This is a genomic window from Sphingomonas sp. ABOLE, from assembly GCF_003950455.1.
Taxonomy (GTDB): Bacteria; Pseudomonadota; Alphaproteobacteria; order Sphingomonadales; family Sphingomonadaceae; genus Sphingomonas; species Sphingomonas trueperi.
Genome location: NZ_QQWY01000038.1, coordinates 1 through 44,578 on the forward strand (window position 1 = coordinate 1; position 44,578 = coordinate 44,578).

At 65.3% G+C, this 44,578-nt stretch carries 54 protein-coding genes and 2 pseudogenes; 48 read left to right on the forward strand and 8 right to left on the reverse strand.

The window, feature by feature from the left end:
* Window positions 1–124: 124 nt before the first annotated feature.
* Window positions 125–466, forward strand: a pseudogene (locus CA234_RS18895) (hypothetical protein); the annotation flags it as partial.
* A 37-nt stretch (window positions 467–503) separates the two neighbouring features.
* A complete protein-coding gene (locus CA234_RS18900) occupies window positions 504–704 on the forward strand; it encodes a hypothetical protein (RefSeq protein ID WP_126002484.1) in 201 nt (66 codons plus the stop codon).
* 101 nt (window positions 705–805) lie between these two features.
* Here the strand turns inward: CA234_RS18900 and CA234_RS18905 are convergent, their stop codons facing one another.
* Window positions 806–1,294, reverse strand: coding sequence for a hypothetical protein (locus CA234_RS18905; RefSeq protein WP_126002485.1), 489 nt, complete (start codon window positions 1,292–1,294; stop codon window positions 806–808).
* A 75-nt stretch (window positions 1,295–1,369) separates the two neighbouring features.
* Between CA234_RS18905 and CA234_RS18910 the strand changes: the two genes are divergently transcribed.
* From CA234_RS18910 to CA234_RS19025, 25 genes are all read left to right on the forward strand, one after another.
* Window positions 1,370–2,380: a hypothetical protein gene (locus CA234_RS18910; RefSeq protein ID WP_126002486.1), complete on the forward strand. Its 1,011-nt coding sequence runs from the start codon at window positions 1,370–1,372 to the stop codon at window positions 2,378–2,380.
* 101 nt (window positions 2,381–2,481) lie between these two features.
* Window positions 2,482–4,089: a PRTRC system ParB family protein gene (locus tag CA234_RS18915; protein WP_046407172.1), complete on the forward strand. Its 1,608-nt coding sequence runs from the start codon at window positions 2,482–2,484 to the stop codon at window positions 4,087–4,089.
* A gap of 36 nt (window positions 4,090–4,125) precedes the next feature.
* A complete protein-coding gene (locus CA234_RS18920) occupies window positions 4,126–4,554 on the forward strand; it encodes a PRTRC system protein E (protein WP_126002487.1) in 429 nt (142 codons plus the stop codon).
* A gap of 43 nt (window positions 4,555–4,597) precedes the next feature.
* Window positions 4,598–4,804 carry a PRTRC system protein C gene (locus tag CA234_RS18925; RefSeq protein ID WP_046407168.1) on the forward strand — a complete coding sequence of 69 codons (207 nt, stop codon included), beginning with the start codon at window positions 4,598–4,600 and terminating at the stop codon, window positions 4,802–4,804.
* Between the two features lie 2 nt (window positions 4,805–4,806).
* Window positions 4,807–5,031 carry a hypothetical protein gene (locus CA234_RS25035; RefSeq protein WP_205499365.1) on the forward strand — a complete coding sequence of 75 codons (225 nt, stop codon included), beginning with the start codon at window positions 4,807–4,809 and terminating at the stop codon, window positions 5,029–5,031.
* Between the two features lie 22 nt (window positions 5,032–5,053).
* On the forward strand, window positions 5,054–5,971 hold the full coding sequence (locus CA234_RS18930) for a hypothetical protein (protein ID WP_205499366.1): 918 nt from the start codon (window positions 5,054–5,056) through the stop codon (window positions 5,969–5,971).
* Between the two features lie 7 nt (window positions 5,972–5,978).
* Window positions 5,979–6,806 (forward strand): PRTRC system protein B, encoded by an 828-nt coding sequence (locus tag CA234_RS18935; protein ID WP_126002488.1) that lies wholly within the window; start codon window positions 5,979–5,981, stop codon window positions 6,804–6,806.
* On the forward strand, window positions 6,803–7,462 hold the full coding sequence (locus tag CA234_RS18940) for a PRTRC system protein A (protein WP_046407164.1): 660 nt from the start codon (window positions 6,803–6,805) through the stop codon (window positions 7,460–7,462). Before CA234_RS18935 ends, CA234_RS18940 begins: the two co-directional genes overlap by 4 nt.
* Window positions 7,452–8,210, forward strand: a complete 759-nt coding sequence (locus CA234_RS18945; protein ID WP_037448228.1) for a PRTRC system ThiF family protein — start codon at window positions 7,452–7,454, stop codon at window positions 8,208–8,210. Before CA234_RS18940 ends, CA234_RS18945 begins: the two co-directional genes overlap by 11 nt.
* Before the next feature lie 84 nt (window positions 8,211–8,294).
* On the forward strand, window positions 8,295–8,939 hold the full coding sequence (locus CA234_RS18950) for a hypothetical protein (protein ID WP_037448226.1): 645 nt from the start codon (window positions 8,295–8,297) through the stop codon (window positions 8,937–8,939).
* A gap of 38 nt (window positions 8,940–8,977) precedes the next feature.
* Window positions 8,978–10,129, forward strand: a complete 1,152-nt coding sequence (locus CA234_RS18955; RefSeq protein WP_079247000.1) for a phosphoadenosine phosphosulfate reductase family protein — start codon at window positions 8,978–8,980, stop codon at window positions 10,127–10,129.
* Window positions 10,126–10,449 (forward strand): hypothetical protein, encoded by a 324-nt coding sequence (locus tag CA234_RS18960; protein WP_037448223.1) that lies wholly within the window; start codon window positions 10,126–10,128, stop codon window positions 10,447–10,449. Before CA234_RS18955 ends, CA234_RS18960 begins: the two co-directional genes overlap by 4 nt.
* Before the next feature lie 18 nt (window positions 10,450–10,467).
* Complete coding sequence (locus CA234_RS18965; protein WP_037448220.1) at window positions 10,468–11,292, forward strand: hypothetical protein; 825 nt, start codon at window positions 10,468–10,470, stop codon at window positions 11,290–11,292.
* Window positions 11,285–11,665 carry a hypothetical protein gene (locus CA234_RS18970; protein ID WP_037448218.1) on the forward strand — a complete coding sequence of 127 codons (381 nt, stop codon included), beginning with the start codon at window positions 11,285–11,287 and terminating at the stop codon, window positions 11,663–11,665. The genes CA234_RS18965 and CA234_RS18970 overlap by 8 nt, the downstream gene beginning before the upstream one ends.
* 91 nt (window positions 11,666–11,756) lie before the next feature.
* Window positions 11,757–12,692, forward strand: a complete 936-nt coding sequence (locus CA234_RS18975; protein ID WP_174544458.1) for a hypothetical protein — start codon at window positions 11,757–11,759, stop codon at window positions 12,690–12,692.
* Entirely contained in the window at window positions 12,689–13,039 is a 351-nt protein-coding gene (locus CA234_RS18980) for a DUF3768 domain-containing protein (RefSeq protein WP_037448212.1), read from the forward strand. Before CA234_RS18975 ends, CA234_RS18980 begins: the two co-directional genes overlap by 4 nt.
* A 39-nt stretch (window positions 13,040–13,078) precedes the next feature.
* Window positions 13,079–13,273, forward strand: a complete 195-nt coding sequence (locus CA234_RS18985; protein WP_037448208.1) for a hypothetical protein — start codon at window positions 13,079–13,081, stop codon at window positions 13,271–13,273.
* Window positions 13,274–13,388: 115 nt separating this feature from the next.
* A complete protein-coding gene (locus CA234_RS18990; protein WP_037448206.1) occupies window positions 13,389–13,877 on the forward strand; it encodes a hypothetical protein in 489 nt (162 codons plus the stop codon).
* Window positions 13,867–14,565, forward strand: a complete 699-nt coding sequence (locus CA234_RS18995) for a hypothetical protein (protein ID WP_037448204.1) — start codon at window positions 13,867–13,869, stop codon at window positions 14,563–14,565. The genes CA234_RS18990 and CA234_RS18995 overlap by 11 nt, the downstream gene beginning before the upstream one ends.
* A gap of 65 nt (window positions 14,566–14,630) precedes the next feature.
* Complete coding sequence (locus CA234_RS19000) at window positions 14,631–14,948, forward strand: hypothetical protein (RefSeq protein WP_037448201.1); 318 nt, start codon at window positions 14,631–14,633, stop codon at window positions 14,946–14,948.
* Between the two features lie 162 nt (window positions 14,949–15,110).
* Window positions 15,111–15,629: a DUF736 domain-containing protein gene (locus tag CA234_RS19005; protein ID WP_037448199.1), complete on the forward strand. Its 519-nt coding sequence runs from the start codon at window positions 15,111–15,113 to the stop codon at window positions 15,627–15,629.
* A gap of 157 nt (window positions 15,630–15,786) precedes the next feature.
* On the forward strand, window positions 15,787–16,290 hold the full coding sequence (locus CA234_RS19010) for an N-acetyltransferase (RefSeq protein WP_037448195.1): 504 nt from the start codon (window positions 15,787–15,789) through the stop codon (window positions 16,288–16,290).
* A gap of 59 nt (window positions 16,291–16,349) precedes the next feature.
* Window positions 16,350–16,610 carry a type II toxin-antitoxin system Phd/YefM family antitoxin gene (locus CA234_RS19015; RefSeq protein WP_037448192.1) on the forward strand — a complete coding sequence of 87 codons (261 nt, stop codon included), beginning with the start codon at window positions 16,350–16,352 and terminating at the stop codon, window positions 16,608–16,610.
* A gap of 3 nt (window positions 16,611–16,613) precedes the next feature.
* On the forward strand, window positions 16,614–17,051 hold the full coding sequence (locus CA234_RS19020; protein ID WP_037448189.1) for a hypothetical protein: 438 nt from the start codon (window positions 16,614–16,616) through the stop codon (window positions 17,049–17,051).
* Window positions 17,052–17,371: 320 nt separating this feature from the next.
* Window positions 17,372–17,692 carry a single-stranded DNA-binding protein gene (locus CA234_RS19025; RefSeq protein WP_037448186.1) on the forward strand — a complete coding sequence of 107 codons (321 nt, stop codon included), beginning with the start codon at window positions 17,372–17,374 and terminating at the stop codon, window positions 17,690–17,692.
* Between the two features lie 44 nt (window positions 17,693–17,736).
* Here the strand turns inward: CA234_RS19025 and CA234_RS19030 are convergent, their stop codons facing one another.
* Together CA234_RS19030 and CA234_RS19035 are read right to left on the reverse strand one after the other, a co-directional pair.
* A complete protein-coding gene (locus CA234_RS19030; RefSeq protein ID WP_233447709.1) occupies window positions 17,737–17,940 on the reverse strand; it encodes a hypothetical protein in 204 nt (67 codons plus the stop codon).
* 87 nt (window positions 17,941–18,027) lie between these two features.
* A complete protein-coding gene (locus CA234_RS19035) occupies window positions 18,028–18,675 on the reverse strand; it encodes a hypothetical protein (RefSeq protein WP_234703100.1) in 648 nt (215 codons plus the stop codon).
* A gap of 479 nt (window positions 18,676–19,154) precedes the next feature.
* Here CA234_RS19035 and CA234_RS19040 point away from each other — a divergent pair, with 479 nt between their 5' ends.
* Together CA234_RS19040 and CA234_RS19045 are read left to right on the forward strand one after the other, a co-directional pair.
* A complete protein-coding gene (locus tag CA234_RS19040) occupies window positions 19,155–20,132 on the forward strand; it encodes a DUF2493 domain-containing protein (RefSeq protein ID WP_037448183.1) in 978 nt (325 codons plus the stop codon).
* Between the two features lie 189 nt (window positions 20,133–20,321).
* Window positions 20,322–20,900 carry a hypothetical protein gene (locus tag CA234_RS19045; RefSeq protein ID WP_037448180.1) on the forward strand — a complete coding sequence of 193 codons (579 nt, stop codon included), beginning with the start codon at window positions 20,322–20,324 and terminating at the stop codon, window positions 20,898–20,900.
* A 65-nt stretch (window positions 20,901–20,965) separates the two neighbouring features.
* Here the strand turns inward: CA234_RS19045 and CA234_RS24455 are convergent, their stop codons facing one another.
* On the reverse strand, window positions 20,966–21,136 hold the full coding sequence (locus CA234_RS24455) for a hypothetical protein (protein WP_164521873.1): 171 nt from the start codon (window positions 21,134–21,136) through the stop codon (window positions 20,966–20,968).
* A 421-nt stretch (window positions 21,137–21,557) separates the two neighbouring features.
* On the opposite strand from CA234_RS24455, the gene CA234_RS19050 reads away from it, so the two are divergent.
* Together CA234_RS19050 and CA234_RS19055 are read left to right on the forward strand one after the other, a co-directional pair.
* On the forward strand, window positions 21,558–21,803 hold the full coding sequence (locus tag CA234_RS19050; RefSeq protein ID WP_037448177.1) for a hypothetical protein: 246 nt from the start codon (window positions 21,558–21,560) through the stop codon (window positions 21,801–21,803).
* A 333-nt stretch (window positions 21,804–22,136) separates the two neighbouring features.
* Window positions 22,137–22,361 (forward strand): hypothetical protein, encoded by a 225-nt coding sequence (locus CA234_RS19055; RefSeq protein ID WP_037448174.1) that lies wholly within the window; start codon window positions 22,137–22,139, stop codon window positions 22,359–22,361.
* Between the two features lie 121 nt (window positions 22,362–22,482).
* On the opposite strand, the gene CA234_RS19060 is transcribed toward CA234_RS19055, so the two are convergent.
* Window positions 22,483–22,701 carry a hypothetical protein gene (locus tag CA234_RS19060; RefSeq protein WP_037448170.1) on the reverse strand — a complete coding sequence of 73 codons (219 nt, stop codon included), beginning with the start codon at window positions 22,699–22,701 and terminating at the stop codon, window positions 22,483–22,485.
* Between the two features lie 626 nt (window positions 22,702–23,327).
* On the opposite strand from CA234_RS19060, the gene CA234_RS19065 reads away from it, so the two are divergent.
* The 9 genes from CA234_RS19065 to CA234_RS19105 are packed head-to-tail and all read left to right on the forward strand — an operon-like array spanning window position 23,328 to window position 31,278.
* Complete coding sequence (locus CA234_RS19065; protein ID WP_010339736.1) at window positions 23,328–23,618, forward strand: hypothetical protein; 291 nt, start codon at window positions 23,328–23,330, stop codon at window positions 23,616–23,618.
* Window positions 23,608–25,911, forward strand: coding sequence for a type IV secretion system DNA-binding domain-containing protein (locus tag CA234_RS19070; RefSeq protein WP_046408780.1), 2,304 nt, complete (start codon window positions 23,608–23,610; stop codon window positions 25,909–25,911). The genes CA234_RS19065 and CA234_RS19070 overlap by 11 nt, the downstream gene beginning before the upstream one ends.
* A 3-nt stretch (window positions 25,912–25,914) precedes the next feature.
* Window positions 25,915–28,965 (forward strand): MobF family relaxase, encoded by a 3,051-nt coding sequence (gene mobF / locus CA234_RS19075; protein WP_126002489.1) that lies wholly within the window; start codon window positions 25,915–25,917, stop codon window positions 28,963–28,965.
* 39 nt (window positions 28,966–29,004) lie between these two features.
* Window positions 29,005–29,205, forward strand: a complete 201-nt coding sequence (locus tag CA234_RS19080; RefSeq protein ID WP_046408815.1) for a hypothetical protein — start codon at window positions 29,005–29,007, stop codon at window positions 29,203–29,205.
* A 59-nt stretch (window positions 29,206–29,264) separates the two neighbouring features.
* Window positions 29,265–29,798: a DUF2726 domain-containing protein gene (locus tag CA234_RS19085; RefSeq protein WP_126002490.1), complete on the forward strand. Its 534-nt coding sequence runs from the start codon at window positions 29,265–29,267 to the stop codon at window positions 29,796–29,798.
* On the forward strand, window positions 29,791–30,111 hold the full coding sequence (locus tag CA234_RS19090) for a hypothetical protein (protein WP_126002491.1): 321 nt from the start codon (window positions 29,791–29,793) through the stop codon (window positions 30,109–30,111). Before CA234_RS19085 ends, CA234_RS19090 begins: the two co-directional genes overlap by 8 nt.
* Complete coding sequence (locus CA234_RS19095) at window positions 30,111–30,614, forward strand: hypothetical protein (protein ID WP_046408775.1); 504 nt, start codon at window positions 30,111–30,113, stop codon at window positions 30,612–30,614. Before CA234_RS19090 ends, CA234_RS19095 begins: the two co-directional genes overlap by 1 nt.
* Window positions 30,611–30,826: a DUF5818 domain-containing protein gene (locus tag CA234_RS19100; RefSeq protein ID WP_126002492.1), complete on the forward strand. Its 216-nt coding sequence runs from the start codon at window positions 30,611–30,613 to the stop codon at window positions 30,824–30,826. Before CA234_RS19095 ends, CA234_RS19100 begins: the two co-directional genes overlap by 4 nt.
* Window positions 30,820–31,278 carry a hypothetical protein gene (locus tag CA234_RS19105; RefSeq protein ID WP_126002493.1) on the forward strand — a complete coding sequence of 153 codons (459 nt, stop codon included), beginning with the start codon at window positions 30,820–30,822 and terminating at the stop codon, window positions 31,276–31,278. The genes CA234_RS19100 and CA234_RS19105 overlap by 7 nt, the downstream gene beginning before the upstream one ends.
* A gap of 47 nt (window positions 31,279–31,325) precedes the next feature.
* Here CA234_RS19105 and CA234_RS19110 read toward each other — a convergent pair whose 3' ends face one another.
* The gene (locus tag CA234_RS19110; RefSeq protein ID WP_052742500.1) at window positions 31,326–31,748 is read right to left on the reverse strand and encodes a hypothetical protein; all 423 of its coding nucleotides are present in this window, start codon (window positions 31,746–31,748) and stop codon (window positions 31,326–31,328) included.
* Between the two features lie 168 nt (window positions 31,749–31,916).
* Here CA234_RS19110 and CA234_RS19115 point away from each other — a divergent pair, with 168 nt between their 5' ends.
* The 6 genes from CA234_RS19115 (at window position 31,917) to CA234_RS19140 (ending at window position 40,257) form a co-directional block, all read left to right on the forward strand.
* Window positions 31,917–33,527 (forward strand): hypothetical protein, encoded by a 1,611-nt coding sequence (locus CA234_RS19115; RefSeq protein WP_046408812.1) that lies wholly within the window; start codon window positions 31,917–31,919, stop codon window positions 33,525–33,527.
* Between the two features lie 112 nt (window positions 33,528–33,639).
* The gene (locus CA234_RS19120) at window positions 33,640–34,122 is read left to right on the forward strand and encodes a hypothetical protein (protein ID WP_206431245.1); all 483 of its coding nucleotides are present in this window, start codon (window positions 33,640–33,642) and stop codon (window positions 34,120–34,122) included.
* Window positions 34,123–34,248: 126 nt separating this feature from the next.
* Window positions 34,249–35,007 (forward strand): protein ImuA, encoded by a 759-nt coding sequence (locus tag CA234_RS25040; RefSeq protein WP_241213583.1) that lies wholly within the window; start codon window positions 34,249–34,251, stop codon window positions 35,005–35,007.
* Between the two features lie 100 nt (window positions 35,008–35,107).
* Window positions 35,108–36,706: a DNA polymerase Y family protein gene (locus CA234_RS19130; protein WP_205499277.1), complete on the forward strand. Its 1,599-nt coding sequence runs from the start codon at window positions 35,108–35,110 to the stop codon at window positions 36,704–36,706.
* Window positions 36,703–39,966 carry an error-prone DNA polymerase gene (locus CA234_RS19135; RefSeq protein WP_126002495.1) on the forward strand — a complete coding sequence of 1,088 codons (3,264 nt, stop codon included), beginning with the start codon at window positions 36,703–36,705 and terminating at the stop codon, window positions 39,964–39,966. The genes CA234_RS19130 and CA234_RS19135 overlap by 4 nt, the downstream gene beginning before the upstream one ends.
* Before the next feature lie 3 nt (window positions 39,967–39,969).
* A complete protein-coding gene (locus CA234_RS19140) occupies window positions 39,970–40,257 on the forward strand; it encodes a hypothetical protein (RefSeq protein WP_046408766.1) in 288 nt (95 codons plus the stop codon).
* Window positions 40,258–40,388: 131 nt separating this feature from the next.
* Here the strand turns inward: CA234_RS19140 and CA234_RS19145 are convergent, their stop codons facing one another.
* The gene (locus CA234_RS19145) at window positions 40,389–41,795 is read right to left on the reverse strand and encodes a hypothetical protein (RefSeq protein ID WP_205499285.1); all 1,407 of its coding nucleotides are present in this window, start codon (window positions 41,793–41,795) and stop codon (window positions 40,389–40,391) included.
* A gap of 151 nt (window positions 41,796–41,946) precedes the next feature.
* Between CA234_RS19145 and CA234_RS19150 the strand changes: the two genes are divergently transcribed.
* Window positions 41,947–42,504 carry a hypothetical protein gene (locus tag CA234_RS19150; protein WP_046408764.1) on the forward strand — a complete coding sequence of 186 codons (558 nt, stop codon included), beginning with the start codon at window positions 41,947–41,949 and terminating at the stop codon, window positions 42,502–42,504.
* Between the two features lie 7 nt (window positions 42,505–42,511).
* Here the strand turns inward: CA234_RS19150 and CA234_RS19155 are convergent, their stop codons facing one another.
* The gene (locus CA234_RS19155) at window positions 42,512–43,348 is read right to left on the reverse strand and encodes a GIY-YIG nuclease family protein (RefSeq protein ID WP_046408763.1); all 837 of its coding nucleotides are present in this window, start codon (window positions 43,346–43,348) and stop codon (window positions 42,512–42,514) included.
* Window positions 43,349–43,621: 273 nt separating this feature from the next.
* Between CA234_RS19155 and CA234_RS25045 the strand changes: the two are divergent.
* Window positions 43,622–44,454: pseudogene (locus tag CA234_RS25045) on the forward strand (IS3 family transposase); the annotation flags it as partial.
* Window positions 44,455–44,578 lie beyond the last annotated feature (124 nt).

Sequence of the window (44,578 nt, forward strand, 5' to 3'; positions counted from 1 at the left end):
GCCTGCCCGATCTACGGCAAAGTGATGGTTCGTCACAGTGGAGAGCCGCATGCGGTGAAAGCTGCACGTGCGGTTCGGCGGGGGGATCAGGGCTGACTCCATGAGCAGCACCAATCCTACCCGACTGACGGAGTCGATGGGGCCGTGCGAGGACGGATGCCCCCAGCACATCCTCGACCTGCTGACGCCGACCGACAAGGAGCACGCGCTCGACTGGCGTCGTCGCTGCGCCGAGAACCTGAAACGCCGCTCGCGCAAGGTCGCGGACGGCGATCGGATCCGGCTGGAGCAGCCGGTCACCTTCTCGGACGGCCATGTCGGGCAGGAATTCATTGTCGAGAAGCAGGGGCGCCGAGTGACCCTTCGCGACCCTGAGACCCGCGGCCGCTACCGGATCAGCCGCCTCATGGAGCGGCAATGGCGGATCGTGCCGACGACGAAGATCCACAAGACGATCTTCGCCTGAGTCCTGCCGGTATCATGCTTTCCGAGAAGGATCTGACATGCTTGACCTGAGCACCGGCCTGTCCCCTAAGCGTCTTCTCCTCTGCAGTCGCGAAAACGCGAACCGCGTCGCCTCCCGGCTGTTCGACGAGCGGCCGGGTCGCGTCAGCATCGTGCGCACCACCAATCCGATCCAGCCTTTCCGCGTCTGCACTTGGCCGGCGTTTGGCGAGCGCGTCGAAGTCGAGATGGTGCTTTGAAGCGGTGATCTATCCCTTTGCGCGAGCCGCGAATCATCTCGCCGACGACCCGGCCCGCCCGATGCGAGACGCGAGGCCTGAGTTCGGGCGCCGACTTCCGCTCAGCAGGATAAGGTCGGATCGGCCCACCAAGACGGTCCCTGCTCGAAAGCGGCGTCCAGCTTCACTATCGGACCGTCCGGCGCGTCGGCGACATAGGGGTTGGTGAGCGGCATCCGGGTCGCCTTCAGCCGCCCCTGCTCTCCCGCGACACGGCCGCGGCGTTCGAGCAGATCCTCGAGCCATTCCAGATCGTCGAGCATCGCCACCACGCCGCGCCCGGCCAGGCAGAAATAGATGCAACGCTGGAAGTCGTCGGCGCCATCGTTGGCGAGGATCTCGGACAGCTTTCCCTTGCCGGCGGGGATACCCTCATGAACCCAGCTCACCGCCTCGCGCAGTTCACGAACCGAATAATAGGCGTCCTCGACGTGCATCCCGATCGACGCGTTCGCGATCATCCGGCGCGTCGGCCGGTTCTCGGAATCCAGCGCCGCATCTCGCAGCGTGATGTCGAGGTCGAAGCGCTCGCGGAACGGTGTCGTCGTCATGGCAAATCTCCTGCGCCAAGGAACGTATCGTGAACGCGCCGCGCCGTCAACATCATCACGCCCAGGGAGGCCGCTATGCCGATTGAGATCATGGTGGGGCTGCCGCACCTGAGCGAGGGACCGATCCTCGCCCAAGCTCGCGCATTGCAGCAGCCCACTCTCATTTCCGCGAATGGATTGTCTCGTTGGACCGAACGCCGCGGGTGGCGGGAATGGGACGGGTGGCGGCTTTCCCAGCTGAGAAATGGCAAGGGACTGGCGGCGCTCTGCCTGGACTCGGCCGGATTCGTCGCGGCGGCTCGATACGGCGGCTTCCCTTGGTCGCTCGTCGATTATGTCGCGCTCGCGGCCGCCTTTCCCTTTCGGTGGTGGGCGAGCGCCGATTATTGCGTCGAGGCAGAAATCGCTCGCGACCGCGAAGAGGTCATCGACCGCCTCTCGCGCACGATCCGCGCCAATCTCGACTGTCGCCGTCTCGCCCAGGATCACGGCATCGCCGACACCCTGATGCCGGTCATCCAGGGCCGCCGTCCGGAAGACTATGAGCGCTGCATAGATGCGCTGGGGGGATCGCTGAAGCCCGGGTCGCTGATCGGCGTCGGCAGCATGTGCCGGCGAGACGTCCATGGTCCGGAGGGGGTCATCGCCGTCATCGACCATCTGGATCAGATATTGCCCAAGGGGGTCCGGCTGCACGCATTTGGCGTGAAGGGTTCGGCGCTGCCATACCTGCTTCCGTTCGAGCACCGGGTCGCGTCTATCGACAGCCAGGCATACGGCATCAGCGCCCGCCAGGCCGCCCGCCAGGCCCGTGTATCCAAGAGCGACCGCTTCGTGGCCGACCATATGGCGCGGTGGGTGGCGGCACAGCACGCACGTCTTGCCAGCCACCCTTTGCGCCTGCCGCACCATCGGCCTGCGGAACCCGATCGCGTCCCGACGGACCCTTGGGAAACGGCGATCGCGCAAGCTCGAGCCGAGATCCGCGAGCTCATCGAGAGCGGGGATCTCGATCACGACGAGATGACAGCGCCGTGGATCGAGCAATGGGCGGCCGACATCTACCGCGAGCGGCTCGCCGGCTGATGAGAGGGGAGGGGGGCAGGAATGGGGTGAGCATGAGGCTCGCCAGAGCGAGGCGCCCATCTACGACGGAGGTGGCCCGCTACCCTGCAAGGAGATCGGCCGTGACCGCACCCCAGCCCACCGGAACCACCATGGTCCCACTCGCCCGGATAGCCATCGGCTACAACCCGCGCCGCTATTTCGACAGCAAGAAGCACGACGAACTTGTCGCGTCGCTCCGGCTGCGCGGCATGCTTCAGCCGATTCTGGTGCGCCCGGCGGACGATGGCAAGGATCGCTACATCATCGTCGCCGGCGGGCGGCGGTATCGCGCCGCGCTCGAGGCGTTCGGTGCGGACGGCGAAGCGCCGGTCATCATCCGGGAAATGACCGACCAGGAAGCGCTCGAGGCGGCGATCGACGAAAACGATATCCGGGATGACGCCTCCGAAACCGAGCAGGCCGATGCCGCGGTCCGGGTCCTCGCCGCTTGCCAGAACGACCGCGGCGAGGCCGGTCGACGTCTTGGCTGGTCGCGCGCCAAGCTCGACCGCCGCCTCGCGCTGGCCAACCTTTCGGACGCGGTGAAGCTCGCGCTCGACAAGCGCCGCATCAAGGTCGGCCACGCCGAGCTGCTCGCCGCCGTGCCGGCGGACAAGCAGGACAAGGCGCTCGAGACTATCCTGGGAGCCGGCCTCGACATCGGGAAGACCCGCGACCTCCTCATGCGCGTAACCCAAAACCTTGCCGACGCCTGTTTCGACAAGTCCGAATGCACGACCTGTCCTTTCAACTCCGGGACCCAACGCGCGCTCTTCGAGACCCACGTCGACGATGGCCATTGCACCAACGCGGCATGCTTCCAGCTCAAGACGGACGCGGTCGAGCAGGCCCGTCAGGAAGAGCAGGATCGTTCCGCCGCAGCCGATGACACCCCCGACGAAGGCGACCTCGCCGAAGCTGATGAGGCCGAGGATCAGGAAGATGAGCGCGCGGACGGGGTCGAGGCGACCGCTCGGCGAGCCGCGCTCGCGCCGGGAACTCCGTCAGGTCGGGCGACCGTGCGATCGAACGCGAATGCCAATGGCCCCAGCGTCACCGCGAAGTCGATCGCGGGCCGCACAAGCGATCTGCGGGAGGCAACCTGGCGCACCGCGCTGGCGCGCGGGCTCGCAGACAACGCTTTTGATGCTCGAACCGCCATCCTCGTCGCCGCGCTGACCGGGACGCTCTCCCAGATCAAGTCGGGCACGCTGACGGCGCGAGCCGGCCTTCTCGTCAACCCGTCCTTCCCTGATCTGGACTTCGGGGGCAAAATCAATGAGGTTCGCGAACTTTCCGAGGCCCAGGCGGCAACCGCGCTCTCGGCGATCGGCGCCGCCTACGCCCGCGACGTGCAATCGTTCAGCCATGTCGCCGATCTCGCAAGGGCGTTCGACGTCGACATCCGTCAGGTCTGGCAGGTCGATCGCGGCTTTCTCGAGCGATATACCAAGGACGAGCTGAAGTTCGTCGCCCGGGAGTGCGGGCTGATCTCGCACATGGGCGAGAAGGCCTTCGCCAAGCTTCTCGGCTCCAAGAAGGCCGATCTGGTCACCGGAATGCTGAACGCCGCCGGCTTCGATTGGGCGGGCCGGCTGCCGAGCGCGATGACCCTCGACGGGCAATATGGCGCGGCGCCCGGCGCCGCCCCGATGTCCAGCCGCCGCGTCGATGCGCTCGCCGCCTGATCCACTTTCCTCGCATCCGAACAAGGACGAACGACCATGCTTATCGCAAACCTGCTCCCACTGCTCCACCGCTATTCGCTAGGGTTCGACCTTGTCGCCGGGCCGGACGACACTGTGACCCTGACCGTCATCCCTCGGAAGGTCGAGGGCACGGCGGCCGCCCTCGAGGTCGGCGAGACACGGCCCATCTCGATCACCGCAAGCGCAGCGGAAATCGACGCGGAACTCGCGCGTGGCGCCGACGGCGCACTCGGTCAGCTGATCGCGACGCGCAAGACTCTCGCCGATCAGATCGCCGATCAACGTGAGGCCGCTGAAGCCGCCAAGTTCGCCTCGGCCGAGGCCGCCAAGGCAAGGCCAACACCGGCGCCGGCAAGGACGGCGACCACTTCCGCGTCGCCGGCACCAGCTCCGAGCGCGCTCCCGGCCGAGGCCAAATCGAACGAGCCGGCAAGTCTTTGGTGACGGCCCCGCTTCGGCCCGTGTTCAATCTCTCAGGAGAAGCCCCATGCAGATCAATCACCTTTCGCGCGCTTATCGATATGACGGGATCGACCTTCCGGTTCCGCCCCACCTTGCCGAAGACCCGCAGGGCCTGCGCGCGTATCACGCCACTCTCTATCCCGCGATCCTGAACGCCGAACTGGTCGACGCCGGCGTCACCGCGGGTACCCATGTCACCGAGTACCGCCGCGCGGTCGGCACCAAGGGATAGCCGTGGCGCGCAAGGCCGACGCGGTCCTTCCCGCCGCATCCCGCAAGACACTTCTCGAATGGATCGAGTTCGATGATGGCGACGCTACCCGCTCTCCCGGACCACCCTGCGACCCGCAGGCCCAGGCCCTCCACCTCAAGATCCTCATCGACCCGGCATCGCAACACGGCGAACCGGCCGAGCCCCTCCAGTCTCCCAACGGCTTGCGACTGCCCCCGCTCGGCTGACCTGGCCGGTCGGTCGGTCGTCTTGTCCCGGGAGATCCCGGTCAGTTTCGATCAGCCGCTTGCACGTCATCACAAGCTGATTGGCGGTTGGGTCGCATCGCGCGACCAGACGGCACGGCGTTGCACGCGCGCTGAGGCTCGACGCCGCATCGAGCGCGTTTTCGATAAGGCGGTTCTGGATATTCTCAGGCCGCTCGAACTGGCCGAACTGCGCGTCGCCGTCCTCAACAGCGAGGACATGGACGCGCCGGCCATCGCCATCGTCTGCGACAGTATGGGACAGCTCGACCTCGGCTGGATCGAGACCAGCGACGCCCAGATCGGCTGGCGCGCCGCTGCCTATACCGCGCTCGCCCGGACCATGGGCTCAGCGCTTCCGATCTTCGGCTACGACGATCTCTTCGAAGAAATCTCGATGTACTATTGGGATGGCGAAATCGAGGACAAAGCCGCTCGCGACGCGCTCGTGGCCTATCATGGTGCCGATCCGGAGGATCTTGAAGACACCATCCTTCCCTCTGACATGAATGACAGAAGGCCGGACTGGATGATCGCGGCGAACGCAGCGCCGCTGCGGTCGCTGCCGAACGGCCTGCGCAGCGCGCTTCGCAATCTGCGATGCAGCCACCGGGCGCTTCGGGCCCTGCCGGATGAGAAGAACGCCTGGCATTTCGACGGCGCGACCCTCCACGAATATCTGCCGGACCTGGAGGAGTGCTCGTCATTGCCTCCTCTGACGCTCGTGCCCGTCGAGCAGTTCGCGCGCGAGGTCGACGATGTCGCACGCCACGGCATGGAATACGGTTTCATGGACATCGCCGGCCTCTGCCCGTTGCCGGACGCCGCTCGCGTCACCGATTGGTTCGCATCGCTCGAGGCGGGCGCCCGGCTTCTGCTCGCCGCCCAAGAGCTGATCCAGCTCGATCCCGACACCCTGTGAGGCAGCCATGTCAAAGCATTCGACCCAATTCGAAGCCACCGCCGGCGGGCTGGTGCTGACCAACGCCATCCTGCTTTATCGAACCGAGGCCGCGAGAAGCGGCACGCGCTACGGCGCTCCCGGCCAGGATGGGCGGGCGTTCGCCAGCCTTCATCACATCGAGCATGATGACGACGCCGGGCCGAGGATCGCCGCCGGCACGCCGCTGACACGGGCGCACCTGCGCCAATGGTCCGAGGCCTTGGGTCGCGCCGCCGCGCCCGAGCTCCTCCCGCACAACGTGCTCGTTGCGCACCAGGATCTCCTCGCGTGGTGGATCCCGGCGAAGGTTCGTCCGGCCTACTTCAATCTGAGCACGCCGCTCGCCGGCCTGAAGGCTCTTTCCACCAGAACGGTGGTTTCGGTCCCTTACCCGGCCCACCTGCTCGTTGCCACGAAGCGATCGCTGGGAGTCTACGCGCTTCGAGAGGATGAGCGGCCGACTGCCGACTCTATCGTCTTCCATTCGCCGATCCTCAATGTCTACGCCGACGGCACGCTTTGCTGGGGGAATATCCCGAAGCCCGGAACGCTGTCCGTCTCCGCCATCCCGGACTTCGAGCGGGCATTGTTCGAGTCCTGGTCGACTCATCCCAATCACGGGCAGGACCAGACGGTCTCGGGCAAGGGTGGACTCATCTCCCTCTGGGACGACCTTGCGGCGCGCCGCGCCGCCCGCTTCCCGGTCAGGCGTCTCAAGGCTTTCGCCGTCAAACGTCGGTCGGTTGCGGCATCGTCCCGCAAGGCTATCGAGCCGCTGACGCTTGGCCAACTCATCGAAAGGACGAGACGATGACGGCTCTCGCCGATGACCCCACGGCGGCTGCCTTGCTCGCGGCCGTCCCGTGCTTCCCTGCGCCGCCGAGCGGCAGCTCACCCGGCCTGGACGCGGTACGGGCTTCGCGCGCGGGCCATTGCCTCGCGATCGGCCGAGACGGCGTCTTCCTGATTGTCAGGCGCCCGTGGCTCGAGCTCGATGTGCCTGTCACGCCGCCGATTGCCGCCTACCTTCCCTATGGCAGCGTGGGCGAGCCTCGCGCCAACCTTCGGTGCGGCCTGATACCGCGGGCGTTCTTGGCCCAGATCATCGATCATTTCGGCGCGGCGCTGCCCAATGAGGCGGCCGCCTTCATCGTGTGGGACGAGGACGATCGGCGCTTCCTTCTCGATTTCCCGCAGATCGACCAGGCGACGCCGTCGCGCCTGGTCTATCGGACACCTGTCCTGCCCGGGAACCGCCACATCGTCTGCGATATCCACAGCCACGGCCATGGCCGGGCCTTCTTCAGCGCCACGGACGATGCCGATGACGCTCACGCGACCAAGATTGCGCTCGTCATCGGTCGCCTTGGCGGTCCCGACAGTCCCGAGTTTGCCTCTCGGCTTTGCGCCGGCGGGATGTTTCTTCCGCTCCCGCGCAGCCCCTTCGAAGGATACGGCCATGACGCCTGAAACACGTGATCGCCACTTCCTGCCGGAAGGGCTCCACCACCGCGTAATCAATGTCGTTCTGATCGGGTGCGGGGGAAATGGCGCCCAGATTCTGATGGGCCTCGCCTCGCTCGATACGGCGTTGCGCGCAATTTCGTCGCGATCCCTTCATGTGATCGTGGTCGACGATGACGTCGTAACCGAGGCGAACCTCGGCCGGCAGCCCTTCTACCGCTGCGATCTCGGCAACTCCAAAGCCCATACGCTGACGGAGCGGATCAACCTTGCGCACGGTCTCGCCTGGCGAGCCGTTCACGGCCGAGCGCCCGAGGCGATCGATGTATCGGGGGCGGACATTCTGATCAGCTGCGTCGATACCGCCTCAGCTCGCCGCGCCCTCGGCGCCGCGCTCGGTGGAGGGTCCAAGGCACCCGCCTATTGGCTGGACCTCGGCAACCGCGCCGGCGATGGCCAATACATCATCGGCTGCCCCGCCGCTGCCCATCGCCGGAACGAGCGTCGCCTGCCCACCGTCCTCGAATATTTTCCGGAACTCGCTGACGAGAGCGTGCCGGACGACGACGCGCCATCCTGCTCGGTCGCCGAGGCCCTGGAGCGACAATCCCTCTTCGTGAACCGCATCGTCGCGAGCCACGCGCTCTCACTCCTGTTCGACCTGCTCGGTCGCGGGTCGATCGGTCACGCCGGAGCTTTCATCAATCTCGGCAGCGGACGCTGCGCCCCGATACCCCTGCCGGCGGCTGCTTGATCGTCGACGCCCGCCGGCGTGAAGGAGAAGAGAGGGGAGGGGCTGGTCGAGCGGATTTGCGCTTGAGACCGGAGTACCCCGTCCATGACCTACGATGTCGCGATGCGCCACCAGCAGGCGCTCGACCCCAGCGCCCTGACCACCATCGGCGCAGGATTGCACGCCATTCACGCGGCGATCACCGACTGTCGCAATGCCGGAAAGGACGCTGAGACCGACGCAGCCGTCATCCTGCTCGTGAGGCACCTCGTGTCGGTAGCCGAGCGCCGCCCGGACAGCATGGCCCTGCGCCGCACCTGCATGGACCAGATCGCCGAAATCCGCCGACATCCTGTGCTTCGCACGCTCGCCTATCGCGGCGTCGCCTATGACGAGGCCGCGAAGCGCACCTTCCATGCCGAAGGGCGGACCGCGATGCGCCGGCTCGCCGAGGCCCTGGGCCTCGAGGCCGAGAGCTACTCCGTCCGCTCCAACAAGGGCGGTGCTGCGGTCTCCGGCGAGATCACGCTCCATGGTGACGAGGTTTATGTCCAGCTCTCGCTAGGCGGGCTGGGCCAGGATCGGGAGGTTCTCTACCGCCGCGTCAGCGGCCGAACCGACTATTGCGGCCAGCGCAATCACTTCGCGCCCGTCACTGCACTGCTCGCCCCCGATCGCTTTGCGCAGCAGCTTCGGCGGGACCTGCAGCTCTCGCCGTCCGTCACCCAGGCGGATCGGCTGTTCGCCTGACCGGCCTCGCGTTCGCCCTCTCGCCGCCGGAGCAGACCATGATCCACCACGCTCGCCTCGCCTCGGCGGCTTCATCGCACATGATCAGCCCGGAGCTTCCGGGCATTGCCCTCACGCCCGAAATCATCGGCGCTATCCGGGCCGGCGCCTGGATCGTCTTCAACCTGTCGGGCGGAAAGGATTCGAGCGCCGCGATGGCCGCGGTCAACCTATTCCTCGATCTCGTCGGTCATCCGCGCGAACGGCGGATGGCGATCCATGCCGATCTCGGCCGTGCCGAATGGGCCACGACCCCGGAGACCGTCCAGCGCATCGCCGCCGAGGCGGGCATGCCGCTCACTGTCGTCCGGCGAGCGGCGGGCGACCTGGTCGATCGCTGGATCCAGCGTTTCGAGAGCGGCAAGCGGCGATACGCGGCGCTCGAGACCTATAATCTGATCGGACCGTGGTCGTCGGCATCGCTTCGCTTCTGCCAATCCGAAATGAAGGCGGCGGTGATCGGACCGGCGGTTGCCCGAATGCACCAGGGCGAACAAATCATCTCCGTTCTCGGGCTGCGCCGCGACGAAAGCCACAACCGGGCCTCGATCCCGATCGCCAAGGCCGACGAGCGGTACGCCAAGGCCGGGAACCGGCACGGAACGACGATGATGACGTGGCATCCGATTGCCGACTGGACGAGCAGCGACGTGTTTCACGCCCACCGCATGCTCGGGATCCTGCTGCATGAAGCTTATTCGACGTGGGGCTCGAGCCGGCTGTCCTGTCGCTATTGCATTTTCGCCTCGCTGCAGGACCTCGAGGCGTCGGCAGCGGCGCCGTCGAATGCCGAGGTTTATCGTGAACTGGTCGGCATCGAGGCTCGTTCGACGTTCCCCTTCCAGCCGACGCGGTGGCTCGCCGACGTCGCGCCCCGGCTGCTGAGCGCCGGGCTCAGGTCGGACGTCGCGCGCGCCAAGGCCGACCAGCTCGAGCGCCGCCGTCTAGAAGCGTCGATGCCGCCAGGTCTGCGATACGTCAAAGGTTGGCCGCCCCGGCTGCCCACTCCGGCCGAGGCCGAGGACATTGCCGCGGCCCGGCGCCCGATCCTGGCACGCCATTCCCTGCCAGACCGATTTCCCACCGCGGTTTCGATCATGGAGCGATTTGCCGAGCTTCTCGCGGTCGCGCCACGGAAGGCCGCGCGATGACGGCGATCGATGTCGCCATCGGCCAATGTCGCCTCACCGCCGAGATCGAGGATCAGCCGCCGCTCGGCTGGCGCTTCTGGTCGCTGGCCGGCTTCGCCGGCGATCCGATCGACACCAACCCTTATGCCGGGTCGCGGTGCCTCGCCCTCACGATGGTGGATGTCGAGGGCCGTGATCGATGGCTGTGCGCGATGGAACGCGATCATAGCTTTCGCCTGCTTTGCACACACGACCTGCTCCCATCAACCGACCAGGCGGGCGCCGAGCGCTTCGCACGGCAAATGCTGGACGATCACGCCCGTCAGCCTCGTCTGCTCTGACCTTCGGATCATCACCTCATGCAAACCGACCGCAGCCAGCGATGGCGCGAGCGGCGCGCGCTATGGGCGCGCGACCTCGAGCTCATCGATCCAAGCGCCTATCGGGTCGAGGTCATCGACCATGCCGTGGCGCGCGCGTTCATCGCACGGCACCACTACCTCCCGACCTATCCGGCGGCCCAAGTCGCTGTCGGCCTGTTCGATCGCAGTGGTGCTCTCGAAGGCGTCGCCGTTTTCGCAGTGCCGACCACCGGCGCCGTGATCTCACGCCACACCGGCTTCGACGATCCCGCACGCGGCTGCGTCCTGGCCCGTCTCATCCTGACCGACGCAGTGCCGCAGAACGGCGAGAGCTTCTTCGTGGCGCGCGCCTTCCGGCACCTCCGCCGTGAACGGCCGGGAATCGAGGCCGTGGTCTCGTATAGCGACCCCGGCGCCGGGCATATTGGCCGGGTCTATTGCGCGCTCTCGGCCGCGCACCGGGCGATCACGAGGCCGCGTACCATGCTCCGCGTCGGCGACATCACCATCTCGGGACGGACCCTCTCAAAAATTCGTCTCGGCGAGCAAGGACATGCTGGTGCGATCGACCAGCTGGTCGCGCTCGGCGTCCCGAGGCCGTCGATAGGCGAGGAGCCGCGCCGCTGGCTCTGGCGGCTTCAACGCGAGCGGCATCTCCTCGCCCACCAGCAAGCCGGGCTCTATGCCTATTGCTTCGAGCTCACCCGAGAGGCGCGCCGCCGAGGCCGCGCGCTCCCCCGGTTGCCCTATCCCAAGGCTCTTCCGATCCGGCACCCCACGCTGCCGCTCTTTCCTGTCGATGCGGAGACCAACCATGGCTGACATCACGACCCTCCCCGTCATGACGGCGGCCGATGCCGAGAGCATCGGCTTTGCCCGGTTCAACGACGTGCCGACGCTTCCGGTCGACATCCCCGACGGCAACTTCACGATAACGGCGAAGACGTCGGACGGGCGAAGGGTCACGTTCTTCTTCGGCGAGCACAAGCGCGGCGCGCCGCCCAGCTTCGTCGACATCCAGTATCACGATCACGGCACGAACATCGCGAACGCCAACGGCGGCATCTCGCCGACCTTCGAGATGCTGACGATCGGCCTCGGCGGCCGACAGGTGTTCGACAGCCGCAAGCTCGATGCCGATGACAAGCCGTCGATCGCCGTCATCCTCCTGGGCGAGCCCAGCCGCCAGGAATGAGGGGAGGGGGGTCTGGAGGATCGGAGGCGATGACCGCCTTCAAGATCCGAGGCCATCCTTCATGTCCGCTTTTCCTCACGCCGAGGCCGGGATGGCCCGGTCTCCCGACTACATCCTGGTTTCCGCCCCGCCACCGGTCGTCCTCGCCTACGGTATCGGCGTCGATTCCACCGCGCTGCTCGTGGAGCTGGAGGCCCGCGGCGAGGCTCCTGATCTCGTCCTGTCCGCCGATCCCGGGGCCGAGAAGCCCGAGACCTATGCCTATCAGGAGATGATGGCGGCGTGGATGGCGGCGCGCGGCATCCCCTATGAGATTGTCCGGTACGTTCCCCGACGCTTCAAACACTGGCCGCCTTACTACTCGATCCTGGCCAATGTGCTCACCAACGCAACGCTTCCCAGCATCAGCCTGGGCCGACATAGCTGCTCGCTCAAATGGAAGGTCGCGCCGCAGGATGCCTACCTTCGCGACTGGGCGCCGGCGCAGACCGCCTGGTCTCGCGGTCAGAAGGTCGTTCGCCTGATCGGCTACGATGCGTCGCCCGCCGACAGTCGTCGCTACGCGCACGCCTCCGCCATCGACGACCCCCTGTTCGAGTGCCGCTATCCGCTGCGCGAATGGGGCTGGACCCGCGATCGCTGCGTGGCGCGCATCGTCTCGGCCGGCCTGCCGGTGCCTCCCAAATCAAGCTGCTTCTTTTGCGGAGCGATCCGGCCTGACGAGGTTCGCGCGCTTCCCTCCTGGTGCCTGCGCCTGATTGTCCTGATCGAGGCCCGAGCCGAGCCCCGGCTCCGGTCCGTCGAAGGCCTGTGGCGCCGCTCGACCAAGACCAAGCCGGGCAAGATTACCGACTTTATCCGGGCGGAGCGGCTCCTTCCCGAGGCCGAGATCGCGGCGATCCGCCGCGACGCCCCGACCAACCTGATCCGTTTCCAGGACGCGGCCAGCCTCGTGCCGGTCTCAGAGCGTCCGACGATGGAAGCCTGGATCGCGACCTTCAATGCCGGCCTGATGGAGGCAGAATGACAGACCAGCTCTCCCGCATCGCCACGCTCAACGATCGCGTCCGGCAAGGTCTCGATCCGGCGGCGCGGATCGTCATCACCGCCGCTTGCGCAGCGGCGCTCGCCGAAGGCTCAGACCCCGACGCGACGCTGCGCGCCCATGGCGAATTGCTGATGGCGATCGACCGGTGCGCCTTCGCGGCCGACGAGCGCGATGAACGCCGCCGCGGCGAGGTCCTGTTCAGGGGCAGGGCGATCCGCTTTGCGATCGACTATTATGATCGCTCGCTCGAATGGGGCTCCGAGGATCCGGGCGACCCCGATGTCACGACACGGGTCATGACGATCATGCTGCCCGAAGACGATTAGGTGCCTCGCGCGCCGCTCCATCCCTTTCGGAGGAATGATATGCGCCGGATCACCCCGGCCACGCCCGAGCACGGGCAGGCCATCGCCATCGCGGTCGAACGACTGCGCGAAGCGCGGACTCTTCTCCGCCAGGCTGGCGCCCGCCAGGCGGCGTCGGCCGCCGGCAAGGCGATCAGCAGCGCCGAAGGCGCAGCCCGCCACGTCCAGCACCGGATGCGGCGCAGCGGCGGATAAGCCGCAATGCTCCGCAACCGAGGCCGGGCAGCATGCGTCCGTCCCGGGCGGGGCGGCCGAGCGCGTGCCGGTCAATTCATGCGCGCCGAGGCGCGCACAACCGAAGGAGGTCCATATGGCCGATCGCGTATCCGCCTCGATCATCGTCGGAGGCACGCTCAACGCCGCCGAGTTCGACGAGCTGGTCGACATCATCGCAAGCGAGCGACTCGCCATCGAATGGGACGGCGAGCCTTTCGAAGCGCATCATCATGTCGCGGGTGAGCCGCGCAGCCTCTTCGCCCATGAGGTGGCCGGCGGCAGCTTCGACGATCTCGAAAGCTGGTGCCTTTCCCATCGATTGCCCTTCGTTCGATGGTGCGGCGGCTATTCCGGCCAGTGGGGACCTGAACGCGTCGTTTCGACCGGCGACGAGCGCATCACGTCCTACGCGGTCACCGAGGATGACGAGGTCGTCATCAGCCGAAGCAAGATCGAGATGCTCGGCTCGTTCGAGGCCGTCCTCGCGCATTTCGATACTGCCGAATTCACCGTGCCGCCGCTCGTCGTCCGCGGTGTCGATGCCGACAACCCCGCCAGCCACGGAGGCCGTCATGTCCAATAGCTATACCAAGGCCGCGTTCGGCATTGCGGTCACCAGCGCTGAGGCCGATCTTCTTCACCGCGTCGTCGGCGCGATCGAGATGATCGACGATGCCGAGATAGGCCTCGACGTGCTCGAGGCCCACTATCGCGACCTGGGCGCGGACTTCGCCGCGCTCTTCCCGCGCACGCCGGAGAGCCCGTTCGACGGGCTGCTCGACCTCTTCCGGGACGAAAATTATCCGAGCCTAGATTTCGACATCGACTTCGCCGGGCCCGATGCGGACGGCGTGGTCGTGGTCTTCTTATCGGGCGAGCAGTTCGGCGTGGAGACCGCGGCCAAGCTCATCCAGCGCTGCGCCCCGTCGGCATTGCCGTTCGGTTTCGAGTGGGCGTCGGATTGCGACAGACTGCGCGCCGGCGAGTTTGGCGGCGGCTATGTCGCGATAACCGCCGACACGATCGAATATGGCCACACCTCGCTGATGCTCGATCGTGCCATCGCCCGGGCGAGCGACGAAGGCGCGGACGGTTTTGTCCTTGCCACGCGCAACGGCGAACCCGGCCTCAGCTTCTGGAACAATGAGGACGGCTTCGGCAGCCTTGCGCGGGCGACCGTGTTCAGCGAGACCGAGGCCGCGAAGTTCGACCTTCCGATCGCGGACGATCAGCCCGAATGGCTGGCGATGCCAGCGCCGCTGCGTCTCTGAGGGGCAGCGGGAAGTCCTTTGCGCAGCGCACGCATCCCGATAGCTTGTCATCCGGGAGCCCGCCGATGACTTCGATCCAGACCGACTATGATTCCGCGCGCGCGGCGCTGACGCGCCTGATCCCAATCGCGATGAGCGACACCGGCCAGGCGCGCCGCGTCGCGAACTTCCTGATGGCTTGGTGGAATGGCCCCGATCTCGGCCATTTCGAGATTGCCGATCTCTTCGGCCTCGATATCGCCATCGCCAACGACATCACCAGCGTTATCGGCTTCCTCGGGCAGAACGACCGCGGCGCCGTCTACATCGATAGCTTGGGCTTTGCCGAGGAGATGCAGGACATCATCGCCCTTTGGCGTCCTTCGCTCGCGCGAAAGTCCTGACTCCCGTTCCACTCGGTCAGTGACACGATCCCGACGGCGCCGAAGTGGCGCTTGTCGGAGCGGCGCTGACGCGCCTTACTCGGCCGAACGGCCGAGGAGAGGAGGGGGTCAGAGAAGGTGTTCGGACAAGGGGTTCGAGCGAACTTTCTCAGGAGACCACCCATGAACATCGGCACCATCACCCAGAACGCCAGCGGCACCTACACCGGCAAGATCTCGACGCTGACCGTCGCGATCGTGATCGCGCTGCGCACCGTCCACTCCGCCAATCCCCGCGCGCCCAAGTTCGAGATCCTCGCGCTCTCGGCTGCCCGCCAGTGGGTTCAGGTCGGCGCGCTGTTCGAACTCTCGTCCAACTCGACCGGCGAGACCTTCCTCAACGGCAAGATCGAGGATCCGAGCCTCGACAAGCCGCTCTACATCTCGGCCTTCCGCCAGGAGGACGGCTCCTACAACATCGTCTGGTCGCGTCCGACGCGCCGCCGCGATGCGCCCACCGACACGGTCGCGGCCGACGACGGCCTGCCGCCGCTGCCGGGCGCGGGCGAGCCGGCGGCGCCGGCAGGCACGGACGGGCTCGGCGAATCCTCGGCCGATGGCGCGTTCGGCGGAGAGCCCGCCTCCGGTGGCGAGCCCGCTTCCGGCGGCCGTCGCCGCCGCCAGCCCGAGATGGCCGACTGACCTCACGCCGTGCGCCTCATCGGGCGCACGGATCACCAGGGCTCGCTTCGCTCCCCCCGGCGAAGCGGGCCCTTTTTTCTGTTTCCGGCTATAGGCCGGACACCGATCTTCGGTAGAATCCGGGAAGCCGCGGACACGCGGTCAGCAAGGAGTGCCGATGGCGGCCGATGATCAACCCGTTTCCTGGACCGGCCGCTTCACCGACCTCGGGCGGGACGATCAACGAGCGCTTGCAGCGCTTGTGAAAGACGGCGGGGCGATCCCCGACACGATCGAACGTATCCTGCCGCGGCTCGGCCGAAGCCACCGCGTGGAACTGCTTCGCGAGCCCGGGACCAATCGCATCGTCGGTGCCGGCGTCCTCAAAGACCCGTCCACAAACTATCGTTGCAAGAAGTTCGCCGAGGCCGGCGTGGCAATCGATGGCTATGAGGATGCCCCGGAACTTGGCTACATCGTCGTGGCAAAGGACATGGAAGGGCAGGGCCTCGGGGAGCGCCTCGTTCGCGCCGTGGCCGATCCGCTCACCAAAGCCTGCTTCGCCACGACCGACAATCCCAGGATGCACGGGAAGCTGAGCCGGGCGGGCTTCTCGCGCCAAGGCCAGGACTGGCAAGGCGCCAGAGGGAACCTCTCGCTCTGGACGCGACCTGCCCGATAGTCAGCCGCCGTCCTTGAATTTATCCGGAAACTCCGTATATTCCGGGCAGGAGAATCGCCATGCCCCAGACCGCCAGTTCCGTCGAGGTCTCGAAATCCTTCGGCCGCTTCAGCCGCCAGGCCCTCGAGAGCCCGCTGACCATCACCCATCATGGGCATGAAAGCCTCGTGCTTCTGTCGCATGCCGAATATCAGCGGCTCAAGAGCCGTGATCGTCAGGTCTACACGCTCGACAACATCCCGGACGAGATTGCCGAGGGCGTGCGCGCCGCGCGAGCGCCTGCCGAGGCAGCCGCGTTCGATAACGAGGTCGAGTCCTGACGCGTGAAAATACCTGAACCGGTTCCAGGCCTCGTCATCCGCTACGCCTATCTCTGGAGCCACGAAGCCAAGGCCGGCCACGAAGAGGGCAGCAAGGACCGCCCCTGCGCCATCCTCCTGACCGCAACCACCAAGGCCGGCGCAAGAATGGTCACCGTCCTTCCGGTGACGCACACGCCCCCGGCTGACCCTAAACTCGCGGTGGAGATCCCGGCGGCCACGAAGGCGCGCCTTGGCCTCGACGACGAGCGATCATGGGTGATCCTCACCGAACTCAACCACTTCCAATGGCCCGGCCCCGACCTGCGTCCAGCGCCCGGCGATCCGGCCGGCGACGTCGCATACGGCGTGCTCCCGGCCAGCCTCTACGAGACCATTCGCACGCGTTGGCTTGCCGCCTACGACGCTGGCAAGATCGCCCAGGTTAAGCGGACCTCCTGACCCATTGCGCCGCCAGACGCGTCCAATGAGATGACGCTGCATTTGCCGGTCAATCGCCGATCGGCCCCGCATCGACGTGGTGGGTCCCCGTCATCCTTTGGTGCCAGCGCCTTTCCGTCGCCGGTTCCTGACACCTGCGGCGAGACGGCCGCGTCCCACAACCCCATCCGCTCGCCCGTGTTGCCGCTACGCGGCTGCCCGCGCCAGCTCGCTCCCGGGGTTTCCCTCCGCGCTTCGCGCTCCGGTGTCGGCCGCGCCCGCACGCCGCTCTTCGGTGTCACCGGCGGAAAGGCCGCCGCAGCATCGGAAGGAGCAGTCCCATGAACAACGTCAACATCACCGGCCGGGTCGCCAAGGACCCCGAGACGCGCGGCACCGTCACCACCCTCATCGTCGCGACCGATCGCGTGAAGCTCAGGGACGGCAAGACCTATGTCGACGAGGCCACCGGCTACACCGCCAAGGAAACCGAGTTTCACAAGATCACCTGCTTCAACGGTCTCGGCCGTGCCGCCGCGATCCGGGAGAAGGGCAACGTGGTCGCGATCACCGGCCGCCTGCATTATTCGAGCTGGGAGGACCGCGACGGCGTGACGCGCTACGGCTGCGAGATCATCGCCGACAAGATCGACTTCTTCTGAAGCGCAACGGAGCGGCGCTCACGCGCCGCTCTGTCCGCCTGTGTTCAGGCCGGAAGCCGCATCGCCGGCGCCGGGATCGTCGGCGTCAGCAGGTCGGCCACGCTCTGCGTGAAACCCAGCGCCAGCACCACCTCGTCGCGCGACAGGGTGAAGCTGCGCGCCAAGCCGTCGACCAGCAGATCCTTGAACCGCGCGGCGAGTGCCTCCGCGGCGTCCCGGATCATGGCCTCGTCCATCGCCAATCTCATGACGCTCTCCATGCATCGTGATCCTGCGCCCCGACTCCGTATAGCATTTTTCGTGCCGCCGGCGGACCGACAATCGATCGATCGATGTCAGTCGAGCTGGCCCGGGTAGTTCTGGCGGCGGCCCGCCTCGAGATTGCGCACCATGTTGTCGACACCGATCTCGAAGAACTCGGCGAAATGGAAATTGGCGTGCTCCCTGAGCTTCCACTGGTGCTCCGAGATCACGGCGATCACAGCATTGGCGAGCGCGATAACCGCAGACCCTTCAAGCGGATAATCCTCGTAGATTCGCCCCGGATCGAGGAAATACTTCTTGTCCAGGTGCGCGAAGAACCGGTCCCGGCGGCCCATGATCGCCGCGATCGTCGGCCGATGACTCTCGAGCGCCGCGACCTGCGCGTCGAGCACATCGGCGGGTGGTGTGCCCGCCTTCCAGGCGATGTTTTCCCGGTTCTTCCGACAGAACTCCAGAAACGCAAACACGCTGCCCTCCGCCCGGCGGGGATCCTCGAGCAGCCGCGCGACGGCCAGGTGGAGGTCGGTCTCGGCCGACAGCATCAATGGATAGAGGATCGGCTCGATCGTCCAGAGGCGATCGCCATGGATTTCATGCTGCCGGAGCAGCTGCGCATAGACGCCGAGCTTGGCGGCCAGGCCGGGTGGCTCGGTCCCGTGCAGCAGCGTCGCATAGCGCGACAATCGCTCCTCATAGTTCGCCTGGATCAGGGCCTTCACGCGCACTCCGCAGGTTCGTCAAAGACGCTGCTTGCCAGATTTGCCCGCCGCCTGCGACCTGCCGTCGTCGCGCTGTCATCAACCGCCAATGGTTCGACGCATCCCACCCTGCGGGCGGGACCGGCGCTCTACTCGCTGTCGCTCCCGGAGCCCCGTCTCCGCCGGGTCTCCGCCCTTACGGGTGACGATCACCCTGCGGGGAGCGTGAGGAGAGGTGGTGACCAAAAAATCTCTCTCTCTGAATTCCTAGTTGTGACGTGCGGGGATCCGAGCCCGTCAAGGATGAGCGGTTCCCCCAATTTTCACGCACCCTGCGCTGCGCTCCGGGCCCGAGAAAATCGGCTCCCCCGCTCCCCGCTTCGCGGCGTTAACCGGGATCCGACTGGCGCCGGCTTCCCGGTTAACGTCCCTGACCGGCACGACCGCCGCACGTCGAATGAGAAGCCTCATCGAATGGATGAGATTCCAAGGAGGCTATCATGCAGACCAGTTTCACCAACTTCGCCGACCTCGCCAGCCACATTGCCGCCGCGCGGGAAAACGAGGACCTGACCCAGACCTACGAAGGCGCTTTCATCGAGCATAGCGAGATGGCCAAGCTCAGCATCGTCGAGGCGCCGGAAGCGCTGGACATGCCCGACCCCGAGCAAGTCCGGGCCGCCGTCGAGATGATGATGCAGACGATGTTCGATGTGCTGCGCGACACGCGCATGGAGGCCTTCGCGACCGATCTCGCCTGGGGTTTCGCGAACAGCTTCCACGTCGTGGCGAAGCGGATCGAGGGCCGGGAGGACGACGCGGCCAAGAAGCTCGGCGACCTCGCCCGCGCCTACGACCCCTCCGAGATCTACGCGACCGAACTGGAGGACACGCAGCTCCTGTGTCAGACGCTGCAAGGTTGCCGGGAAGCGATGGAATGCATGCGCGACCACGCCGCCGAAGTATATCGCGTCGAAACCGGCAAGCCCTTCTCGCCGGTCCGGGGAAGCAGGGTGTCGAGCGCGCTCAACGCATCGATGATCGACGCCCGCGACTATCTCGCCTCACGCGCCCGCGAGCGCCGCGAACAGTTCGCGCCCGAAGGACCTGTGGTGGCCTTCTCGGGCGGTCAGGTCTGGGAAGACGGCGACCTGCTCTGGAAGGGTCTCGACAGCATCAAGGCGCGCATCCCGGAGATGATCCTCGCGACGACCGCGCAGGCCAAGGGGTGCGATGCCGTGGCGCACGCATGGGCCGCCTCGCGCGGCGTAAAGGTAATCCAGTTCCGCCTCGATCGCAGCCAGGGCAACCGCGCCGCCTTCGTCCGCAACGACCGCATCCTCAACCTCAAGCCGGTCGAAGCGGTCATCTGCGAAGGCTCGGGCATCCAGCAGAATCTCGCCCAGAAGCTGCGGCAGGCGGGTGTTCCGCTGCACATCGTCCGCCTCACCCAGCAGCGGGGCCAACGCGCCGCCTGAGGCGCTTGTCCGAGAGGCTCCGGCGTAAGCCGGGGCCTCTCTTCCTTTCTTGCGTCGACAAGCGGCGCTCAGGGGCATCGAGCCCCTTCGCGCCGCGAGACTGAGCGCCTGCGCGCTCGCTCCGGCATCCCGCCGCTGGCGGAAAAGGAGAGGGGGAGGATCGGCTGCGGTTCAACAAGGGAGGACGAGATGTCCATCACGTTCCGTATCGCGACGGCGGCCGATGACCAGCCGGGTCCGCGAGCCACCATCAACGCCCGGCAACTCGCCGCCTTCCGGACTTTCCTTCGCGAGGAAAGCGCCCGCTGCAGAGCCGTTCTGCTCGACCCCGACGCGCCCGAGGACGAGTATCTTTCCTATCACTTCGAAGCACGCGTCTGCCCACTCGCGCTGGCCGCGATCGCGAGGATTTTCGACTTCGACGCGAACGTCATCAGCGTCGTCGAAGAGGCCCAGTTCCGATGCCGCCGGGTCAGCGTATGGCGGGACGAGGGGGCAGCAACGATCGCCATGCGGGTCGCTCTCACCTCCGATCGGGGCCTCGAACTCGATCTCGCCTCGGGCAACGCCGCTGTCCTGCTTGAGAGCCTCGGACTGGCGCCGGACAGCATCGGCGAAATACCCATAGATGCCGTCCGCGTGCGGCTTGCCAACCCGGCCGTCCGGCGCCGTGCGGAGGAGGAGGGGATCACCCCGTATCTTGATCGGCTCGACCAGCTCATCGGCCTGGCCGACGCCGACGACACTTCGCGGCTGGAATGGGCATAGCCTCCGCCCGTTCCCGCCGCCGAAGGAGGGCGCGTCACCTCGCATGGCGCGCCCTTTTTTGCCGCTCAGGCTTGCGCCGAATTGCCGGGCGCGGGCTTCAGGAGGGCATCGATCGCGCGTTGCAGATGAAGCGACGCCTCGTCCTCGCCGATCGCGCCGAGATACTCGCGCGCCTGACGCATCAGCGCCAAGGCGAGCGCCCGTGTCACGCCCGGATCCTTCTCGTTGAGGTCCATATCGCATTCCGGAGCGCGACCATCATCGGAGCAACTTGGGCGCTCTCGCCAAGCAACTCCCGCGCTGGGGCGCGGGAGCCGGGGCTGGTAACACGTCGAGACATGCGCCTACGCTTTTAGTGCCGAGGCACCTGGACATATGCGCAGGCACCCCGGCGTGAAACCACACCGAGTTGCCTTTCTCGACGGGATTACCAGTCCCGGCGCCACGGCCTTCGCAGCGCAGCGCGGGAACTAACACAGACCATCCGCGACACCAAGGCACAGCGGCCATGCCCTACTGCCACTGCGACGGGCACCCCTGATCAGCCCTTGGGCGGGGTCGCGCGCCGGGCTCCTCTTCTCTCCCTCCGCCAAAACGGCGGCGTCTCGAACGAAAGGGCGCTCGAGCGCTCAATCCCCTCGCACCTGGAGCGCAACCATGACCGTATCCGCAACCCACGCTGCCGTCGCCGCCATCGCATCGATCGACCGCGAAACGGCACGGCTGCGGCGCCTCCTCAACCACCGAGAAACCTTTCTCTCCGGAATCGATCGCGCCGCCCTCACGACCGCCGAAAACGCCCGGATCGCGGAGCGGGAAGCGGCCCTGTCGCTGGAGCTTCGGCTCCGCGAGATTGAAGGGGACGCGCTCCTCTGGAGGCTGTTCCATGACGGCATGGAATAGCGAAGGCTGCCAGACGCAGGCTCGCTCGCGTGACGCGCGGACCCGCCGGTCCGCACGCCGCTACGCCTCGGCCTGGTCCTCCGACCGAGAGGAAACATCTCTCACAGTCTTCCCATTCTGTCGGCCGGGCGAGGCCGCCTCAAGGACGGCGGGGCCCCACCATTTTCTCCGGCGGATCGAGCGCAGCGCTCCCCCCTCGACACCGGTGGCCGCCGAAGAAAATCGTGACCCCCACCGCCGCTGCGCGGTCGCCGGCAAGCCGGCGATCCTTGACCCGACCTCACCCGCCCGACGCGCCTTCCCCTGTCATTCAAGACAGACAGGAGCATAGCCATGCAGACGATCACCAACACCGCCGCCGCCCACAACAACGCCTACTTCGCAGCGGTCGCCAACGCGGAACGCCGGGCGCTTCACAGCTTCTTCGATCAACATGTCATCGAGGACGAAGAGCAGGGGTATCTCGCCATCGACGAGGGCGATTACGGGAACCTGACGCCGGCGATGATCGACCGGATCGTCTACACCGCGCCGGGCGGGGTCCTCGACGAATTCTGAGACCGACAAAAAGGGGAGGCGCGCGCGTCGCCTCTCCCCTTTTTTTGCTGGAAGGAATACGGGCATAGGGGGCATCGAACCCCCTATGCCCGTGCCGCGGCGCTGCCGCGGCAGGCTGGGTTCAGGCCCTCAGCCGCTTTTCAACCTCGTCGATTCCGAGCGATTTTACCCGCTCGACGATCGCGGTCAGCCGCCTGATTTCAAGCTTCAGCAGGCCCGCTTTTTCCACCGCCGTTATGGCCTGCTCGCGCTCTCGCTCTTCGAGCTTTCGGCGCCGTTCCTCCAATCGCTGTGCATCCGCTTCGAACGCTGCGCGCTCCTGTTCCAGTGTCTTTGCCATAGGTGCCTCTGTTCAAGGCTGATCGGGCTATGAACAGTCCGACCATAGCGGGAGAGCCTCCGCCCCGGAAGGAGAAGAATGGTGCGGGGGCGCATCGGGCTTCACGCCCGATGACGGCTCTATTCGCTAGGGCTGCCGCACCCCGTTGGGGCCCGGCAACCCAACCTCACGGAGCCAAGGCAAGCGCCTTGTCTCCGCCCATTCGGGTGACGATCCTCGCCTGACCAAGGCGCCCGCTGGTGGCCCCTGACTTCGCGCGGGTCGATTCTCGCCGTTCCGCCTGCCGGCGGACCTCTGCCCAACCGGACCCGGCTACGGGCCATTTCCAACGACCTCCGGACAGGTCCGGGACCATATAGCGGTCTCTTGGGATATGCGCACACCCTACGCACCTGAAGGTGCAGGATTCCCGTGTTCCCTCAATAGCTTAGGGCGACCGGAGAGCGTGCCACGGCGTGGGACGTTCGCGAGGGAGTCTGTTTATCCCAAGCTTTCAGTGACTTAGCCGTGCCACGTGGTGCCACGCGCTCTGTGTTCCCCATTTCTCTTTGCCGCCCACCGCGCGATCGGTTATATCTCCACACGCTTTCTCAGGTCCCCACCAGCCTCTCTGCTAGGAGGCTGGTTTGTCCTCGACGACACGGCACTGCACGGTCCGGCTCGACCGCCAGCAGTATGATCGCATTCTGGCCCTCGCGACGGACCAGGAATGCAAGCCCTCCGAGATCATCCGGGCGGCAGTCGATGCCTATCTCGGCACGGCGAGCGTCATCACGTCCAGCCACCGCCGATTGGCGCGGATCAGCGAGTTCATGCAGCTCGCGCTCGACGTCATCATCAGCGAGCAATATCCCGAATTCCGCGAGCGGATCATCGCCAATGCGGACAAGCGCCTGGAGCAATACCATGGCGCGTAAGGACATCCGCACCGATGGCCGCGCCATACCCCTGACCCATCATTCGGCGCGGGGCAAAGTCCATCGCAACGCCGGCAATTTCACGCGCGGAAGCCAGCTTCTCACCCACGAGATGCTGATGTGGTTCTCGGGCGCGAAGCTGCCCTTCATCCTGTGGTTCTTCGCCTTCCTCGCGGCCTGGTTCATCATCTTATCGCTCAAGCTCGACGAGCACGGCTTCCAGCTCGTCTGCATGAAGCTCTACGCGATGCTTTGGGACTGGGTCGGACTGGACCCTGCCAAGCGGGTCAACGTCACCCTCCCCAACGGCGAAATCCACCGCACGATCATGGCGGTCGTGCAGTATATGCCCGAGGTCCAGAGGGCCTGGAGTGTGGCCGTGCGGGGCCTGCTCGGCGCCATCCTCGTCTCCGTCTTTCTCACGATCCCGCTGACCATCTGGTTCGTCGATATTTCGCGGCGTCGGGGCCGGTCGATCCTGCAGGAGCGACACGAGCGGGGCGCCATGCTAGTCGAGCGCGAACTGCTTCTCGCGGAGGTGTCCCAACACAACCAGGCGGCGTTCGAAAAGGAAGCCCGGGAGTGCCTGCCCGACCTCTCGCCGCGGCAGGTGCTGCAACTGCCCTTTGCGGCGCGCAAGGCCGCCGGGATCCACCATCCCTACATACTCGCCGGCATCCCGTTCCCGCACCGGATGGAACAGTCGCACACGATGCTGGTCGGCACCACCGGGTCGGGCAAGACGACCGAGCTGCGCAGCCTCGTCAAGCAGATGCGCGAGCGTCAGGACAGCGCCGTCATCTTTGATCTCACCGGTGCCTATGTCGAGGCATTCTATGACCCCGAGCGCGATACGATCCTCAATCCGATGGACCGGCGCTGCCCGGCATGGTCGATCTTTTCGGACTGCTGCACCCACAGTGAGTTTACCGCCGCCGCTGCGGCCCTGATCCCGTCGGACGGCGGCTCCTCAGAACCGTTCTGGGCGCTCGCGGCGCGAACTCTCTTCATCGAAATGTGCGTCCGCCTGCAGGAGCGTGGTGAGACCACCAATCTCGCGCTGTCGGAACATCTGATGACGGCCGATCTAAAGCGCGTTCACCGCTACCTTCAGAACACCATCGCCGACCCTCTGACGGCCCCGGAAGCCGCCCGCATGGCGGAGTCGATCCGCGCCGTCTTCAACACGAACGCGCAGGTCCTCCGCTTCCTGCCAGACGAGGGTCCGCGCTTCTCGATCCGCGAATGGATCACGGGTGAGAAGAAGCCAGGCTCCATCCTTTTCATCACCTCAAATTACGTCGACATGCCGATGAACCGGGCGCTGCTGACGCTCTGGATGGACCTCGCCATCAACCGGCTCATGACCATGCCGCGCACGCGGTCGCTGCGCACCTGGTTCATGTTCGACGAGCTCGGCGCACTTCACCGGCTGCCAGCCATCGAGAATGGCCTTCAGACGGCCCGCGCCTTCGGCGGCGCAATGATCCTCGGCATCCACAGCTTCGAAAAGCTGGTCGAGGTCTATGGCGAGCAGGGCGCCCGCAATCTCGCCTCGCTTGCCCGCTCCAAGCTCATCCTCGCGACCGCCGATCTCGACACCGCCGAGCAGTGCGCCCGCTATATCGGCAACCGCGAAGTCCGCCAGATGGATGAGGCCTACAGCTACGGCTACAACAACACGCGCGACGCCTCGACGCTGACTCCGCGCAAGCAGGTCGAACCGCTCGTGATCGCCGACGACATCACGAACCTGCCCTCGATGCATGGCTTCGTGAAGTTCCCCGACGGCTTCCCGGCCGCTCGGATCAAGCTCGTCTGGAAGGACTATCCCCAGGTCGCGGACGGCTTCCTGCCCCGCCCCGACATGAAGCCGGTGCGATCGAAGCGCGGAGAGGAAGTGTTCGACGGAGAAGGGGGTGGTGAAGCCGGTGGGCGTGATGGTGCCGGCCAGGTGATCCAGGAGGTGGTAGAGCCGGTCAACGTGGCGAAGGAAATGGCCGCGCGCATCCTGTCTGCCGAGGTCGATGCGGAGAAGGAATCGACCAGCAAGGCGGTTCACGAAAACAACGCCGACCGCGACGGACAGGCACCCCGTCAACATGCGGCCGACATCGCACAGACTGCGCGCGCGGCAGCAGAGCAGGAGGCAGCGCAGGCCCGAGAACGTGATGATCGAAAGGACGGTCGCAGCCATCACAGCGCGCCGCGGGTCGAGGATCAGACGATCGTCGAGCTACGCCAGGATTTCTCCGCCGGCCGCGAGCCTGACGGCATGGACATGGGGATCTAGCCAGTGCTCTCGGTCGCCTCCGTCCGTTCCGCCTCCGGCGCCGCCGGCTACTTCGCCAAGGACGACTATTACACCGTCGACGACAGCTCGGAGGTCAGTGCCTGGGGCGGCGAGGGCGCCTCCGACCTGGGCTTGTCCGGCGAGGTGGCGAAGGATGCCTTCGAAGGCATCCTGAACGGTATTCTGCCGAGCGGGGAGGGCGTGGCACAGGTCGAGAACCGGCGATCGGGCGTCGACCTCACCTTCTCGGCTCCGAAGTCGGTGTCGCTGCTCGCCTATGTCACCGGCGACAAGCGGATCCTCGGCGAGAACGGCGCCAACATGAAGGCGGTCGCGCGGGCGATGGCCTGGGTCGAGAAGAACCTCGCCGAAGGGCGCAAGGACGTGGAAGGGCGCAAGGTTCCGGTGCAGACCGGCAACCTCGTCTTCGCCTTGTTCCAGCATGACACGAGCCGCGCCCTCGATCCTCAGGCGCACGTCCACGCAGTAATCGCCAACCTGACCAAGATGCCCGACGGCAAATGGCAGGCGCTCCATGCCGACAAGATCTGGAGCAACAACACGGTGATCGGCTCGATCTACCACGCCTTCCTGCGCGAGGAGATGGAGAAGCTGGGCTACAGGCTAGAGCTCAAGGGCAAGCACGGGACGTTCGAGGTAGCCGGTGTCCCCAAGGCGGTGCTGGAGGCGTTCAGCCAGCGCCGCGAAGCCATTCTCGAGAAGGCGGCCGAGCTCGGCATTACCTCTCCCAAAGGGCGCGACAGCGTCACCACCAATACGCGCGATCCCAAGCTGAATGTTGAGGACCGCGACGGCCTCCGACGCGAGTGGATCGAGAAGGCGGCGGCCCTCGGCTTCGATGGCAAGGCCCTGCTCGAGGCGGCGCTTGCAAGATCCGAACAGCGCGAGCCGGGAAGCGCTCTCGAGCGCGGCTATCGCGCCGTCTCCGAGGCGCTTACGAACGCCTGGGAAAAGCTTGGCGACGTCCTCAAGCCGCACGATCCTCTCGTCGATCGGGGCCTGGCTCGGGTGACCCACTCGCCGGCAGAAGCTCGTGCGCAGCTGGCTGTTGCGTCCGCCGTGCGCATGCTTTCCGAGCGTGAAGCCGCCTTCAACGTCAACCAGCTCGGCAAGACCGCTCTGGATCTCGGTCTGAAGGGCGTCACGGTCGACCATGTCGAGCGGCGGATCGCTCAGCTTGTGGAACGCGGCCAGCTGATCGCGGGCGAGGCGCGCGTGGGCGACACCCGGCCCCGCATGGTGACCACGCAGGAGGCCCTCAGGACCGAGGAGCGCATTCTCAAGGCGGTGGAGCAGGGGAAGGGCGCTTCCACTCCGATGATTGCGGCCAGCGAGGCTCCCGAGCGCTTGCAGGCACATGCGGATCGCGAGCTCAACGCCGGGCAGCTCGCCGCCGCCACACTGATTGTCTCTTCGGAGGACCGGACGGTGGTGGTGCAGGGCATAGCCGGCGCCGGCAAGTCGACCATGCTGCAGTCCGTCGCGCGGGTCGCCGAGGCGGAGGGGCGGGCCGTCACGGGCCTCGCCTTCCAGAACAAGATGGTGGCGGACCTCGCAGAGGGCGCCGGAATCAAGTCCCAGACCATCGCCTCCTTCATTCTTGCCAACGAGCGGCACGTCACGAACCGGCAGGGCGACGCCTATGAGCAGGCGCGGGCCGTGTTCGGCGGCCAGATGCTCGTCGTCGACGAGACCTCGATGGTGTCGAGCGACGACATGCTGAAGCTCCATCAAATCTCGGCCGCGCTGGGCGTCGACAAACTCGTTCTCGTTGGCGACCGGCAGCAGCTCTCCTCGATCGATGCCGGAAAGTCGTTCGCGCTCATCCAGGCCGGCGGGGGAACCATGGCGCGCATGGACGAGAACATCCGCCAGCGCACCGATCAGCTGCGCACCGTCGCGGCCCTGGCCAATGTCGGCGAAGCGGGCAAGGCCATGAAGGTGCTTGGCGACAGCGTCATCGAGCACAATAGCCCGGCCTTGCACGCAGCCGAAATGTGGCTCGGACTCTCGAGCGCCGATCGGGAGTCGACGGCGGTGTTCGCGTCGGGCCGCGCCTCGCGCGCGATCATCAATCAACGCATTCAGGACGGGCTTGCGGCCGAGAAGACCGTGCGCGGCGAGGGGATTCACCTCACCGTCTACGAGCGGGTGAATACCACGCGCGAGGAGTTGCGGTACGCATCCACCTACCGGCCCGGACAAACCCTCGAGGTAGGCAGGGGAGGCGGTCAGGACGTCGGCCTCGCCGCCGGCCGCTACGACGTCGACAAGGTCCACCCCAACGGCAAGGTCGATCTTCTCGACGGTCGCCGGCGCATCCGGTTCGACCCACAGAAACTCTCGCCAACCGAGAAGCGCGACCGCCTTCAGCTCAGCGAGAAGAAAGATCTTCATCTGCGCGAAGGCGATCGCATTCGCTGGACCGCCAACGACAAGGGGAGGGGGCTCCACAACGCCGCCCTCGCACGCGTCCTCACCATCGATGCGAGCGGCGTCACCGTCGAAACCGCGAGCAAGGAGCGGCTGACGCTGGACCTGGGCGATCCGATGCTGTCGCGGCTCGACCTCGCTTACTCGCTGAACATGCACATGGCGCAGGGCATCACCACCGACAAGGCGATCACCGTCATGTCGAGCCAGGAGCGCAACCTGTCCAACCAGCGCCTGTTCAACGTCGGCGTCACCCGCGTTCGCGACGAAATGACGATGGTGGTGGACGATAAAGCGAAGCTCGAGCGCCAGCTCGACAACAACCCCGGAAACAAGACCTCGGCGCTCGAAACGGTGGGTCGGCTCGACGTCGACCGGGAACGCGGCACGGGCACCAGCCCGCGCGAAAAATTCGATCCCGGCCCTGTCGATCTGTCGGACTTGCCGCCTTTGCCAGGCGACCCGCCGCTTCCGACTGCCGGGAAGGGCCAGGCTGCGTCTGCACCGGGCGATCCCCTCAAATCACCGCCCGAGCTCAAGCCCGACCGCAGCGACGTGCTGCCGCCGCTGCCGGAACGCAGCCTGGGGCTCGATCTGTGACGACCGACCGGCCGGACCGCCGGATTGAAGGAGACGACGATGAGTGGATGGGATTTCGACGACGTCGGCAAGTTCGGCAGCGACAAGGCAGCCGAGGACTTCGCCAAGCGCAACAATGTGGATCCCCGCGACATCCGAACCCGCGACAAGGGCGATGGCGTTGAACTGGAGATCCGGCGCTCCAGTCTGGACCGGCGTGGGCTCAAGGACAGCGGCGAGGGGCGCCGCGACGGCTGGTAACCGGCAGACCGGCGCGGCCCCGGTTGTTGGCCGCGCCTTCCATTCCGAGGGGTGACGCAATGACACAACTGTTCGGATCGCCAATCGCGACCGTATTTCTTATCGTCTGCGCGGTCATTATACTTGCGCTGGTGAAAAGCGCGGCGGCACCGAGTGGACCGCCCGCGCCGGTGGCCAAGCGCTTTCTTACCGACCGCGAGCTGGCCATGCTCGCGGCGATCGAGCGCGCCCTGCCCGCACACCGCATCCACGCGCAGGTGGCAATGGGGGCTCTCCTGCAGGTTCCACGTCGGCTCGGGCGCAAGGTGTCCCCCGCTGATCGAAACAGCTTCTCGCAGAAGATCATCGACTTCGTAGTGCAGGACCGGGAGACTGGAACGATCGTCGCCTTGATCGAGGTCGACGACTATACCCATAACGCCGCGACCGACGCAAAGCGTGATGCGATGACATCGGGCGCTGGCTACACGACGATCCGCATCGCGGCAAAGACCAAGCCGACGCTGGCGAATGTCCGTGAGGCGCTCGCACCGTTGCTTCATTCGGATCGATCTGCGGGCGCGATCGCGGATCGGGGGGCGAACCATGCTTGAGACCCAGATCATACTGGCGATCTACGCCGCATCGCCGCTGTACCTCAGGGGTGATCTCGCCAGCCCGGCATGGGTGCGCCTACCGAGCATTCTAAAGCTTCCTGCCGGCCTTCGGCGGGACGTCCGCATCGGGACTATCGCCGGCCTCGCCCTCCTCGTCTGGGTGGAACTGGCCAGTCACTCGTCGGCGCTCGGAAGGGCCGAGTGCGCGGCGTGGTTGGCGGTGCTTGTCGAGTGCCCCGCCTTTCTGAAGATCGCGATGCACCGCGACCAAGGCGTCTACTATCAATCCAGCGTCGAAGGGGCTGCGTAGTGGCGATCGACGACCGCGACTATACGCGCGAGCGGTATCGCCAGCGGCAGAAGGTTGATCCCGGCAAGCTCCGCTGGGGCTTCGGCAAGGCAGCGAGGGACGCAAACGCGCCGAAGACGAAGTCAACGCCGCTTGGCAGCGCTTCGTTGAATCGACGGAAAATCTCGCGACGACTTCACGCCGCCATGGTCCAGCGCTGGCAACCGCGGCCACCACTCGGGGGGAGAACGGAACCCGTAATGGAACAGTGCGACCTCTTCGGCGAACCGCCGCCTCAATCCCAAGCGGAAGAAGTGACCAAGGTGCCCCTCTCCCCGCTCGCCGCGCCCTGCGCTTTCAGGAACCGATCGAACAAATCCTGCCAACGCCTCGCTCGCGATCCGATCAGGCTGGACGGGCGCACGCTGCACTATCACGGCCGGCTTCTCCTCCACTGTCCCTTGGTATGCTTCAATGGCGCCTCGGCCGAGGAAACCCGGGTCTATGCCGAGGCAGCAGAATGACGGCCAGCAGCCCTGTCCGGTTAACCGGCGTGGTGGACATGACGCCACGTGGGCTGATGCTGATCGAGGGAGACGGGATGCGCTGGCGGCTCGTTGGGGACGTGATCGCCGGACACCTGATCGGTAAGTCGGTCACCGTCGAGGGAATGATCATCGGGGCGGCCATCACGGCCTATTATCTGGCACCGGCGCCGGAGACTTCGCCATGCTGATCCGGGCGACCGCATTCCCATACCGTCGACCGGGGTGCCCGCATTGCGGCCATCTGATCAATCACTGGCCGCGCGACAGCAATCTCGAGAGCTGCCAGCTCTGCCTGCGCCCGATGATCCTCCTTCGACGGCCTACGGACTGGAACGGGCCGAAGCGGCTGCGCGGGCTGCTCGACATCGGATTTGCACTGTACGGCCTGCTCACGATCGGGCTCGTTGCGGTCTTCATCGTCACCGGGCTGTCACCTCACGGCTTTGCCAAGGCAATCTCGGTTCTGCTCTTCATCATCGGCACCGTATTGGCGACCGACGGCGTGCTCGGGCTCCGCTCCGGAATGGACAGGACGGGCAAGCGGCTTCGCGTGGGGCGATCGGCACGCGTCGTTGCCGGCGGGAAGCTCGCTGCGGGCGCGGCGGCGATCCTGCTTTTGTGCATCGGTCTCACCCTCTGAGTAAGGTGGTGCACGAGAGCTTGCGGCGCTTTGCACCAAAGTGGATGTTATCCGCCCGCGCTCAAAGCGGCGGCATCATCCATGACCGTGTCCGGATCGCCGAAGCGATAGGACGCCAATTCTTCGCAATCGCTCCTGCTGAGAGGACTCTTGCTGTAGGTGCCTCGAGCCCAGCTGCTTGTTGTGGTGTGCCTTTCCCCTAACCGCAGCATCTCGTCGTGCGGTGCGACGTACCAGACACCGCGGTCGGGGAACGCGATCCAGATGTCTCGGCCGATATATTTCTTATCGATGGTCCACCGGCCTTTGAGCTGCACCAGCTTGGTATCGCCAGTCGCCTCGTTCAACAGGATCAGGTCGATGCCATTGTCATAGACCGGCAGATAGGCGTTGTAGCCTTGATTGAGTGCGACGGTGACGAGCGCATTGCGGTTCACCACTTCGACAGCATCGCTGGTTAGCTTCATCATCCCTCCTGATACCGTTCGCCCACATGGTCCCGTGCTTTGTGGCAGCTATAACCAAGCCGATACCGGCGACTTCTGCGACGGCGCCTGCTGCACGGTAGAATATCGCAAAAAGCTGATTCAAGGTCTCTGCAATCAGGGGTAGTCATGCTCCGCTACCCGGGGGTGCCTATGCCGATCGTACAGAGATATTTTGAGTTGCGTGATGTGCTGCCGCTGCAAGGGCGGCCATGGATACCGCTCCGCCACGATGCCGATGTCGTGATCGACCCACCTGAGGCCGGTATCGTCGAGCTGCGGGAATATACGGGCATCGCCACTGCCGCGATCTTCGACACCCATCGATCAGAGGGCGACAAGGTCGTCTGGAGCGACTTGGGGGTCGGCGCACACCGGGGCGGCATGGAACCGTGGGGCTATCGCGCTTCCGACCTGTTCTATGGCAGGTCCACTCAGCCGATCGGTTCCAATCTCGTGATCGACCAGTATCTCGAGGACGAACACCTTCACATCTGGCACCTGCATCCCGACCTGGTCGTGGCCCTCCGCCTTCTACGTGAAGGTGATTGCTGGTTTCGACCGGAGGAGGGCTGGGCCGAGGTCGCGCGATTGAAACGAGATGCTGAGGACCGCCCGATCCTGCTTGAGATTAGGCCGGAGTTCCTTGGTGACTACCTCAGCGCCCGCGGCATGGCCCTGTATTGTTCGAGCTATCACCAGCGGACCGCCACCACCATCGACAAGCCTGTCTACAGCTGGCCAGGCGACGCTTTCGCCGAAGTCAGGGGCAGGGACGAGCGGGAGGGTCGAACCGGACCGGGGCGCTGGCCGACCCCCAGTGATCAGTACCGCACGATGGGCGCCATGTGGCGAACGGAATGGGTCCAGCCAAGCGGGCTGAGTACACGCATCCGGGGCGACAAGGATCCCCATACCACGAGCTTCATACTGGAGAGTGACGGCACCCGCAGGTCGGGCGATGGTCTGGCTGGGGTGTCGACATGGTTATATTTCGATCCCACCGTCGTCTCCACCTTGATGCGCCATCGCGGCGCGAGCCTGCATTGGTACAGCGCGGAAACCGGAGGCCTGGGCGCCAGCACCGGTGTCCACTTCGGGGTCAACCGGCTCGGCCTGATCACGGTCTTCGCAAAAGACATCGGAGCACTCGATCCTTGGGAGCAGCGGCTGTGGAGCGCTCATAACGTAACGCCCGACGGCGGCGTGGCAGAGGAGTTGTTCGCCGCTCAGATGGATGTGACACCGGCCAGTACGATCGCACCAGAATCGCAGCTGGCCGCGGCGCTTGCGGAGATCGACGCGGCTTTCAGCGGCAAATATGGCGTCCCGCTCCTCCGCGACGACCAGGCCGTGCCTCGGCTGTTGCGCCGCGCGCACCGCTTCCAGGCGGCTGAAGCAGACGGTTTGCTGGAGCTAGCCAAGGAGGTCACTCGCCTTTTCATGGAGCGGGTCGACGTCGATGCCGTCCTTGCGCCTCTCAACCTGCCCAAACCCAAGGATGGTCGGAAGCCGGGTTCGAATAAGGCGCTGGAGAAACTCCTCGGCAGTCTAATCCCTGGGAACGACGCGAGCACGATGATGGCGCCGCTCTTCGGGATCTACGATCTTCGGCTCGCCGACGCACATCTTGGTTCGAGCAACATCGCCAGCGGCAAGGAGCGGGCAGGGGTCGATGATACCGCGCCAGCAGCGATGCAAGGCCGTCAGCTGCTGGATACCTTCGTGGCTACGCTTCGCCAGATATCGGCGGCGATCGCCTAATCGGGAAGCATATCGACGATGGTCACTTCAGCAATTTTCGATCGCTCGACCCGGAAACGGCCGATCTTGCCACGAGCTGATCGATAACGCTGACCGGCAACGCTCAGCCTTCATGTCATTTATGAGCCTTTGGATGGGCTTCAACGGCTGGATGGAATCGGTGACCGGCGCGGACCATGACGCGGCCATGATCACCGCGATTGCCGAAAACCGGCGAGCTACCGATGCCTATGAAGAGCTGATGCAGGATGACGATTTTCAACGACGCGTGATGGCCTTCTCGCAATTATGGCCGGTGCTCAACGTCCGGGACGTGCGGCAGAAGCTCGGTCGTGATGCCTTCTGGGCGCAGGACCGCGACGAGCTTTTCGACCGCCGTCGACGCGTGGGCGTCCGGATGCAACCAGTGGGCTGGACAGACGGAGATGTCCCAACCTGGCCGCAGCTCTTACGGACCATATATTGCGTTCGCTGCAACCTGTTTCACGGTGCGAAATCGCCCCAGCACGGTCGCGATCGTGACTTGGTGCGGCGATCCGGTCGTATCCTGCGGATGTTCATCGAGCGTGGTCGCTGTTTCGAGTGGACGGACTAGGGCTGCCGCCGAGCCGATGCGCGGTCTGAAAAGGTCGTCCTCGGACGGGAGCTCGACACGATCGAACTCTTGACCCAAAGACAAGGATGGCAGAACATAAGGGGAACGCTCCGAGTCTTTGTTTTTATGCCTGCCGTCGATTCCCGCCTTGCGAACATAGCCCAGCTTCGCTCCATCGCGACACCCATCGCCGAGTACCGGACGATGCCCTTCGGGGTGCCCGAGCTTGACCAGCGGCTTGCCAGCGGGGGCTTGAGAGCGGGAGCGCTCCATGAGGCGACCGCGCATTCATGCTCGCTCGTTGACGATGCGGCGGTGACCCTGTTTTTGTGCGGTATAGCCGCTCGGGAAGCTGCAATCAGCGCAGGACCGGTCCTTTGGGCAAGCTGTCGCAGCGATCTGTACGCCCCGGCGTTGTCTCAGGCGGGGTTGTCCTCAGCTGCCGTCATTCACGCCCAGCCGCGCGATGATGCTGAGTTGCTCGCGGTGGTCGAAGATGCGATCCGAGACGGTACGCCTGCTGCCATCGTTGCCGAGGCTGAGAAGGTCTCGATGGTCGCCTCCCGCCGCCTTCAGCTTGCTGCAGCTGATGCCGACCTCCCGGTCCTGCTCCTGCGACGGCGGCGGCGCCGTGATCACGATCCGTTTGGCGAGCCATCGGCTGCCTGGACTCGCTGGCGGATCGCGAGCGCCCCTTCGGAGAGGCTCGGCGTCGCCGGTGTAGGACGGCCACGCTGGACGGTCGAACTCGCGCGCCAACGAGGTGGCGAGGCTTTTTCCCTGATCGTGGAGGGCAGCGATGAGACGGGTCGTCTCCGCGTTCCTGCCGCACTTGGCCATCGAACGGCTGAGACGGCAGGAACGGTCCGCCACGCGGCCGCCTAGTCGGCCGAGCCTCCAGCCACCCGTCGACGACGATCCCGGCGCTTGCTCCGTCCCGCGCGGGGGCGGCTGGCGGCCGGGCGCCCGGTGGGCCCGCAGCGGAATGCTCACGCGCGCGGACGTTGAGGCACAGATCGCGACCTTGCCACGGCATGCGCAGCCGCCTGCCCGCGAGCTGGGCCGTCGTTCGGAGGCCGCTCAGCATCCATTCAAAGCGCCGCCAGCGGCGAAACCGCAACAGACCGCACCTGTCGCGGAGGCGGTCGCTACCCCGCTGGCTCTCTTCGGGAAGGTTGGGCGACGAGAAGAGATCGTCGCGGCGTGCGCTGGCGCGCAAGCGCTCGGAATCCATGTCGGCATGGCCGCCACGCACGCGCGTGCGCTTGTGTCGGACCTGGACCTTCGTCCTGCCGAGCCGGAGGCCGATGCGGCGCTGCTCGATCGGCTCGCGCTTTTTGCAATTAGGCGATGGTCGCCGATCGCAGCGGTGTCGCCCCCCGATGGCCTGTGGATCGACCTCACCGGGTGCGAGCATCTCCATGGCGGCGAGTACCAGTTCTGTCAGAGACTGCTCGTCTTTTGCCGACGGGCGGGATTTACCGCTCGCGTGGCCGTCGCCGATACCCCCGGTGCGGCTCACGCAATCGCCCGGTTTGGCGCCGACGATCTCGCCTGCGTGACGCCGGGTACCACCACGGTCGCGCTCTCCTCGCTGCCGATCGCAGCACTCAGGCTCGACCCAACGGCGCTCAGTGCAGCGCGGCGCTTCGGCTTCGAGAGAGTAGCTGATCTCCTGCCGGTGGCGCGCGGTCCCCTGGCGCGGCGACTAGGCTTGCCGGCCATCACCCGGCTCGATCAGGCGCTTGGCTCGACTGCGGAGCCGATCACTCCGCGCGACGATCCATCCATCCCTGTGGTGGAGCGCCGCCTTCTGGAGCCGATCGGCACCGCCGAAGCGATCGAGCAGGTCATGGGCGATCTCCTGCGGGATCTCGGGGAGCTGCTGCAGGGGCGGGGGCTTGGCGTCCGCTCGCTCCGCCTTGCCGGCCTGCGGGTCGATGGCAGCGAACAGATCGTGGGCATCGGCACTTCGCGGCCGACACGCGAGGTGCCGCATCTTCTTCGACTGCTGAAGCTGCGCATCGAGCGCATCGACCCAGGCCTGGGTATCGAGCAGTTCTGGCTGGCAGCGCCCCACACGGAGCCTCTCGACGCGATTGATCTAGGGGCGGTGCTCGCAGGAGACACGCTCGTCCGCGACCCAGCTCGCTTGGTGGATGTGGTCGCTGGCCGTATCGGCAGCGGCTCGGTTTTTCGGATCGCTCCCGTTGAAAGTCATGTTCCGGAACGCGCGGTAGCACGCACGAACCCTGTCCATATTCCAGGCGACTGGCCCAAATGGCAGCGTCCGGTTCGACTGTTCGCTCGACCAGAGCCGCTATGGGGCGTCGTAGCACTCCTCCCCGATCAGCCGCCCCGCCGCTTCGAATGGCGCGGCACAGCTCACCGGGTCGTCGCCGGCGACGGACCCGAACGTGTCCATGGCGAATGGTGGCGGCGCGATGCGGAGGTCTGGGCCGTCAGGGACTATTATCGGGTCGAGGACGAAGATGGCGGCCGGTACTGGCTGTTCCGGCGCGGCGATGGGATGGACGACAACACTGGCGACCTTAGCTGGTGGATCCACGGCGTTTTCGCATGAGCGCCTATGTCGAGCTTCAGGTGCTGACGCACTTTTCCTTGCTGCGCGGCGCATCGAGCCCGGAGGAGCTATTTTCAGCCGCAGCCCTGCTCGGCTACCCCGCCCTCGGGATAGGTGACATCGGCACCGTAGGAGGCGTCGTGCGCGCCTGGGAGGCGCAGAAAGCGACCGGGGTGCGATCGATAGCGGGCACACGCGTCGATCTCTCCTGCGGTCGTCGCCTCATCCTCTATCCGACCGATAGACCAGCGTGGTCGCGCGTCACCAGGCTTTTGACCGTCGGGAAGAAGCGAGCGGGAAAGGGCGGGTGCCTCCTTCATTGGCATGACCTGCAGCCGTGGTCAGAGGGCGTCATCGCGATCCTCCTGCCGCAAGAGGCTGACGCTGAGAATCTGAGCAGCCTTGCCGACTTGAAAGCCATTTACGGTCGCCGGGCCTATATGGCGCTGTTTCAGCGTCGCCGTCCCGACGACGCGGTACGGATTGACGCGCTTGCCCGTCAGGCGGGCGGTGCCGGCGTCCGTGCCGTCGTGACCGGCGACGTCCTCTATCATGCGCCTGAGGCTCGCCTCCTGCAGGATGTGCTGACTGCGGTCCGCGAGAAGTGCACTGTCGACGAGCTCGGCTACCGGCGGGAGGTGAATGCCGACCGAGCGCTCAAATCACCCGACGAAATGGCCCGGCGTTTTCGCGCCTACCCCGATGCGCTGCAGGCCAGCGTCGACATTGCCCGCGCTTGCACCTTCAGTCTGGATGAACTCGCTTACCAATACCCGCACGAGCGGGTGGTCGAGGGTCTTACGGCGCAAGAAGCCCTTGAGCAGATGGCGAATGACGCGGTTGACCGGCTGTTCGATGGCGATGTGCCGCAATCTTACCGCAGCCAGATCGACCACGAACTGCGGCTGATCCGTGAACTAGGTTACGCTCCCTACTTTCTAACCGTCCACGCGATCGTGCGTGAAGCGCGCCGTCGCGGCATTCTCTGCCAGGGACGCGGGTCTGCGGCGAACAGCTGCGTGTGCTTCGTGCTGGGCATCACGTCGATCGACCCGATCAAGCACGAGTTGCTCTTCGAGCGCTTCGTATCGGGCGAGCGCCGCGAGCCGCCGGACATTGACGTCGATTTCGAGCATGAGCGCCGTGAAGAAATTATCCAGTGGATCTACGAAACCTACGGCCGTGACCGTTCCGCGCTGACAGCCGTCGTTACCCGCTATCGCGCGCGCGGAGCGGTGCGCGATGTCGGCAAGGCGATGGGCCTGCCCGAAGATCTGACCGCCTCGCTTGCAGGCCTGGTCTGGGGCTGGTCGGCCGAAGGGGTCGGCGAAAAGCAGGTTGAAGAACTCAATTTGGATCTCGGAGATCGCCGGCTGCGCCTGACGCTCAATCTCGCGCGCAAGCTGATTGGTACGCCGCGCCATATGTCCCAGCATCCCGGCGGCTTCGTCCTCACGCATGACCGTCTCGACGACCTGGTACCGATCGAACCGGCCGCGATGGACGACCGGCAGATTATTGAATGGGACAAGGATGACATCGACGCCCTGAAATTCATGAAGGTCGACGTCCTCGGCTTGGGGATGCTTGGCTGCATGAACCGCGCCTTCAACCTTCTCGAGGAAGCGAAAGGTTGCCAGATCGGCCTTGCGGACCTGCAGGATGATGACCCTGCGGTGTTCGCTATGATCCAGAAGGCCGATACGCTTGGGACCTTTCAGATCGAAAGCCGCGCGCAGATGTCAATGCTGCCGCGGATGAAGCCGCAGCGCTTCTACGATCTCGTCATACAGGTCGCGATCGTCCGGCCAGGGCCGATTCAGGGGGACATGGTGCATCCCTACCTTCGGCGGCGCGAGGGTTTGGAGAAGCCGGAATATCCCCGGCCCGAGCTGCGTGCGGTGCTGGAAAAAACGCTGGGGGTTCCGCTCTTTCAGGAACAGGCGATGAAGGTCGCTATCGTCGGCGCAGGCTTCACGGCCGCCGAGGCGGACGCTTTGCGGCGGGCTATGGCGACCTTCAAATTTACCGGCGGGGTCTCGCATTTCTCGGAGAAGCTGATCGAGGGGATGGTGGCGCGCGATTATCCGCGCGAATTTGCCGAGCGCACCTTCCGCCAGCTCGAAGGCTTCGGCTCCTACGGCTTTCCGGAGAGCCACGCCGCCTCCTTCGCGAAGATCGCCTATGCCTCGGCCTGGATGAAGCATCATCACCCTGACGTCTTTTGCGCCAGCCTGATGAACGCCCAGCCGATGGGCTTCTATGCGCCCGCGCAGATCGTTCGCGACGCACGCGATCACGGTGTGGAGGTCCGTCCGCCCTGCATCAACGCGAGCCGGTGGGACTGTACGCTGGAGCCCACGAACGGCCGCTATCTCGCGGTGCGGCTTGGACTGCGCCAGGTCCGCGGTCTTTCGAACGCAGACGGTGCGGCAATAGTCGGCGCGCGCTCGACCGCTCTGTTCGATTCTGTCGAGGACGTGTGGCGCCGATCACGGGTCCAGCGGGCGGCTATCGAGAAGCTGGCAGACGCCGACGCCTACCACGCGTTCGGCGCCGATCGTCGCCAAGGGCTCTGGAAGGTGAAGGGCCTCGGCGAGGCACCTTTGCCGCTATTTGCGGCCGCTGACCGCGAAGCGCAGACCGTGAGCGCCGAGGGCCTCGAGCCGGCCGTCACCCTGCGGCCGCTAACGGATGGTCGCGAGGTGATCGAAGATTACCGCTCGCTCCAATTGTCACTGCGCGCCCATCCTCTCACATTCGTCCGCGACGAACTGGCGCGGCGAGGCGTGACCCGTTGCGCGGATCTCGCGAGCATCCGAGACGGTCGCCATGTCGAGGTCGCCGGCATCATCCTTGTTCGACAAAAACCTGGTTCGGCAAAGGGCGTCCTCTTCATCACGATTGAAGATGAGACAGGCATCGCGAATGGCATACTCTGGCCGGACCGGTTCGAGGCGCAGCGCCGAACCGTCATGTCGGCATCGATGATCGGCATGAAGGGCAGGGTCCAGAAAGAAGGCGAGGTAATCCACGTCATCTGCGATCGGATCATCGATCACGGGGATCTGCTTCACCGAGTGGGCGAGCTGTCATTCCCGCACCGGACCGGTCGAGCCGATGGAGCTCGCCATGCCGGCGCCCCCGACCGCGGAGACAAGGGTTGGAAGCCCGAGCCACGCAACTGCTATTGGCCGCCTCACGCTGACGGCATGGATCCAAAGGAGGTCGTGCGGTTCAAGTCACACGATTTCCGCTGAGCTATGAGTGCCCTTCCGCGCCACCAGCGCGTCGTCATCGCCCTTTCCGTCCATATCCTTCGCTCCGCGACCGCACGATCCTCCGACACTCGCGTCGACGTCGTCGAGGTACGTTTGGCCTTGCGCTGCCTGCTTCAACACTGCCCGGAGCGCTGGCCTCTGGAGAATTTCTGGGACGCGGCAGCCCAGGCCAATGACATCGGTCGCTCGCAGGGTGTGACCGCTGCCTTCAATGGAATCGTCCGCCAATTGCGCCAAGCGGGACGCTACGATGAGGTGTCACCGCTCTGAAATAGTGGCCCCAAGTCGTTCCAGCCGGAAACACTTTGCCGGTTCCCGGAAAAGTCTTTCCAACCACGTGGGGGGCGCTCCCCACCACGCATGCGGTGCACGCATGCGCTCAGAATAAGCCACGGGATGCATCACCGGCCAGCGGCGATCCGGGCGCGGGTTAGAGCGTGGAGGAGATCGAGCATCTGGTGCAGCCGGGCGTCGCCTTCCTCGCTGGACCATGGCTCGACGAGATTGCCATGCATCACCGAGTTGCGAATCTCGTACCAAGTCTGCACGTGCGCCGCCTCCAGCGTGCCCGCCTTGCCGAGTTGGCGCATGAAGGCGACGACGCTGCGCTTGCTCACCATCCCAAGGTTGGAGAGCATTCGGCCGCGCAAGGCGGGGTCGTCCTTCCACGCCTCGATCTGCTTTTTCATTGACGCAAGAAGTTCATCGGAGAATTCTGGCCGTCTGTCGTCCTCGGTCATCAACTCGTTCGCCAGTGCCTCAGCCGCGCCGGCGAGCGTCAGCGTGAGCACCCAGCGCGAACCGAGCTGGGCTTCGGCGAGCTCATCGTAATAACGTGTCAGCGGATTCGCTTCGAAAGATCCGACCTTGACGATGAACGTAAGAATGTCGGCGTAGAGCTTCCAAAAGGCTTCCGCCCGTCCGTGTTCGATCGCGAAGGGCTGCAGCAAGCCGATCGCAGACGGCTCCCGATGGCGCGGCGATGGCCGCAGCCACACATGCGCAGTGCCGTCACCGAGGTTGCGCGCGACCATGCGCGGATAGACCGGCACGCCGAGCAGGATACGCAGCGGCTCTGTCAGCCAATTCTCCAAGAACGGATGAGAGAGAACCCCGCCCGCGTCGGCAGTGATCCACAACGCCTGGCCTGACGGCTCATACGAAAAGGTGATGCTAGTCCCGAGGACCTCAATCACGTGTTGGCCCGGCCCGCGGCTCGCCAAGATACGGCGCTCGCCGATGAATGCCGTGGTTGTCAGCGGCTCGCTCATCGGCAGGTCGATTGGCGGCACGAGCAACAGCTCGACATTGCTCCGCTTCGATACCCAGTAGCCTTTAGCCAGCGCGTGCAGTGCGTCGATTTCGCCGCTCAGCGGCCACCCGTTATTGTGGTCGGCGAAGAAGTCCACCTGGGTATAGCCGCCCACCCATTCGACCCCGCGATAGTCCGTCGCAAACAAGCGGAGGAGGTCACGGGCGTCATACGGCTGCGACTTCTGCCGGTTGAACACCTCCAGTGCCTGCCGCAAATCTACCGAAGGCGCCGCATGCATATAGAACCGCATCTTGGTCGTGCTGACGATTTCGATGCGACCCGAACCCTTGAAGATCGCGCCTTCCTCGTCGCGCCCGAACAACGTCATTTGCGGGCACTCGATCGTTCGCGGCAGACCCGACAACATCTGTCGCCAGCTGTCGAGTGTATGGAGATCACGCTCGCTGGTTTCTTGGAGCGCGGCGGTCTCGGCCGGCTCCTCAACACGTAGCGCGTTGGCTATCCAATTGCGTAAGTTGTTTAAGAGCCGCATCCTCATCACCCTCTAGCCGCGCCCCGCCGTCAAAAATCCGTACCGCTCGCGGCACTTTACCTCGCTCGGTGAAGTGCCACGAGCGGTTAAAGTCTTTGTGGCCCTCCTGTGCGGGATTCACTTTGCCGGCACTCTGTGCTTGTAATGTTCCATGTTTCAGCCCGATCTCTTTTCCCTTGAGGACTGTGCTCGGCCGGTGAAAGCCGGAGAGCCTACGCGCCCGCTTGACCTACCGGCCATTCTGGAGCGGCTGACGATCGTATGCGAGCGACCGCGTTACAGCTTCATGGTGCTCAACTTGATCGCCCAGGCGAGTGCTCAGACGGGATCGGCGGGACCGTACATCCGCGAGGGTGACCGCCGGATTCCCGTCCGGGATTGGCTATGCGACGCACTGGTTCCCGTCGCTCAGCGCGACCCCCGTCGTCTCGCGATCGCAGACAAGGTGCGACAAGACCTTGAGGCTAAGTGTGCCCTTCCGGTCGATCCGGTGGCGGCAAACAGGATCGTCGACGCTCAGGTTCGCAAGCGGGTTCGTCAGTCCGGCCGCACAAATGTCAGCCGCGCCGTTTCCGAGTTGGTTCGCGCCGGCTTCGTCAGGCGGCATTATCAGGGCTACCGGGTGGATCACCAAAATCGGGGCGCCCAGCGGCAAGCGGTTTACACGATCACCGAGGAAGCACGTCGGGCACTTCACGCCGGTCGGTGAAACACCCTCAATTACGGTTAAGGCCCAGCTCCCGGCTTTGTAGCTTCGCTTTCCAAAGCTGCTCTGCAGCGATGATCTCCTCGACGGTGGCGCTTGATCCGCTCACTTCGAGAATGCTGGCCTGATAGTCGCTCGGGTCGCGACTTTTCAGACCCAGATTGCCGCCATGGCCATCTCGGATGTAGGTGAGCCAGCGGCCGAAGAAACCGCTCTCGCCTGTGGCCGAACCAACATATTGCTCGCGCGTGCGCGGGCAGGTCAGAAGGTAAACGCCCCGCGCCGCGGTAAGCGCGGCGATCCAGCCCTTTGGCAGTGCTTCCAGCGACGAGAGGTTGCCGATGAACCGCACATAACCTGGGAACGCTTCCTCCTGAAACGTGCGGCTCAATTCGAGTATAGCCTTCGCCTGGCTACCGGCACGCTGGATCCAACTCCGGGTTCCTGCGCCCCAGTCGATGGTCAAACGGCCGCTCATGTCCTCCAACGCGAATACGGAGGTTTGCGCATAGAGATCGAGCGGCCGGGTGCCGCCTTCGGTTGCGAGCTTGTGACGCAGCGGGTCGACAATGTCGTCGGGCGCACTCCCGATGAGCGAGATTTCGTAAAGTCCCACGAACAGGGTGGCTGCCGCGGGCGTCACGACGAAGCTCGCCCAATATCTTGCGGAAAGACGAGCGCGGTTCTGGCTCGTCTGAAGGCTTTGATACACGAGGAAGCCCGCCCGATCGTCGCGCCAGAGCGAATAAGGCGTCCGGCCCGCAGAATGCGTTTGATGCCGCAGGAGACGAACGGAATCAGGGCTTATGCCCGCTTCGTCGAGGACCGCGTTGAAAGTCAGCGCCATATGTTCATAGTCTGCTTCTTGCCGGAATCTGCGGATGCTTGTGGAGCAGGGTGGTGGCGGCTTCAATGAGCCGATGCCGACGGCTCCGACCGACGGACAAAAAGATGAGCCTTGCGACCTACCGCCTGTCCGATGACCTCGCGCGACGACGAATGCTCTATCCCTCGACGATCATCTCAGCGCCAAGCGTTCTCTTGGTCGATGTGGTCTGCCTTGGAAAACCTGGTCCAATTCTGAAGAGAGCCCTGCGGGGCGTGAGAATTGGAGATTGGTATGGGACGTCAGCGGTTTACGCCGGAGCAGATCATTGCGAAGCTGCGTGAGGTGGATGTGTTGGTTGGGCGGGGATCGACAGCGCTCGAGGCTTGCCGGCAGGTCGGCATCTCGGAGCAGACGCTGTATCGGTGGCGCAAGGAATACGGCGGCCTGAAGGTAGATCAGGCGCGACGGATGAAGGATCTGGAACGTGAGAACGCCCGACTGAAGAAGCTGGTGGCCGATCTCGCTTTGGACAAGGCGATCCTGCAAGAGGCGTCGAAGCTGACTTTTTGAGCCCCTCCCGTCGCCGTGAAGCGATCGAGCAGGTCCGTCGTGTGCTGCCGGTATCGGAGCGGCGGACCTGTCAGGTTCTCGGTCAGCATCGCTCGACGCAGCGTCACCGTCCGAAGGACGATGCCGACGAGCAGCGGCTGACGGCGGACATCGTCGCGCTGGCAAAGGATTATGGCCGCTACGGCTACCGCCGCATCCATGCGCTGCTGGGTCATGCCGGCTGGCAGGTCAGCCTGTCTGTGGTGGAGCGCATCTGGCGGCGGGAGGGTCTCAAGGTGCCGAAGCGGCAACCGAAGCGCCGTCGCCTCTGGCTGGGCGACGGATCATGCATCCGCCTTCGCCCGCAACACCGCGGGCATGTCTGGTCTTACGACTTCGTCGAGGATCAGACGCACAATGGGCGCAAGTTCCGGATGCTCAACATCATCGACGAGTTCAGCCGAGAATGCCTGGCGATGGTGCCGTTGCGCCGGTTCCGGTCAAACGACGTCATCGACATACTGGCCGATCTGTTCATCGAGCATGGGCCGCCCGAGCATATCAGATCCGATAACGTCCTATGTCGGGAAGCAGCGGCGGGTTTTGGCCAGCAGATATCCATGCGCCGACAACCGTCGGCGCGGCATGCAATCTGAGCCAGATGGCTCCCACCGTCAACGGGATCGCTCCCTGCCATAG

What these genes read in the sequence shown, in the direction of transcription:
- CA234_RS18900 (WP_126002484.1), top strand. Translation starts at nt 504, where the DNA reads ATGCTTGACCTGAGCACCGGCCTGTCCCCTAAGCGTCTTCTCCTCTGC.
- CA234_RS18905 (WP_126002485.1), bottom strand. Translation starts at nt 1,294, where the DNA reads ATGACGACGACACCGTTCCGCGAGCGCTTCGACCTCGACATCACGCTG.
- CA234_RS18910 (WP_126002486.1), top strand. Translation starts at nt 1,370, where the DNA reads ATGCCGATTGAGATCATGGTGGGGCTGCCGCACCTGAGCGAGGGACCG.
- CA234_RS18920 (WP_126002487.1), top strand. Translation starts at nt 4,126, where the DNA reads ATGCTTATCGCAAACCTGCTCCCACTGCTCCACCGCTATTCGCTAGGG.
- CA234_RS18925 (WP_046407168.1), top strand. Translation starts at nt 4,598, where the DNA reads ATGCAGATCAATCACCTTTCGCGCGCTTATCGATATGACGGGATCGAC.
- CA234_RS18935 (WP_126002488.1), top strand. Translation starts at nt 5,979, where the DNA reads ATGTCAAAGCATTCGACCCAATTCGAAGCCACCGCCGGCGGGCTGGTG.
- CA234_RS18940 (WP_046407164.1), top strand. Translation starts at nt 6,803, where the DNA reads ATGACGGCTCTCGCCGATGACCCCACGGCGGCTGCCTTGCTCGCGGCC.
- CA234_RS18945 (WP_037448228.1), top strand. Translation starts at nt 7,452, where the DNA reads ATGACGCCTGAAACACGTGATCGCCACTTCCTGCCGGAAGGGCTCCAC.
- CA234_RS18950 (WP_037448226.1), top strand. Translation starts at nt 8,295, where the DNA reads ATGACCTACGATGTCGCGATGCGCCACCAGCAGGCGCTCGACCCCAGC.
- CA234_RS18955 (WP_079247000.1), top strand. Translation starts at nt 8,978, where the DNA reads ATGATCCACCACGCTCGCCTCGCCTCGGCGGCTTCATCGCACATGATC.
- CA234_RS18960 (WP_037448223.1), top strand. Translation starts at nt 10,126, where the DNA reads ATGACGGCGATCGATGTCGCCATCGGCCAATGTCGCCTCACCGCCGAG.
- CA234_RS18965 (WP_037448220.1), top strand. Translation starts at nt 10,468, where the DNA reads ATGCAAACCGACCGCAGCCAGCGATGGCGCGAGCGGCGCGCGCTATGG.
- CA234_RS18970 (WP_037448218.1), top strand. Translation starts at nt 11,285, where the DNA reads ATGGCTGACATCACGACCCTCCCCGTCATGACGGCGGCCGATGCCGAG.
- CA234_RS18975 (WP_174544458.1), top strand. Translation starts at nt 11,757, where the DNA reads ATGGCCCGGTCTCCCGACTACATCCTGGTTTCCGCCCCGCCACCGGTC.
- CA234_RS18980 (WP_037448212.1), top strand. Translation starts at nt 12,689, where the DNA reads ATGACAGACCAGCTCTCCCGCATCGCCACGCTCAACGATCGCGTCCGG.
- CA234_RS18985 (WP_037448208.1), top strand. Translation starts at nt 13,079, where the DNA reads ATGCGCCGGATCACCCCGGCCACGCCCGAGCACGGGCAGGCCATCGCC.
- CA234_RS18990 (WP_037448206.1), top strand. Translation starts at nt 13,389, where the DNA reads ATGGCCGATCGCGTATCCGCCTCGATCATCGTCGGAGGCACGCTCAAC.
- CA234_RS18995 (WP_037448204.1), top strand. Translation starts at nt 13,867, where the DNA reads ATGTCCAATAGCTATACCAAGGCCGCGTTCGGCATTGCGGTCACCAGC.
- CA234_RS19000 (WP_037448201.1), top strand. Translation starts at nt 14,631, where the DNA reads ATGACTTCGATCCAGACCGACTATGATTCCGCGCGCGCGGCGCTGACG.
- CA234_RS19005 (WP_037448199.1), top strand. Translation starts at nt 15,111, where the DNA reads ATGAACATCGGCACCATCACCCAGAACGCCAGCGGCACCTACACCGGC.
- CA234_RS19010 (WP_037448195.1), top strand. Translation starts at nt 15,787, where the DNA reads ATGGCGGCCGATGATCAACCCGTTTCCTGGACCGGCCGCTTCACCGAC.
- CA234_RS19015 (WP_037448192.1), top strand. Translation starts at nt 16,350, where the DNA reads ATGCCCCAGACCGCCAGTTCCGTCGAGGTCTCGAAATCCTTCGGCCGC.
- CA234_RS19025 (WP_037448186.1), top strand. Translation starts at nt 17,372, where the DNA reads ATGAACAACGTCAACATCACCGGCCGGGTCGCCAAGGACCCCGAGACG.
- CA234_RS19030 (WP_233447709.1), bottom strand. Translation starts at nt 17,940, where the DNA reads ATGAGATTGGCGATGGACGAGGCCATGATCCGGGACGCCGCGGAGGCA.
- CA234_RS19040 (WP_037448183.1), top strand. Translation starts at nt 19,155, where the DNA reads ATGCAGACCAGTTTCACCAACTTCGCCGACCTCGCCAGCCACATTGCC.
- CA234_RS19045 (WP_037448180.1), top strand. Translation starts at nt 20,322, where the DNA reads ATGTCCATCACGTTCCGTATCGCGACGGCGGCCGATGACCAGCCGGGT.
- CA234_RS24455 (WP_164521873.1), bottom strand. Translation starts at nt 21,136, where the DNA reads ATGGACCTCAACGAGAAGGATCCGGGCGTGACACGGGCGCTCGCCTTG.
- CA234_RS19050 (WP_037448177.1), top strand. Translation starts at nt 21,558, where the DNA reads ATGACCGTATCCGCAACCCACGCTGCCGTCGCCGCCATCGCATCGATC.
- CA234_RS19055 (WP_037448174.1), top strand. Translation starts at nt 22,137, where the DNA reads ATGCAGACGATCACCAACACCGCCGCCGCCCACAACAACGCCTACTTC.
- CA234_RS19060 (WP_037448170.1), bottom strand. Translation starts at nt 22,701, where the DNA reads ATGGCAAAGACACTGGAACAGGAGCGCGCAGCGTTCGAAGCGGATGCA.
- CA234_RS19070 (WP_046408780.1), top strand. Translation starts at nt 23,608, where the DNA reads ATGGCGCGTAAGGACATCCGCACCGATGGCCGCGCCATACCCCTGACC.
- CA234_RS19080 (WP_046408815.1), top strand. Translation starts at nt 29,005, where the DNA reads ATGAGTGGATGGGATTTCGACGACGTCGGCAAGTTCGGCAGCGACAAG.
- CA234_RS19085 (WP_126002490.1), top strand. Translation starts at nt 29,265, where the DNA reads ATGACACAACTGTTCGGATCGCCAATCGCGACCGTATTTCTTATCGTC.
- CA234_RS19090 (WP_126002491.1), top strand. Translation starts at nt 29,791, where the DNA reads ATGCTTGAGACCCAGATCATACTGGCGATCTACGCCGCATCGCCGCTG.
- CA234_RS19100 (WP_126002492.1), top strand. Translation starts at nt 30,611, where the DNA reads ATGACGGCCAGCAGCCCTGTCCGGTTAACCGGCGTGGTGGACATGACG.
- CA234_RS19105 (WP_126002493.1), top strand. Translation starts at nt 30,820, where the DNA reads ATGCTGATCCGGGCGACCGCATTCCCATACCGTCGACCGGGGTGCCCG.
- CA234_RS19110 (WP_052742500.1), bottom strand. Translation starts at nt 31,748, where the DNA reads ATGATGAAGCTAACCAGCGATGCTGTCGAAGTGGTGAACCGCAATGCG.
- CA234_RS19115 (WP_046408812.1), top strand. Translation starts at nt 31,917, where the DNA reads ATGCCGATCGTACAGAGATATTTTGAGTTGCGTGATGTGCTGCCGCTG.
- CA234_RS19120 (WP_206431245.1), top strand. Translation starts at nt 33,640, where the DNA reads ATGTCATTTATGAGCCTTTGGATGGGCTTCAACGGCTGGATGGAATCG.
- CA234_RS25040 (WP_241213583.1), top strand. Translation starts at nt 34,249, where the DNA reads ATGCCTGCCGTCGATTCCCGCCTTGCGAACATAGCCCAGCTTCGCTCC.
- CA234_RS19130 (WP_205499277.1), top strand. Translation starts at nt 35,108, where the DNA reads ATGCTCACGCGCGCGGACGTTGAGGCACAGATCGCGACCTTGCCACGG.
- CA234_RS19135 (WP_126002495.1), top strand. Translation starts at nt 36,703, where the DNA reads ATGAGCGCCTATGTCGAGCTTCAGGTGCTGACGCACTTTTCCTTGCTG.
- CA234_RS19140 (WP_046408766.1), top strand. Translation starts at nt 39,970, where the DNA reads ATGAGTGCCCTTCCGCGCCACCAGCGCGTCGTCATCGCCCTTTCCGTC.
- CA234_RS19145 (WP_205499285.1), bottom strand. Translation starts at nt 41,795, where the DNA reads ATGCGGCTCTTAAACAACTTACGCAATTGGATAGCCAACGCGCTACGT.
- CA234_RS19150 (WP_046408764.1), top strand. Translation starts at nt 41,947, where the DNA reads ATGTTTCAGCCCGATCTCTTTTCCCTTGAGGACTGTGCTCGGCCGGTG.
- CA234_RS19155 (WP_046408763.1), bottom strand. Translation starts at nt 43,348, where the DNA reads ATGGCGCTGACTTTCAACGCGGTCCTCGACGAAGCGGGCATAAGCCCT.